The organism is Pseudovibrio sp. W74, assembly GCF_001623085.1.
Classification (GTDB): Bacteria; Pseudomonadota; Alphaproteobacteria; order Rhizobiales; family Stappiaceae; genus Pseudovibrio.
In genome coordinates this window covers 230,711-288,381 of the sequence record NZ_LMCJ01000008.1, presented here as the reverse complement: position 1 = coordinate 288,381, position 57,671 = coordinate 230,711, and the positions used below count along the sequence as shown (strand labels likewise).

Annotated in this window: 49 protein-coding genes and 1 pseudogene (1 of these 50 cut by a window edge); 23 read left to right on the top strand and 27 right to left on the bottom strand. The window is 52.4% G+C overall.

All coding sequences use genetic code 11. From position 1 onward, the window contains the following. The 10 genes from PsW74_RS07605 to tssA all read right to left on the bottom strand — a co-directional run. Window positions 1-54 carry the beginning of an ion transporter gene (locus PsW74_RS07605; RefSeq protein ID WP_057465263.1) on the bottom strand. 834 nt of this gene lie to the left of the window's left edge, so only the first 54 of its 888 coding nucleotides appear in the window; its start codon is at window positions 52-54; its stop codon lies off the left edge, out of view. A 130-nt stretch (window positions 55-184) separates the two neighbouring features. Beyond that, window positions 185-2,866, bottom strand: coding sequence for a type VI secretion system ATPase TssH (gene tssH / locus PsW74_RS07600; RefSeq protein ID WP_063288537.1), 2,682 nt, complete (start codon window positions 2,864-2,866; stop codon window positions 185-187). Between the two features lie 8 nt (window positions 2,867-2,874). Next, window positions 2,875-4,035: a type VI secretion system baseplate subunit TssG gene (tssG, locus tag PsW74_RS07595; RefSeq protein ID WP_057465261.1), complete on the bottom strand. Its 1,161-nt coding sequence runs from the start codon at window positions 4,033-4,035 to the stop codon at window positions 2,875-2,877. After that, on the bottom strand, window positions 4,032-5,909 hold the full coding sequence (gene tssF / locus PsW74_RS07590; protein ID WP_063288538.1) for a type VI secretion system baseplate subunit TssF: 1,878 nt from the start codon (window positions 5,907-5,909) through the stop codon (window positions 4,032-4,034). Before tssF ends, tssG begins: the two co-directional genes overlap by 4 nt. Before the next feature lies 1 nt (window position 5,910). Next, window positions 5,911-6,417, bottom strand: coding sequence for a type VI secretion system baseplate subunit TssE (gene tssE, locus PsW74_RS07585; protein ID WP_057465259.1), 507 nt, complete (start codon window positions 6,415-6,417; stop codon window positions 5,911-5,913). Beyond that, a complete protein-coding gene (locus PsW74_RS07580) occupies window positions 6,410-7,261 on the bottom strand; it encodes a type VI secretion system accessory protein TagJ (protein ID WP_057465258.1) in 852 nt (283 codons plus the stop codon). The genes tssE and PsW74_RS07580 overlap by 8 nt, the downstream gene beginning before the upstream one ends. Before the next feature lie 81 nt (window positions 7,262-7,342). Further along, window positions 7,343-7,873, bottom strand: a complete 531-nt coding sequence (locus PsW74_RS07575; protein WP_057465257.1) for a type VI secretion system tube protein Hcp — start codon at window positions 7,871-7,873, stop codon at window positions 7,343-7,345. Between the two features lie 133 nt (window positions 7,874-8,006). Continuing rightward, window positions 8,007-9,512, bottom strand: a complete 1,506-nt coding sequence (gene tssC, locus PsW74_RS07570) for a type VI secretion system contractile sheath large subunit (RefSeq protein ID WP_057465256.1) — start codon at window positions 9,510-9,512, stop codon at window positions 8,007-8,009. After that, entirely contained in the window at window positions 9,505-10,038 is a 534-nt protein-coding gene (gene tssB / locus PsW74_RS07565; RefSeq protein ID WP_057465255.1) for a type VI secretion system contractile sheath small subunit, read from the bottom strand. The genes tssC and tssB overlap by 8 nt, the downstream gene beginning before the upstream one ends. Window positions 10,039-10,080: 42 nt before the next feature. After that, window positions 10,081-11,130, bottom strand: a complete 1,050-nt coding sequence (gene tssA, locus PsW74_RS07560; RefSeq protein WP_063288539.1) for a type VI secretion system protein TssA — start codon at window positions 11,128-11,130, stop codon at window positions 10,081-10,083. A 320-nt stretch (window positions 11,131-11,450) separates the two neighbouring features. Here tssA and PsW74_RS07555 point away from each other — a divergent pair, with 320 nt between their 5' ends. Continuing rightward, on the top strand, window positions 11,451-12,128 hold the full coding sequence (locus PsW74_RS07555) for a protein kinase (protein ID WP_153041700.1): 678 nt from the start codon (window positions 11,451-11,453) through the stop codon (window positions 12,126-12,128). On the opposite strand, the gene PsW74_RS07550 is transcribed toward PsW74_RS07555, so the two are convergent. The 4 genes from PsW74_RS07550 to PsW74_RS07535 form a co-directional block, all read right to left on the bottom strand. Then, window positions 12,094-13,107, bottom strand: coding sequence for a hypothetical protein (locus PsW74_RS07550; protein ID WP_208980910.1), 1,014 nt, complete (start codon window positions 13,105-13,107; stop codon window positions 12,094-12,096). The two genes, PsW74_RS07555 and PsW74_RS07550, sit on opposite strands and share 35 nt — an antisense overlap. Window positions 13,108-13,185: 78 nt before the next feature. Beyond that, a complete protein-coding gene (locus PsW74_RS07545) occupies window positions 13,186-14,361 on the bottom strand; it encodes a hypothetical protein (protein WP_063288541.1) in 1,176 nt (391 codons plus the stop codon). 28 nt (window positions 14,362-14,389) lie between these two features. Then, window positions 14,390-15,775: a cytochrome P450 gene (locus PsW74_RS07540; RefSeq protein WP_057465251.1), complete on the bottom strand. Its 1,386-nt coding sequence runs from the start codon at window positions 15,773-15,775 to the stop codon at window positions 14,390-14,392. 373 nt (window positions 15,776-16,148) lie between these two features. Beyond that, on the bottom strand, window positions 16,149-17,198 hold the full coding sequence (locus tag PsW74_RS07535; protein ID WP_208987886.1) for a LacI family DNA-binding transcriptional regulator: 1,050 nt from the start codon (window positions 17,196-17,198) through the stop codon (window positions 16,149-16,151). Window positions 17,199-17,656: 458 nt separating this feature from the next. Between PsW74_RS07535 and PsW74_RS07530 the strand changes: the two genes are divergently transcribed. The 17 genes from PsW74_RS07530 to rbsK all read left to right on the top strand — a co-directional run bounded on the left by PsW74_RS07530 (window position 17,657) and on the right by rbsK (window position 37,976). Then, window positions 17,657-19,558, top strand: a complete 1,902-nt coding sequence (locus PsW74_RS07530) for an ABC transporter substrate-binding protein (RefSeq protein ID WP_063288543.1) — start codon at window positions 17,657-17,659, stop codon at window positions 19,556-19,558. Window positions 19,559-19,655: 97 nt separating this feature from the next. Beyond that, entirely contained in the window at window positions 19,656-20,642 is a 987-nt protein-coding gene (locus PsW74_RS07525; RefSeq protein WP_063288544.1) for an ABC transporter permease, read from the top strand. Between the two features lie 7 nt (window positions 20,643-20,649). After that, complete coding sequence (locus PsW74_RS07520) at window positions 20,650-21,792, top strand: ABC transporter permease (RefSeq protein WP_063288545.1); 1,143 nt, start codon at window positions 20,650-20,652, stop codon at window positions 21,790-21,792. 12 nt (window positions 21,793-21,804) lie between these two features. Then, on the top strand, window positions 21,805-22,803 hold the full coding sequence (locus PsW74_RS07515; protein ID WP_063288546.1) for an ABC transporter ATP-binding protein: 999 nt from the start codon (window positions 21,805-21,807) through the stop codon (window positions 22,801-22,803). Between the two features lie 12 nt (window positions 22,804-22,815). Further along, entirely contained in the window at window positions 22,816-23,856 is a 1,041-nt protein-coding gene (locus tag PsW74_RS07510) for an oligopeptide/dipeptide ABC transporter ATP-binding protein (protein ID WP_063288547.1), read from the top strand. After that, window positions 23,846-25,081 (top strand): HAD family hydrolase, encoded by a 1,236-nt coding sequence (locus PsW74_RS07505; protein ID WP_063288548.1) that lies wholly within the window; start codon window positions 23,846-23,848, stop codon window positions 25,079-25,081. Before PsW74_RS07510 ends, PsW74_RS07505 begins: the two co-directional genes overlap by 11 nt. Window positions 25,082-25,120: 39 nt before the next feature. Next, complete coding sequence (locus tag PsW74_RS07500; protein ID WP_063288549.1) at window positions 25,121-27,634, top strand: hypothetical protein; 2,514 nt, start codon at window positions 25,121-25,123, stop codon at window positions 27,632-27,634. After that, on the top strand, window positions 27,627-28,718 hold the full coding sequence (locus tag PsW74_RS07495) for a glycoside hydrolase family 88 protein (protein WP_063288550.1): 1,092 nt from the start codon (window positions 27,627-27,629) through the stop codon (window positions 28,716-28,718). Before PsW74_RS07500 ends, PsW74_RS07495 begins: the two co-directional genes overlap by 8 nt. Then, on the top strand, window positions 28,708-30,093 hold the full coding sequence (locus tag PsW74_RS07490; RefSeq protein ID WP_057465242.1) for a glycosyl hydrolase family 28 protein: 1,386 nt from the start codon (window positions 28,708-28,710) through the stop codon (window positions 30,091-30,093). Before PsW74_RS07495 ends, PsW74_RS07490 begins: the two co-directional genes overlap by 11 nt. An 11-nt stretch (window positions 30,094-30,104) precedes the next feature. Continuing rightward, complete coding sequence (gene kduD / locus PsW74_RS07485) at window positions 30,105-30,863, top strand: 2-dehydro-3-deoxy-D-gluconate 5-dehydrogenase KduD (protein WP_063288551.1); 759 nt, start codon at window positions 30,105-30,107, stop codon at window positions 30,861-30,863. Between the two features lie 91 nt (window positions 30,864-30,954). After that, window positions 30,955-31,791, top strand: a complete 837-nt coding sequence (gene kduI / locus PsW74_RS07480) for a 5-dehydro-4-deoxy-D-glucuronate isomerase (RefSeq protein ID WP_063288552.1) — start codon at window positions 30,955-30,957, stop codon at window positions 31,789-31,791. 377 nt (window positions 31,792-32,168) lie between these two features. Beyond that, window positions 32,169-32,588, top strand: a complete 420-nt coding sequence (gene rbsD / locus PsW74_RS07475) for a D-ribose pyranase (RefSeq protein ID WP_063288553.1) — start codon at window positions 32,169-32,171, stop codon at window positions 32,586-32,588. 41 nt (window positions 32,589-32,629) lie between these two features. Next, window positions 32,630-34,123, top strand: a complete 1,494-nt coding sequence (locus PsW74_RS07470) for an ATP-binding cassette domain-containing protein (protein WP_063288554.1) — start codon at window positions 32,630-32,632, stop codon at window positions 34,121-34,123. A gap of 5 nt (window positions 34,124-34,128) precedes the next feature. Next, a complete protein-coding gene (gene rbsC, locus PsW74_RS07465; RefSeq protein ID WP_057465239.1) occupies window positions 34,129-35,073 on the top strand; it encodes a ribose ABC transporter permease in 945 nt (314 codons plus the stop codon). Window positions 35,074-35,102: 29 nt separating this feature from the next. Continuing rightward, a complete protein-coding gene (gene rbsB / locus PsW74_RS07460) occupies window positions 35,103-35,984 on the top strand; it encodes a ribose ABC transporter substrate-binding protein RbsB (RefSeq protein WP_057465238.1) in 882 nt (293 codons plus the stop codon). Between the two features lie 69 nt (window positions 35,985-36,053). Continuing rightward, window positions 36,054-37,049, top strand: coding sequence for a substrate-binding domain-containing protein (locus PsW74_RS07455; protein WP_057465237.1), 996 nt, complete (start codon window positions 36,054-36,056; stop codon window positions 37,047-37,049). 9 nt (window positions 37,050-37,058) lie between these two features. Beyond that, window positions 37,059-37,976, top strand: coding sequence for a ribokinase (gene rbsK, locus PsW74_RS07450; RefSeq protein WP_063288555.1), 918 nt, complete (start codon window positions 37,059-37,061; stop codon window positions 37,974-37,976). A gap of 73 nt (window positions 37,977-38,049) precedes the next feature. Here the strand turns inward: rbsK and queF are convergent, their stop codons facing one another. From queF to PsW74_RS07425, 5 genes are all read right to left on the bottom strand, one after another. Beyond that, window positions 38,050-38,517, bottom strand: a complete 468-nt coding sequence (queF, locus tag PsW74_RS07445; protein WP_063288877.1) for a preQ(1) synthase — start codon at window positions 38,515-38,517, stop codon at window positions 38,050-38,052. A 72-nt stretch (window positions 38,518-38,589) separates the two neighbouring features. Next, a complete protein-coding gene (gene queE, locus PsW74_RS07440) occupies window positions 38,590-39,330 on the bottom strand; it encodes a 7-carboxy-7-deazaguanine synthase QueE (protein WP_063288556.1) in 741 nt (246 codons plus the stop codon). Beyond that, window positions 39,309-39,665, bottom strand: coding sequence for a 6-carboxytetrahydropterin synthase QueD (gene queD / locus PsW74_RS07435; RefSeq protein ID WP_063288557.1), 357 nt, complete (start codon window positions 39,663-39,665; stop codon window positions 39,309-39,311). Before queD ends, queE begins: the two co-directional genes overlap by 22 nt. After that, on the bottom strand, window positions 39,665-40,363 hold the full coding sequence (queC, locus tag PsW74_RS07430; protein ID WP_063288558.1) for a 7-cyano-7-deazaguanine synthase QueC: 699 nt from the start codon (window positions 40,361-40,363) through the stop codon (window positions 39,665-39,667). Before queC ends, queD begins: the two co-directional genes overlap by 1 nt. 219 nt (window positions 40,364-40,582) lie before the next feature. Next, a complete protein-coding gene (locus PsW74_RS07425) occupies window positions 40,583-43,339 on the bottom strand; it encodes a hypothetical protein (RefSeq protein ID WP_063288559.1) in 2,757 nt (918 codons plus the stop codon). A 299-nt stretch (window positions 43,340-43,638) separates the two neighbouring features. Between PsW74_RS07425 and PsW74_RS07420 the strand changes: the two genes are divergently transcribed. Beyond that, a complete protein-coding gene (locus tag PsW74_RS07420; protein ID WP_063288560.1) occupies window positions 43,639-44,625 on the top strand; it encodes a zinc-dependent alcohol dehydrogenase family protein in 987 nt (328 codons plus the stop codon). 37 nt (window positions 44,626-44,662) lie between these two features. On the opposite strand, the gene PsW74_RS07415 is transcribed toward PsW74_RS07420, so the two are convergent. From PsW74_RS07415 to PsW74_RS07390, 6 genes are all read right to left on the bottom strand, one after another. Further along, window positions 44,663-45,535 (bottom strand): DUF1989 domain-containing protein, encoded by an 873-nt coding sequence (locus PsW74_RS07415; protein WP_063288561.1) that lies wholly within the window; start codon window positions 45,533-45,535, stop codon window positions 44,663-44,665. Between the two features lie 209 nt (window positions 45,536-45,744). Then, the gene (locus PsW74_RS07410) at window positions 45,745-47,061 is read right to left on the bottom strand and encodes a ferredoxin reductase family protein (protein WP_063288562.1); all 1,317 of its coding nucleotides are present in this window, start codon (window positions 47,059-47,061) and stop codon (window positions 45,745-45,747) included. Window positions 47,062-47,266: 205 nt separating this feature from the next. Then, on the bottom strand, window positions 47,267-48,580 hold the full coding sequence (locus PsW74_RS07405) for an ATP-binding protein (protein WP_057465228.1): 1,314 nt from the start codon (window positions 48,578-48,580) through the stop codon (window positions 47,267-47,269). Beyond that, entirely contained in the window at window positions 48,577-49,245 is a 669-nt protein-coding gene (locus tag PsW74_RS07400; RefSeq protein ID WP_063288563.1) for a response regulator transcription factor, read from the bottom strand. Before PsW74_RS07400 ends, PsW74_RS07405 begins: the two co-directional genes overlap by 4 nt. A 144-nt stretch (window positions 49,246-49,389) precedes the next feature. Then, a complete protein-coding gene (locus PsW74_RS07395) occupies window positions 49,390-50,280 on the bottom strand; it encodes an SDR family oxidoreductase (RefSeq protein WP_063288564.1) in 891 nt (296 codons plus the stop codon). Next, a complete protein-coding gene (locus PsW74_RS07390; protein ID WP_063288565.1) occupies window positions 50,277-50,636 on the bottom strand; it encodes a VOC family protein in 360 nt (119 codons plus the stop codon). The genes PsW74_RS07395 and PsW74_RS07390 overlap by 4 nt, the downstream gene beginning before the upstream one ends. Window positions 50,637-50,738: 102 nt before the next feature. Between PsW74_RS07390 and PsW74_RS07385 the strand changes: the two genes are divergently transcribed. Continuing rightward, a complete protein-coding gene (locus PsW74_RS07385; protein ID WP_063288566.1) occupies window positions 50,739-51,644 on the top strand; it encodes a LysR family transcriptional regulator in 906 nt (301 codons plus the stop codon). Window positions 51,645-51,649: 5 nt separating this feature from the next. Here the strand turns inward: PsW74_RS07385 and PsW74_RS07380 are convergent, their stop codons facing one another. Together PsW74_RS07380 and PsW74_RS07375 are read right to left on the bottom strand one after the other, a co-directional pair. Continuing rightward, window positions 51,650-52,177, bottom strand: coding sequence for an AAA family ATPase (locus tag PsW74_RS07380; RefSeq protein ID WP_063288567.1), 528 nt, complete (start codon window positions 52,175-52,177; stop codon window positions 51,650-51,652). Window positions 52,178-52,242: 65 nt separating this feature from the next. After that, on the bottom strand, window positions 52,243-53,238 hold the full coding sequence (locus PsW74_RS07375) for an AraC family transcriptional regulator (RefSeq protein ID WP_057465223.1): 996 nt from the start codon (window positions 53,236-53,238) through the stop codon (window positions 52,243-52,245). A 277-nt stretch (window positions 53,239-53,515) separates the two neighbouring features. Here PsW74_RS07375 and PsW74_RS07370 point away from each other — a divergent pair, with 277 nt between their 5' ends. The 3 genes and pseudogenes from PsW74_RS07370 to PsW74_RS29270 all read left to right on the top strand — a co-directional run. Continuing rightward, on the top strand, window positions 53,516-53,977 hold the full coding sequence (locus tag PsW74_RS07370; protein ID WP_057465391.1) for a (2Fe-2S)-binding protein: 462 nt from the start codon (window positions 53,516-53,518) through the stop codon (window positions 53,975-53,977). 1 nt (window position 53,978) lies between these two features. Continuing rightward, complete coding sequence (locus PsW74_RS07365) at window positions 53,979-56,165, top strand: xanthine dehydrogenase family protein molybdopterin-binding subunit (RefSeq protein WP_063288568.1); 2,187 nt, start codon at window positions 53,979-53,981, stop codon at window positions 56,163-56,165. 372 nt (window positions 56,166-56,537) lie between these two features. Further along, window positions 56,538-57,671 (top strand): annotated as a pseudogene (locus tag PsW74_RS29270) (hypothetical protein); the annotation flags it as partial.

Genomic DNA, 57,671 nt, shown 5'->3' with positions numbered 1-57,671 from the left:
CCACGCAGGAATGCGTGTCGACCGTCTCCTCGCCGATTGTTTAACTTTCTGCATCGTTGGACTCCTCGTCACTTGGAAAAGTAGTTCCGACGTGTTTTGTTTCAGTTAGTTTCTGTGGTAAAAAAAGTAATAAGCCTATGTTTTGATTTTGCTTTCAGATTTACCTGAATGGTCTGTGAAGGGCCTATTTCTTCTTGTGCTTATCTTTTTTTGCCACAGGTGACTTCTTGAACTTGTAGTCAAATGCATCACCATCAGTCAGAACCTTGAGTTCTGTGATCTTCTTGTCTTCACTCATGTTCTTTAGGAATTCTGTACTAATATCCGGGAGAAGGGTGTTGGTCAGGATCGCATCGATCATACGGCCACCACTCTCAATTTCCGCGCACCTGCTCTCTATCAAAGCAACAACTGAGTCATCCCAAGTGAACGTCACATTGTGGTTCTCAAGGATACGATCACCAATTCGGCCAAGTTGCAGATTGATAATCTTATGAATGACAGGAGAGCTTAGCGGGTAGTAAGGCACGGTTACAAGCCGGCCCAAAAGGGCTGCCGGAAAGGCTTTCAGGAGTGGGGGTCTTAAAGCCTTGGCAATTCCCTCTGGATCCGGTGTCAGATCTTCGTCTGCGCACATATCCAAAATGAGGTCACTGCCCACATTGGCGGTCAGCAGGATCAAAGTGTTCTTGAAGTTGATCTTCCGGCCTTCGCCATCCTCCATCATGCCTTTGTCGAAGACCTGGAAGAAGAGTTCGTGCACATCAGGGTGGGCTTTCTCAACCTCATCCAGCAACACAATGCTGTAAGGTCTGCGACGCACGGCTTCTGTCAAGACGCCGCCTTCACCGTAACCCACATACCCTGGAGGAGAGCCTTTTAGCGTGGAGACCGTATGGGACTCCTGAAACTCACTCATGTTGATGGTGATAAGATTCTGTTCACCGCCATAAAGGGTCTCTGCAAGTGCTAAGGCTGTCTCGGTTTTACCAACACCACTTGGTCCGACCAGAAGGAACACACCGATTGGGCGACTTGGATTATCAAGATTAGCACGAGAGGTTTTTACGCGGCGAGCGATCACCTCCATAGCGTGATCCTGACCGATGATCCGCTTCCTCAGGATATCGCTCAGGTGCAACACAGTCTTAATCTCGTTAGAGACCATGCGTCCAGTTGGGATGCCCGTCCAGTCAGAAACAATTGTTGCAACCGCTTGGCCATCCACTTCAGGAAGAATGAGAGGGTGCTCACCTTGTAGTTCGGTCAGTTCCTCAAGTTTCTGATCCAGCTCCTTCTTGATTGGAGCCGTATCTGCGTTCTCATCTCCATTGGTTTGGCGGAACACCTCACGCAGTTTCAGAATTTCTGTAACAAGCGATTGCTCTTTCAACCATTCAGCTTCAAGAGCTTCACGTTCTTTCTCAAGTTCAGCAAGCTTCTTGTGCACGTCAGTGAGCTTGTCACCGACATCGAAACCGGACTGCACCTCTCGTTCAAGGATATCTCGTTCCGTTTCAATCATGACAAGTCGTTTGCGGCAATCATCGACAGCAGCTGGTGTTGCATGTTGGGAAAGAGCAACACGGGCGCAGGCAGTATCAATCAGGCTGATTGCCTTGTCTGGCAGCTGCCTTGCAGGAATAAAGCGCATCGACAAATGTACAGCAGCTTCAAGTGCTTCATCCAGAATCTGGACCTGATGATGCTCTTCAAGCATTGCTGCAACACCGCGCATGATTGCAACTGCTTTATCCGGATCAGGTTCTTCAACCAAAATGTTCTGGAAGCGGCGAGCGAGGGCAGGGTCCTTCTCAATGTGCTTCTTGTATTCAGACCATGTTGTTGCGGCGATTGTTCGTAGTTCACCGCGAGCAAGGGCTGGCTTCAAGAGGTTGGCTGCATCACCGGTTCCCGCAGCACCGCCTGCACCAATGAGCGTGTGAGCTTCATCAATGAACAGGATGATCGGTTGCACAGAGGAGCGCACTGCATCCAGTATCTTGCGAAGGCGATCTTCAAATTCGCCTTTTACGCCAGCACCAGCCTGCAATAACCCGACATCAAGCAATAGAACGCGCACATCCTTGATGGATGGGGGCACGTCGCCCTCTGCAATGCGGATGGCCAAACCTTCAACCACAGCCGTTTTACCAACCCCAGCTTCACCAGTCAGGATCGGATTGTTTTGACGACGGCGCATCAGCGTGTCGATGATCTGGCGAATTTCTTCTTCACGGCCAATAACCGGATCCAACTGTCCAGCTTTTGCCTTTGCCGTGATGTCTGTGCAGTAGGCGTCTAACGCTTCATCAGCTGACTTTAGCCCCGGAGCAGTGGCTTTCTGTTCGCCAGCATCAAGTTGCGTTCCATCCTTGGCTTTTCCCTCTTCAGGAGAGCCTTCTGTGATCTTTTTGTATCGTGTCGCAACATCATCAGCTGAAATGTTCTCAAACAGACGCGAAATGCCAAAGAGCGTATTGCGAAGGCCCGGTGTTTTTAGGATGCCAATCAGAAGGTAACCGCTGCGGATGGCATTATCACCAAACATCAAAGTGGCATAAACCCAACCGCGTTCAACGGCCTCTTCCACGTGCTGAGACAGATCGCTGACAGAACTGGCTCCTCGGGGCAACTTGTCCAAGGCTTTGGTGAGATCACTCGCGAGCCGGGCCTCATCGATCTCTGCATCCCGCAAGATGCGGTGCAGATCTGAATCTTGACCACTCAACAACTGCTGGAACCAATGCTCCAACTCCACATAAGGATTGCCGCGCATCTTACAAAAAGTCGTAGCGCTGTCGATTGCCTGATAGCAGGTCGGATTCAATTTACCGAAGAGGGACGCTCGTTTGATATCACTCATGGGAACTCCTAGGCAGCCTTCGCACGATTGTTGTTGTGAACAGATGCTTTTGATTTTTCAGTAACTTGTCGTGGGCGTAAATTGAGATCTCGAACCGGATCACCTTGTTTTTTAGGAGACAACCAGGTGGTCCAGCCAAGCTTTCCATATTGTCCAAGCCGGGTAGTCGGCACCTGATTGCGCTTAAGGACAAGAGCCACATCCCACTCCAGCTCATCGCCGCAATAGGCTCTGACGGCTGAAAGCAAACGCGGCATGGAAACACCATCAGGAAGCAGACCTTCATAGTCACGTAAGCTCAGAGGACCGAACGCCACACGGAACTTTGTGTCGCTGGACCAAACACGCCCCCCCAGTGCAGCTCCAACACCGAGAAGCCCGGCATTGCGAAAGCCGTTGAGGGCCGTCACTTGATTTTTGGGTAGATACAGCCATTCTCCGATAAACTCTTCCAGAGCGACGGGAAGGTTGAAGTAACAGCTTAAAATAGCCAGCAATCCATCAGCCCCGCGCGTTTGCAAGGCGAGACGGCCAGCGAAGTGGTACTTCACCACATCTGGCAGATCATCACGATGCCGAAATTCAGTCGGTCCAAATCCTGCGAGCGCTCCGGTATAGATCGAATACCGGTCCTGTTCGGGGCGATCAAAGCTGAATGCAGGCTCCCCTGTAATCGCCGCACGGTAAAATAAGCTCAGGATACGGTGGTGAAAGACATCCGCGAACGCACGCATAGTGGTGTCGCGGTGTTGATGTTCCCGCTTAAAGGCATACTCAGTCAGATGAAGCGGCATTGGACCGTTGGGTCCAAATAGCCCTAAAAACCTGCTGGTTAACCGGCTGGGTTTTGTTCCAACACCTTGCTTGAATGCCGTTATTGTTGAGGCTTCAAACTGCAGATGCGGTTCATGAGAAAATCGAACAGGATCATCCTGACAGCGCCGTGACGTTCCGATCCGAGGCATATCCGGGTTAGAACACTCAATAAGCCGCACCAAAGGCAAAAATTCGTAACTGAGGTAATCTTTCTCAGCCGAGCGCAAACGCTGCTTCCACCGAACTTCAGGCGTTACGTCTGCTTTAACCGGTACGGGCAATGCGCCTTGCTCATCGCGAGGCTTGGGTGGACCAGATGAGCCGGGAGGAGGTGGTGTTTGCGAGCCGGTCATAATCTGTGACGCCTCCCGATCTGGCAGGGCCAGCGCATCACTTCACCGCGTACGTTGGATCTGATCACTGTCTCGGTGAAGCTGTTGATCGAAACGTAACGAGCAAAGAACTCATTGAGCACAGCACCAAGCAAGAACACACCCGTGCCTTCAAAGGCAGCTTCATCAAGCGTAATGTTGAGCTCAAGTCCGCGCGCCACGGATGAAAGACCTTGTCCAGGGAGGCGGCGAACCGCTCGTGTGGATTTGATTGAGCGTACGCCATCGATCTGTTGTGTTGTGGAACTGTCACCCAGTGGCGCATACAGATGCAGGATGGAACGCAGTGCTTGCGCACCATCTGTATCGTTGTTGTCTGCAATACTGAGGTAATTCAGTGAGAGATGATTGATGAAACGCCATGCGGTCTCACCAAAGATGTTCGAAGGACGTGGGCGACTGGGCCCATCGATGCATTTCACTGCTTCAACTGGCCCACCTTCCGGAAGGGAAAAATCAGACTTTCCGGCACCAATCGGCATCATCAATGGCAGATCCCGGTTTGTACAAAGCGCGCGGATGCCCAGCTGGTTGAGTGCCAGATTATAGGGAGCGTCTTTCGCATCTACGAGACTGACAAAAATCTCTGTGCCAAGATAATTACTCCGCCCACCTGACATCTGACGTTTGGCCGTTGCAAGCCGCTGTTTGCGGTTCACCGTGTAGTAAGCGCCTTCACTTTGTAGGTCTTGCGTACTTGATAGGCTGTAGAACGGCTTGAAGATCTGCGGGGCATCGCCTTGCGAGCTGAACCCTTCAACCTCTTGTAACTGATAAATCTCGTAATCGAGCGGTTTCGATCTGTCTGGCACCACATGATGATCGCTGCGCTTATCGTTGATATGCAAACGGTCAAGGCGCGTTGAGAACAGGTTGATTGCGGGCGTGCAGAACAATGAGATGTTGGCGCGATCAACAGCACGTTCCAGATCTTTGTCAATCCGATCAAAGAGCAGGAAGATATCCATTTCATCCGTCTCGCATTGACGAACGGCAGGTTGCAGATTGGTCAGTTCAACAAACAGGAAACGGTGTGGAAATGCGAAGTACTCTTGCAACAGACGGTACCCGCTGAAGGATTGTGGACCATAAGGAAGAAGCGCATCTTCGTCTCCATACCCACGCGTGTTCACGATCTCGGAGGAAAGACTGATTTCCCAGGAAGTAGGCAAACTTGTTGGACGGATCGAAACGCCAGTGCAATTGCCGATGATTTGCTCATAAAGCTTCACCGGTTGTGAGCCTCCACCGCGCAGATACAGCGGCAATTCGTCCAGTGCGAGCTCGTTAAATGGAATATTGCCAACCGTTTTTAGTCGAATGCGAAGTCCGGCTTTTGCTCCATTTTTCACCTCAACCTTTTGAGCGGCCAGTTCGCTTGGGCTCGCCAGATAATCGATGGCCTCTATCGTAATTGGCCAAAGGGTTGTTTCATGGGCAGTGTTATAGATACAAGGCGTCGCTCCGCGGGCACTCTTGCGGCTGCGTAACTGCGTTCCGCGAGGGATCACATACCCATCCTTCAGGGAACCCTGCGTCATATCCGGTTCTAAACTTGCGATAAGCATGGATGGAACTGGAGCCAGAAAGTGAGGATACACCATCTCAAGAAGGTGCTGCGTAAACTGAGGGAATTGAGCGTCCAGCTTGTATTGAACACGCGCAGTCAGGAATGCAAAGCCTTCCAGAAGACGTTCAACGTACGGGTCTGCACAGTCAAAACCGCTCAACCCAAGACGTCCGGCGACTTTGGGGTATGCCTCCGCAAATTCAGAGGCGCTTTCGCGAATATGCTGTAATTCTCTGTTGTAATACGGAAGCAGCCAAGGCTTCATGTCAAGAACCTCGCTGGCGCGGTTTAGCTATTTGCACCGCATGCACATCAAGGTCGAACTCAGTGCGCAGGTACAAGGCTTGTGGCAAAGGTTGGGACCACAACTGCCCTTCAATCTGGAAGTCCAGACGATTGGAGCGGCGTGGCTTATTAGGTTCAACGATAGAAACCAAAAGATTATCTGCGATAAGGCGAGGCTCGAAATGTACGATTGCCTCATGCAAGATGTCTTCAATCTCTTCAGCACTTTTGCTTGTCATCGCGCCTAGGTCTGGAATTCCAAAATTTAAGACGGAGGACTGGACTTCGGGATAGGGTGTCAAATCAATATCTGATGCCAGGCGGGTTGTGTTAAAAAGCCACTCCAAATCACGTTGAATGGAATACCGAAGATTAACCGAACTGGTGACACGGGCTTCGCGAGGCTCCACCTGCTGAAACGGGTTGTCATCTGTAAGACGATCCAACAAAGACGGGACCAACCGATCAGCAAGAGGGCGTTCAGCCATGGCCTCCCTCCGTTGAAGATGCGGCATCATCTGCGCCCGTTACGGGGCCGATGTCCTTATGAATATCCAGTTCAGTGTCAAAGTTGATCGCTCGCACCTCAAGCAGAGGGATCTCTGCGCTTTCATGCGCAAACATACGTTGCCCGATCGGTCTGTCTTCGTTCCAGGTGGTTAAACGGGAAAGCTTGAGGTTTGGGTCGTCTGAATGAACAGTCTCAACGTAACGTGTTGGAATGAAACCATTTGCAGGGCCACCATTGACCCAAAGAAGGTTCACAGGTGTCCAGCACATGTCCCGCAGATCACGAGGCTCTGGAATTCTGATGGATTTGATTGCGGAGTACGGAACCCAGTAATAGGCGTTGCTCATCATAAGCTCAAGAACGGGGCCAAGTCGCGGGTCGGCATCTGCCAGCCACTCGAACTTTTCACCATTGATGGTTCCGGAAATTGCGTCTGCTTCTTCAAAGGCTTTATCCCGAAGCTCAATTGCCGCTTGTTCGTTCTTCTCACTATCGAACTTGAGGGCTTGAACCAGGAAAGAAAGCCATTCTTTGGGTTCGCCAAAGAGCAGGGGCGTCTTGTCGCCTGAAAAGACTTCTTCGCGCAATTGCTCCATATCCAGCAAGCGGGAGTAAGTCTCCACCATAGGCACGGCACTTTCATCAAACTGCCGGATGATTGGAAGTTGCTTTTTGGCTTTGAGCCAGTCTCCATTGACGCAATAGAGCTGGAAAAGGAGGATGCGTTCTTTGACGTCCTCAGGCTTTTTTCGCACTTGCTCCTGAGTGATCTTGAGCGCTTCTTGTAAATTACCTGTGGCTAGATGTTCCTTCGCAGGCATACGGGATCACTCCAGACTATTGCGATGAGGAAAGTTTGCCGGGGAAACCCCGGCAAACAGATAAGGTAGGAAAATACTCGATTATTTGACGACGAGGTCGCGAGTATTCTTGATGCGGCTCCACTTTTCGGTAAGTGTCTTGCCCATCGCACCAGTGGTATCCATCATGGTGTAATCAATCTGAACAGCACCGTATTCCATCTGGATGGATTCTTTACACTCTTCGTCGTTACCTTCCCAACTGATTTCCTTGATGGCAACCAGCTTCATTGTGAAGGTAAGGAAGATCACACCAGCCTTACCGGATGCACCACCTGAACGGCGAAGCAAAAGTGTCACGGTCTCGTAAATACCACCGTTACAACAAGCAAGGAAAAGGCCTGGCGAACCGCGGTCACTTTTCTTTTCAATTTGGAATTCTTTAAACTTCACGCGACCAGCGCCAGAACCGCCACGCATGGAACCGATGTCCATAGTGTTTTCAGCACCCATGCTGAAAGTGGCGATTTCGAAGGCCTTTTTTTTGGCCATTTCGTCATCTTGTGTTTCGCCTTCAATGGCGATAGCACCGGCACCGGGCCCCTCGAAGATTACATATGCATCAATTGACATGACGCTTGCTCCACTTTTTGTTGCTTACGTTGTTGTGGCACTAAACGGCTTGCCGCATGAGGCGTAGTGCCGATTAACAGCGTTTTGGATGGGTTGATAAAAAACGCTGCCGTCTTCCGCGTCAGCCTGAGGTTTATCCTCCCTTGGCTGACGGAAGCTTTGAAACCAGTCGCAAGGAAACCGTCAGACCTTCCAACTGGTAATGAGGACGCAGGAAGAACTTCGCGCTGTAGTAGCCTGGGTTTGAATCGTCGGCTTCGACGACCACTTCGGCTGACGCCAAAGGCTTTTCCGCCTTTGTCTGCTCACTGGAGCCTGCAGGATCGCCATCTACGTAACGCATGATCCAATCTTGCAGCCAGTTCTGAAGATCCTGACGTTCTTTGAACGAGCCAATCTTGTCTCGAACAATACATTTTAGATAGTGAGCGAACCGACAACTTGCAAATAAGTAAGGTAACCTAGCTGCAAGGTTTGCATTTGCTGTTGCATCAGGGTCCGTATACTCTGCTGGTTTCTGCAAAGACTGTGCACCAATGAACGCGGCTAAGTCTGAATTCTTTCGGTGTAACAATGGCATCATGCCATTCTTTGCAAGTTCAGCTTCACGGCGGTCAGTGATAGCAATCTCAGTTGGACACTTCATGTCCACGCCGCCGTCATCCGTTGGGAACGTATGTGAGGGTAGACCTTCAACAGCGCCACCAGATTCAACACCTCGGATGCGGGAGCACCAGCCGTACATCTTGAATGAACGGGTGATATTGGTTGCCATTGCAAAAGCAGAATTGGACCAGACGTACTTTGAGGAGGAGGCACCTGATGTGTCCTCTTCAAAATCAAACTCATCCACTGGCTCAGTAAGCGGGCCATAAGGCAGCCGGGCCAGAAAACGCGGCATTGCAAGGCCGATATAACGGGAATCTTCAGATTCTCGTAGTGATCGCCATGCGGCATATTCTGGTGTCTGAAAGATTTTGGTGAGATCGCGGGGGTTTGAGAGTTCTTGCCAAGATTCCATTTGGAAGAGGCTAGGGCTTGCACCTGCAATGAACGGAGCATGAGCCGCCGCGGCGATCTCTGCCATTTCGTTCAAAAGTGCCACGTCTGGTGGCGTATGGTCGAAGTAGTAATCACCAATCAGCACACCATAAGGCTCACCACCGAACTGGCCGTATTCTTCTTCGTAGATTTTCTTGAAGACCGGGCTCTGATCCCAAGCCGTACCCTTGTATTTTTTCAGGGTCTTACTCAGTTCTTTTTTGGAGATATTCATCACCCGGATCTTCAGCATTTCGTCAGTCTCAGTATTATTGACGAGATAATGAAGTCCGCGCCAGGTACCTTCCAGGCTCTGGAAATCTTCGTGGTGAAGGATCGTTTGAATTTGCTCGGAAAGTTTGCGGTCAAGTTCGGCAACAATTGACTCGATTGACTTCAGCGTATCGTCTGAAATCAGCGTCGTGTTTGCCAAAGCCTGCTCAGCCAGTGTTGCCACTGCACCTTCCACGGCTTCTTTTGCGCTGTCTGACTTGGGTTTGAATTCTTGAGTGAGGAGAGATTCAAAGTTATTGGGATCAATAGCTTCAACCTGTGCCTCTTCGGCTTCGACTTCCGGTTGTTTTTCAGCTTCAGCCATTATTTTCGTCCTTCTCTTCAGCAGCAGCATCACCTTCCTTCGGTGTGGCAGCTAGTGTTTGCAAAAGGGCAGGATCATTCAAAACCTTACCGATCAACTCCTCGGCACCGGACTTGCCGTCCATATAGGTCATCAGGTTTGCAAGTTGAGTACGGGCTTCCAACAAGGTACGCAAAGCGTCAACTTTGCGGGCAACGGCTGCTGGAGAAAAGTCGTCCATACTCTCGAAGGTCAAATCAACACTGAGATTGCCTTCGCCTGTGAGGGTGTTGGGAACCCGGAATGCCACACGTGGCTTCATCGACTTCATGCGTTCATCGAAGTTGTCGACGTCGATCTCAAGGGCTTTTCGATCCCCTACAGGAGGAAGTGGATCTTCGGGCTTGCCAGAAAGATCAGCCATCACGCCAGCCACGAAAGGCAGCTGGATGGTCTTCTCTGCACCGTACAATTCAACATCGTACTCAATTTGCACTCGAGGGGCTCTGTTCCTCGCTATAAATTTCTGACTACTTTGTTTTGCCATGTGATCGGGTTCCCGGTACTTTTGTTCTTATTCAGACCTGGGTTATTCGATTGAACCAGAATGCTCGTCATCGTCGTCGGGGCGTACCCCTCTGATATTCAAAACTTGTGCTTCCCCATCTGGAGCGAGGTCCTTGATGATGGAATAAAAGTCGAGATCAACAAGACGTCGGGCCCGACCCAGTAGAAGTGGAACCGGACTTGAAGGTTCGCTACGCTTGTAATACGCACAAACTTCATCAAGAGCCCTTAACACGTCAGTTCGGTTTATAACTGTTCCGGTAAAACTTGTGCTTTTCTTGCCTGTTCGGGCTTTAACTGGTCCATCTTCCTCAGAGTCAGGTTCTCCATCTTCCTCCTCCTCTTCCTCTTCGATTTCCAGTGCTGGAGCCAATAAAAACTGCGCTTGACGCAACTCTCGCAGCAGGTCGTCAAGGATCAGGCCACCGTGCTGCGCGAAAAAATCCCGGATATGCTCGGATGTTTTGATCGCGGTTTCGATTGCATTAACAACCTCTGCAATGTTTTCGCGATCAGTCTCTCTGAGAGCTGCGTCATAAGAGGCAATGTCCGGCCTATCACGACCATCAGGCAGTTCAGTCTCCCCGCGGGCAATAGCGATCTCGTTGAGAGACCATGCCCCGAAGATACGAGACTGAACCAAAGCGGCATTTCTGATCAAAGCAAGCGTTGTGCGTCTGTCGTTGAGAGCGGAAAGGACATTCGCACGCATGATCGGGTCATGCCCCTCTGCGGGATCAAGTTCTGGATGTAGCGTATCCCAGAAGGAATCCAGCATTTGTGCAATGAAATCCATGCCTTTGGCGAAGCCTGGATACCCTTCAATTGCAATTAGAGATTGTGCGTGAATGATGGCAACGCGAAGATCGTAGGTCCGTGTAAGCAGTTGGGTGGAGAGGCGCAGCGCCTCCTTCCAGTCAGGCTCTTCCCCTTTGATAATGGCTTCCCCGATCTGGTGATCTTGGGTGCCACTGGCAGCAGTCTCCATCGTCAGGAAGTCAGGATCGTATTCAAGATCCGGCCCGCAAGGTGCATTCTCCTCAATAGGTTGAAGGGAAGCCGTTGGATCCATTCGAAATCTATCCCGCTCTGCTACTGCTTATTGGGACTGGAAGTCCGATCACTACCAAGTATTTGCGCATAGGATTGGTAGAGGTTGCCAAATGAGTGGGGCGACCACTCGAGATGAGCCTATAATATTCCGCAAGATCATTTCAATGTGTGTACAGTGTAAGAGGAACTGGTAATATCGTTATTAACTCGTTGACTTGATAGGGAAAAGTATCTCTGCAACCAGAACACTCTGACAGATATGAGGATATTGTGTTGGAACCTGCAAAGAACACATCAACAAGCACTGTCAGGTTTTACAAGTGCCCGTCGACAAAACGCATGTTGGCAGAGAAGACGCTCATCTCATCATCTGCTCCGCAGCAACTTTTTTTTAGAGAAGCAAAAGCCCTGCAGCGCCTGTCAGGCACCATCGCGCCGAAGTTTGTAGCGCTGAAAGCCGAAGACGGAAACATCAAGTTGATTATGGAGTTGGTGGAAGGCCAAACACTTGCCGACAAGATGAGTAAGGCGTCGCTTTCCTCAAATGAATGCGTCCAACTCTGTAAGCAATTGGTTCTGACGATCAATCATCTCCATAACGCAGGGATTGCTCACCTAGATCTCGCTCCCAACAACATCATGCTAAGCAACCAGGGAGAGCATGGCTTAGTCATTCTGGATTTTGCCTATTGTGCCTTTGCGGATGAACTGCCGTTTGTAAGACCCCGTAGCAGTTTTACTGGTCATTTGAACTATGCCGCACCAGAACAGCTCGGGTTAGGCACGGATCAAATCACAGAGAAAGCAGACCTGTATGCACTAGGCTTGATTATACGCGAGATGTTTGGATATCGGGATCATATCAAGGACACATATGAAGCTGCCATTGCGTTTCGGCAGAGCAATCCTGACCTCAGAAAATTACCGCCAGACTGGCGGCAAATGGTTACTCAACTGCTGAAATTTGTGCCGGGTGAGCGCGTTAGAATATTAACGCACAGCGACTACAGCACCTAGTCGTAGGTTTGATGTTAAGAGCTGCGGAGAGGGCATAGGCGAGCCCAATGGCAGCCTCCGTTCGGGCAAATAAACCCGCATTGAGGCGTGCGGATGCTCGAAGTGATGCGCGTGCAGATGCCCTCATGGAAATGCGGTTTGCATTGCGAAGCCAGTCAGCCTGACCAATGTTCAGATCAAGATCACTCAGATCCACTTTCGCTGTCGGCAGTTTCAGGTTCAGCTGTGGCAGCAATCTGGAAAAGAGGCTTAGCTTTGCAGTAATGCGAGCCCAGGCTTTGACGTTTCCTGAGAAAAGACTTTCGCCAAAGGCCAGCTGCAAAAGACCAATGATGTTCAGAGCGGCTAAAATTTTGAATGCTGCTTTCAAATCGAACTTGAAGCCAAGGTTCCAGTTGCCAAAGTCAGCCAACATCTTAGCAAGAGCCTTCAGATCAGCCTGAGCGTTCATATTCAAATTCTGCTTCAGACCCAGATCAACGAGCCCAAGCAAAGGCAGATTAATTTTGGCCTTCGGGAGAATGAGATTTAGCTTGCCAAGATTGAGATTAAACGGGTTCAGTCCGAGCCCCTTAATCTGAAGGATGAGTTGCGCGGCAAGCCCCAGCTTCGCAAGGATATGACCAGGAAGGGAACCAAGCTTCAGCGCAAGAGGAAGTGCGAACTTCGCTGAGGTTTGCGCAAGTTTTTTCAGTTTTAGCTTGGCAGCGGGAAGTGTCGCAGACTCTGTCACCCGAAGAGCCAGGTCGGCAGCTGCAGTCAGGCGATGATTGATGCTGGCGTTCAACGCCAAAAGTTGCGCAAGGCTCAGGAAGTTGAATGGACGAAACCGCATGAACAGATGGGGGGATGTGACACGAAGAGAAGGTCCTTTGATACGCGGCAAAGCCGTCGCTTCTCCTGCCTTCAACACAAGAGGAACAAGCAGGTTGAGGTTGATGTCGGGAATGATATCTGGACAAAAACAGAAGCAAGGCAATGCGGGGTGCTCCTTCGGCTTGTTTCCGTAAACAAAGGTCGCCCCATGCTACAAAGACCGCAGCATGGGGCGTTTAGATCAGATAGAAATCTTCTGTTCGATATCTTTCAGCGCAGCTTCAATCGGCTTCTTGATTGAAACTGTTACACCGAGTGGGTTTTTCTCGAGCAAGTCGATCAGTTTATCTGAGGCCATATGCTTGTTGAGCGTTGTGATACTTGCAGAGAGCTTTTTCGCAACAGCAACTTTCTGCTTTGGATCAGCTGCGCCCCAGTCTTTCAGACCAGCGAGCACCGCATCCAGATTCCCTTGCAGGACGCTGGCTGCACCAGTCAATGCTTGAGAGGGTCCCTTAGCCTGAATGAGCTGCATCCGTGGGTCTGAATGTGCTTTTAGCTTGGCAAGGAGGCTACCAATTTCTGTTTCAACATTTGCACGTTGAACCTGAAACTCTTTGATCGCGGCAAAGACCTCTTTCTGGTCGACCTTCTCTGGTGTTGGAGCTTGCGCCAACAGAGCAAGCATTGCTTTCACACCTGATTGCGTACCGGGATCGTCCAGCGCATTGACGGAGGCTTCAACCGCTGCAAGTTGCTGCCTCAGCTTGCCATCATATTCCTCATCCTTGCCGAGAGCTTTCTCAACTTTATGGGTGAGTGCAGCCAGGATCGACGTCAGCTTGTCACGTAGTATTTCTTCTTGTGCTGCGTCTTCCGCGGCAGCTGCTGCGGCATCTTCAGCAGATGTGTCCTCGTCGTCTTCAGTGTCTTCCAGACTTTCGCCGCTGGCAGCCAGTTCTTCATCAGTAAAGGCTTCATCACTGCCGGAGTCTGAAACTTCATCAGTTTCATGAGAGAACGTATCCAGCATATGATCTGGAGTCTCTGCACCTTCTTCCTCTGCGTGATCAGAGTGAACGGTGTTGCCCTCTTCATCTTTTACATGGATCTTGAAGTTCAGCTTTTGGCTGATTAGGAACTTACGCATCATCTTGATAAGCCCTTGAGTAGGTGGCTTACCAACGCATTCGATGGTCATTTCCTTACTTTTGATGGTCACAACCCCACACATGCTCTTGGGGTTCTGGGTCTCTTTCTTCACCGCGACCAAAAGCATCTTTGGCTTTTTCCGCGGGTGAATCATCAAAGCGTCGTCTTCCTTTGGATTCTTGTTTGGCGAATACGCAAAGTTGACTTCTTGCTTACGTGCCTTCTGAATGCCTGCTTTTAGCTGTTGTAGTTCTTTGGGGTCCATTGGGTAACCTCGACGTTTGATCTTCCGACTACTTACTAAACTTCCTTTTATGTACTTTACATAAAACAGGTCTCGACGGTTTTAAATAAAGAGTACTGTCTGGGCGCACGTCATCAGTGTTGAGCGTTTCAAAATCAAACATGGTACACAATCGCGCGATCACTTTAATTCCAAGAAAGGTGACGTAGCTGGCGCCCGTACACATTCTCGGGCCCAAACCAAAGGGGAAATAGCTCCCAAGTGTTGCTTTCGCTTCTCCGCGCGAAAATCGATCAGGATCGAACATATCTGGATTTTCCCAGAATGAACGGTGGCGATGAACAACCCATGGACTGATGATTACCATGGATTCCTTAGGGATTAGAGTGTCCCCAAGTGTCGTGTCTTCTCGGGCAACGCGGGAAAGATAAAGCACGGGTGGATAAAGACGCAGGACCTCTTTAAAGACGTCCCGCGTAAAACGCAGGCGGGGCAGGTGCTCATAAGAGATACGGCCACAAGCTGTCACCAGCTGCACTTCTGTTCGAATGCGCTCAACAATCTCTGGGCATTGCGCAAGAATATAGACAGACCAACACAGCGCTGCAGATGTTGTTTCGTGGCTAGAGAGGAAAATGCTCGCGACCTGGTCAACAAGTTGTGATTTCGTAAAACGCTTGCCGGTCGATGGAACACGAGCATCCTGAAACACTTGAAAGAAGTTTTGAGAGTTCGGAGGCTTGTTATGCATGTGCTCGTCAATGATTTGCGAAATGACAGCACGCACGTCTTCTGCGGTCTTCAAGGCAGCTTCCGTAAACACCGGCTGTGACCGACCGGTAAAACGCTTCAGATCTAACGCTGTCCCGGCAACTTCCTCCTCATATTTCATTATGGAGTCGAAACATTGGTGCTCCAGCTGGATCTCAATGGGCTTTGAGAACACACAGCGGAAATTAACATCGGCAACCAGAAAGTTGATCTCTTCAGCCAGTTTGACGGTTTGACCAGTTTCAGCGTGTTGCTGAAAACGCTCAACAAAGGAGCTTAGTGCTTCTTGCAGATAGCCAAACGAGATGCGGACACTGGTGTTGGAGAAAATAGGCGCAACCATTTCATGCTGGTCTTGCCAGTCAACACCTTCTGCAGAAACCAGACCATTATGCAGGATCGGCTTCAACAGTTCTGCAATTCCGCCGCCTTTTGGGAAAATCGCTTGTTGCTCTTCCAGGACTCTGGACAGCAACTTGGGCTCATTTACGAGGAATTTACGCGGGTCATCATCGTCAAACTGAAAAATCGCGCACTCGTACAGCTCCTTTGGGATGACACCAAGAGGGTCAGAGCTCAAATAATTACTGAAGTTTCTCCAGCCTTCTGCGGCTTCTCCCGGATAGGGTGCTGGCGGACGATATAATGAAATCTTGTTTTCCATTATCTACATTCATGTTGCGGCGGAAATTGGAATACTTCCGCACATTTCCCAACATCATCAGCGCAAGCCGAAAGGAGAAGTAGGTGAGAACCCATGCGCAATAGTGCTTTGCGGGAATATAGAACAGCCCTCTTAGAGATTTGCTTTCGGGACGCCGCAAATTTTGTTTGATTGCTAATCAAGAGAAAACACTCTGAGTAACCAATGGTTTTGGTCTCATCAGACACAGCGGTAAAAGTAAGAGCTATAGGGCTTTAGGCCTGATGTGATGACAATAGAAAGCAAGGCAAACCCACTCAAATATGGCTGCAGAAAACGTCTTCTAACCTTACTTGAATCTAAAAGAGATCCCCTGAGGGAAGGTGTTGGCGTGTTATGACTTGGAAAAAGACGAGTTTGGAACGCCCGTACTGTTGCGCAGGATCAAGCGGCACCCAAGCTCCACGCGGCGCGCACTGCGCTCGCCATCAGGCAGGGTTAAAGCTTCTTCCAGCAGATTCAGCGCGACGTGACCGATCTCTTCCATGGGAACGTGGATGGTAGAGAGGGAAGGGCTGGACAGTTCGCCAAACAATGCATTGTCAAAGCCCATAACTGAAACATCGTTGGGGACGGAGTAGCCGTGGGTCTGTAGGGCTTTCATCGCACCAAGCGCAACGTTGTCTGCTGAGCAAAAGAACGCGGAGTACGGGGAGGGACCATTGTGTTCGCTCAGCCATTTGCTGAAGTTGGTCTCCACCACATCCTGTTGATAGTCGCCAACATCGATAATGTCGGAGACAGGAACGTCGAGCCCTGCTTGTCGGAAGGCATCCAGAAACCCTTCAGTCCGTTGCTTCGCAACCCGCCGATTGCCCCAGGTGAGCAGCGCAATCCTTTTATGGCCCAGTTCCAGCAGGTGATCAGTCGCGAGCTTTGCCCCAAAACGGTTGCTGGGGGCAACAGTATCCACTCTCATCGACTGATCCTGCCCACTCAGGATAACGGAGGCAGACGGCAGCTTGTAGAGCATATCGATGAGACATTGCCTGTCATCCTGCATGACTGCGATGCCTTGGGGGCGGTGTTTTGCAACGGCCTCCACAATATTGTCCGGATTGATTTCATTTTCTTCCTCGATCTGAGGAATGAGGCGAATACCACGGCTTTGGCATTCTTTCCTGAAGGCGTTCAGCATGGTCCAGGCCACAAAGTTGCGGTCAGACTTAGGGAAGGCTTTCTTGGTGCCAACCAGTAGCACTGTAGAGAGCAGGGAGATAGAAGCCTTACGTCTCCGCTTGGCGAGGTAACCGGTCTCACGCGCGATGCCTAACACACGTTCCTGCACTTCACTGCCGATGGGAGCAGAAGCGTTCAAAACGTGGGAAACAGTGCTGATTGAGACGTTCGCAAGCTTTGCGATCTGCTTGATACCCGTTGCCACGCGACTTCCACCATTCATCAATAAGACAGGCAATTATTGAATGAAAATCTTTTCATGTGCAACGCCTACGTGCGCACCGCTGTGTATCACTGAGAGGAACTGATCGATGAATATTACTTATCCAATACGCATTTGATGCTCAGATAACTTCGCAGTGATATTCGTGATTATGATCTAAGATGATGAATAGATTTAAGAAAATCTGCATCGCTCAACTTTTGGTGGCAAATGAGCCAGATTGAGTGATGACCTTGAAGTAAGTTGAAGAACCAATCATGAAAAAATTTTCATAAAGGCGCCTTGTTGTCAAACGGTGCTCCTGTCATCTTTGCCGTGTAACTGATTGTCAACAAAGTCATATTCGGGCTGCGATGTGCAGTGGGGTGGGCTTGTTGCATTAATAGAAGTAATGCGTTTTGGCGGGGAGGATCTGGCAAAACGTGTTGGGGGAGAATTTGATGAAGAGCGTTACACTCACGTCGATTGCTGCTTTGACGCTGCCGTTTCTGGCCGCCAATGGCTGGGCCTATAACGAGGCGCCCATGCTCAAGCAGTTGGTTGAAGCCGGTCAATTGCCACCGGTTGAAGAGCGTCTGCCGAAAAATCCACGCGTTATTCCTGTCTACGACAGCATCGGCACCTATGGTGGTGTCCTGAAACGTGCGTTCAAAGGCCCGAGCGACCGTTGGGGACCAACCAAGCTCATGGAAGAGCGTGTGGTTGAAACCTACATGGATGGAGACAAGAACCTGTCTCTGGTTCCAGGCTGGATCGGCGAATACTTTGCAAGTGAGGACGCTCGTGAGTTCACCTTCACAATCCGCGAAGGTCTGCGCTGGTCTGACGGCGCTCCCGTCACCACCCGCGATGTGCGGTTCTGGTATGAAGACGTCTTCCTCAACGAAGATCTGATGCCCTCCATCAAGGCGCTGTACACCTCCAACGGTGTGCCAATGAAGCTGTCTTTTTCTGATGATTACACCTTCACAGTTTCCTTTGAGAAGCCATACCCGCTGTTCCTGACCGTTCTGGCCAAGGAAAGCACGGGCCGTCCGGGTCTGGATCGCCCTGGCTTCATCGAGCCATTCCACTACCTCAAAGACTACCACCCAGCCTACGCTGATCCTGCCAAGCTGGAGGCAGCCATTGCCAAGTATGGTGCCAAGAAGTGGACGGATCTTTGGGATTCCAAAGGCCAAATTCAGGCGTGGTGGTTCAACCCCAATATGCCGGTTCTCACCGCATGGCGCGTGAAGACACCGCCGCCCTCCGACACCGTGGTCATGGAGCGCAATCCTTATTACTACGGCGTGGATGCAGAAGGAAACCAGCTTCCTTACATCGACCAGATTGAGCACCGCCTGTTCCAGGATCCGCAAGCCATCAACTTCATGGCGATTCAGGGCGAGATTGACCTCCAAAACCGCCACATCAATGTGGCTGACTTCACATTGCTGAAGGAAAACGAGGCCAAGGGCGACTACACCATTGAAAAATGGACCAAGGCGCTGACATGGTCGATCATTCCGAACCTCAATTCCAAAGATGAAGTCAAGCAGGCTCTGTTTGAAGACATTCGCTTCCGCGAAGCACTAAACATCTCAGTTGACCGCGAAACCATCAACGAACTGGCGTTCTCCGGTTTGGGTGAGGCGCGTCAGGCTTCGCCGATCTCCGGTTCTCCATTCTACGACGAGGAAGCTGAAGCGCGTTGGACAGAGTATGACCCGGACAAAGCCGCAGAGCTTCTGGATGCAATCGGCCTGACCGAGCAAGATGGGGATGGCTATCGTCTGATGTCTGATGGTCGTCGTCTCAGCCTCGTGCTGGAAACTCGCTGGGACATCCAGGGTGAACTGCTCGAAGTGGTCCGTACCTACTGGCAGGATGTGGGCATTGAAGTGCTGGTGCGTATCATCGATCGCACGCTTTACCAGCAGCACGTTGATACGGCGGACTTTGATATGGTCCTCGACACGTTTGATCGTTCCTCCGTCATTACAGCTGACCCACTTCGGTTCCTTGGTCGCTATGGCTTTGCACAGAGCTACTTCAACTGGTGGAGCACCAACGGTAAGGCTGGTGAAGAGCCGCCGAAAGATCATCCGATCAGAGAAGTCTGGAAAGCATGGGAAAGCGCCCAAACTGCACATAGCCTTGAAGAAGCTAATACCTATGCGCAGCAGATGGTGACCTTGCACAAACAATACGGTTGGCATGTGGGGCTCGTTGGTGAAACGCCTGCAATCTACGTGCGCAAAAACAACCTGAAAAACTTCCCTGCGGGGTTCGTCCACGACGACGCTTTACGCGGCGTTGGCCTCGCATATCCGCAGCAGCTCTATTTCTCCCAAGATTAACCTGCCTTGCGGTTGAACTGGTGGCGGCGATCCCGATGCCGCCGCCAGTTCACAACTTCAATGCGTCCTTACAAGTACAATAAAACGGAAAAGGGATATGGCAGGTTATATTGCGCATCGCCTACTGTGGTCGATCCCGACATTGATCGTTATCACGATTGCCACATTCGTTATCATTCAGCTTCCACCGGGTGATTATGTAACAGCATACATTGCAGAACTGGTAGAAACTGGCGAAGTTATTGATGCGGAAACAGCCGCTCACATTCGTCATGAGTTTGGTTTGGACCGTCCAATGTACGAGCAGTTCCTCACATGGATCGGCGGAATTCTGCTTCATGGTGACTTCGGGCTGTCTCTCGACTGGAAACTCCCGGTATCTGAGCTGATCTGGGATCGTATCGGTCTCACCCTGCTGATCTCCATGCTCTCATTGTTGATGACATGGGCGATCGCTATTCCAATCGGCGTATATTCCGCCACGCGTCAGTATTCATTCCTCGACCATCTGTTCACCGTTCTTGGCTTCCTCGGGCGCGGTATTCCGGACTTCCTACTGGCCTTGGTGCTGATGTGGATGGGCTTCCTCTACTTCAACTTCCACGTTGGCGGACTGTTCTCACCAGCCTACGAAAATGCACCGTGGTCCTTTGCAAAATTCGGTGACCTTCTCTCCCACCTTTGGGTACCCGTTCTCGTACTCTCTACCGGTGGTGCAGCTGGCCTGTTGCGCATCATGCGCGCCAATATGCTGGAAGAGCTGGGTAAACCGTATGTTGAGACCGCCTATGCACAAGGCTTGAGCGAACGACAGGTCGTCTGGCGCTACCCGGTGCGCGTTGCTCTCAACCCGTTCATCTCCACCGTAGGCTGGGCATTGCCTGCACTCATTTCTGGCGATGTCATCACGGCTGTGGTGCTGAACCTCCCGACAACCGGCCCACTGCTTCTGCGCTCTTTGCAGAACCAGGACATGTATCTGGCTGGTGGCTTCATTCTCATACTGAGCGTCTTCACCATCATCGGCACGTTGCTTTCAGACATTCTGCTGGTGCTGACCGATCCACGCATTCGTCATTCGTGAGGGCACTATGTCAGAGCAAACTTTAAGTGATACTGCTGTTGAACCTGCAGTCGAGGTGAAGGAAAACTCCTCCTACACTGCCAAGCCACTGACCCTGATGTGGTGGCGCTTCAAAAAACATAAACTGGCCCTCTGGTCTCTGGGCGTGATCATCCTGCTTTATCTGGTTGCCGCATTCGCTGGCTTTCTGGCGCCGTATGATCCGTTCAAACACAACAGACTTCACCCGTTCGTTCCGCCGCAGTCCATCCACTTGTTTAGTGAGGATGGCACGTTCCAGGGCCCGTTCGTCTATGGCCTGAAACGTCAGCGTGACCCAGAAACCGCGCGTCTGTCTTTTGAGGAAGATACCAGCAAGATCAATCGCATCCGGTTCTTCGTCGAAGGTGACAAATATAAGTTCTGGGGTCTTGTTCCAACCAAACTGCGCTTGTTTGGTGTCGAAGGTCGTCGCAACCGGATCTACATTCTTGGAACGGACAAACTTGGTCGTGACCTGTTCTCTCGTTTGGTCTATGGCGCTCGTGTCACGCTCTCCGTTGGTTTGATCGGCGTGTTCTTCTCCTTCGTGATCGGCATTACACTTGGCAGTCTGGCAGGTCTCATCGGCGGAACAATTGATACTGTCATCCAGCGTATGGCCGAACTCGTCCGCTCCATTCCAACCATCCCGCTCTGGCTTGGTTTGGCAGCTGCTCTTCCGGTGAATTGGGATCCGATCCTCGTTTACTTGCTCATCACGGTCATTCTGGCATTGATCGGCTGGACCAACCTTGCCCGTGTGGTGCGTGGCCACTTCATGACCATCCGCAATCAGGATTTCGTGCTGGCAGCTCGTCTGTCTGGTGCCTCCAAAACCCGCATTGTGACCCGTCACATGCTGCCATCCATGACGTCCTATGTGATCGCAGCAATCTCATTGGCAATCCCGGAGATGATCCTCGGTGAGACAGCACTCAGCTTCCTTGGTCTGGGTCTGCGTCCTCCGGTCATCAGTTGGGGTGTGCTGCTACAGGATGCTCAGAACCTGCGCTCAATCGCTCTGGCTCCGTGGCTCCTCATTCCTGGCGTAGCGATTGTTGTGACAATCCTTGCTTTCAACTTCCTCGGCGATGGCTTGCGTGATGCTGCCGATCCCTATCAGAAATAAGGAGAACGGATCATGCAGGATGAAACCATTCTCGAAATCAAAGATCTCAACATTTGCTTTGAAATGCGTGAGGGGACCGTCAATGCCGTTAATGGCGTCAACTTTTCCGTCAAACCAGGTGAAGTGCTTGGCATCGTAGGCGAAAGCGGTAGCGGAAAGTCCCTGAGTGCCCGCTCCATCATGAACCTGCTGCCCCGCAACGCAACAGTCACCAATGGTTCTGTAAAGTTCCGCAAGAGCGATGGCGAAGTTGTCGATATCCTTGCTGAAAAGCGAGAAAGCCGGAAGATGCGTGAACTGCGTGGCGGCCACGTAGGTATGATTTTTCAGGAGCCTATGACAGCTCTCAGCCCGGTGCATTCCATCGGCAAACAGATCATGACCACGCTAAGCCTGCATACGGGCCTTTCTAAAAAGGCGCAGGTGGAACGGGCAGCAGATCTGCTGGCTATGGTGCAAATGCCAAAGCCTATGGAAATGCTGAAAAAGTACCCACATCAGCTCTCTGGCGGCATGCGTCAGCGTGCCATGATCGCCATGGCACTTTCCTGTAACCCAAGCCTGTTGCTGGCTGATGAGCCCACAACCGCGCTGGATGTGACCACAGAAGCGCAGATCCTCGACCTCATCATGTCCTTGCAGGACGAGTTGAACATGGCGGTGATCTTTATCACCCATAACTTCGGTGTGGTGGCAGAAATCGCAGATCGTGTCTCGGTTATGTATCTGGGCAACGCGGTGGAAACGGCTGCCGTAGATGACATTTTCTACAATCCAAAGCACCCGTACACCCGTGCATTGCTGCAATCCATCCCGCGTCTGGATGGGCAAAAACATCGCCGTCTGCAAACAATCGAAGGCATGGTGCCTGATCCGTTCAACCTGCCAACAGGCTGCGTGTTCCACACGCGCTGCGCTGAAAAGATGGCAGGCAAATGCACCAGCCAGATCCCTGAGCTGACGTATTTTGAAAACGATCAGATGGCGCGCTGCCATCTCCATCAGGCATAAGGGCGAACTCCCATGACAAACATTCATGTACCTGATGATGCGCTGATCAGTGTTGAAAAACTGCAGATGCACTTCCCGATTAAAAAGGGATTTCTGGGCAGAGAGCAGGGCGCAGTCAAAGCCGTAGATGACGTGTCTTTTTACATCAGAAAAGGCGAAACTCTGGGTATCGTGGGTGAAAGTGGCTCTGGCAAATCCACCACCGCACGTGCTTTGCTGCGAGCTTATGAACCGACCGGCGGGAAAATTCGCTTCAAAGACCCAGATGGTGTCTGGCATGACCTGACGCACAAGTCCGAAGCTGAAATGCGCAAGTTGCGCCAGCACATGCAGATGATCTTTCAGGATCCTTATGCATCACTCAACCCACGTATGACGCTGCTGCAACTGGTCAGCGAACCGCTCGTCAACATCGGCGTCACCAACAAGAGCGAACTGGAAGACTGCGTTGCGGATCTGTTGAGCAAAGTGGGCCTGCGCCCTGAGAACATGAGCCGCTATCCGCACGCATTCAGTGGTGGTCAGCGCCAACGCATCGGCATTGCTCGCGCATTGGCATTGAACCCGACCTTCATCGCAGCTGATGAATCCGTATCAGCACTGGATGTGTCCATCGCCGCGCAGACCATCAACCTGCTTCAGGACCTGCAAGAGCAGATGGGGCTGACCTATCTCTTCATCACCCATGACCTGAGCATGGTGGAACACATCAGTGATCGTATCGGCGTGATGTATGCTGGGCGTTTGGTTGAGGTGGCAGACACAGCCAGCTTCTTTGAACAGCCGCTGCATCCATACTCAGATGCACTGCTGGCCGCTATCCCAATCCCGGATCCTAAGCGAGCCCGTGCCAAGAAGCGCGGTTTTGTCAAAGGGGAGGTAGCCGATCCGGCGAACCTGCCAGTGGGCTGTGCGTTTGCCAGCCGGTGTCCGCATGCATCTGAGCTTTGCCACATGTCCAATCCGGAATTGACTGAAACAGCAGGTGGTCGGTTCGTCCGCTGCCATCACTCTGCTGACCTGAAGCTACAAGAGGCCAACTATGACCAATAAAAACGGAAGCCTCATTGCCTTGAGGCAGGGTCTTCAGGAAACCGATGAACTCAACCTTGCGCGTAAATTTGCACCAGTGCTGCGACTGGACAGATCAGAACCATGGCGCCCGACCGCTATTGGGTTCACGGTTTTTTTGGAGGCAGGCAAGTCTCCAAGTAGCAAGTTTGAGATTGCGCCTAAAGCTGACCGCGTCATCGAATACGCGATCTTCTGGGACTATGACATTCAGCATCTTTACGATCTGGAGCACATCTGGGTTCATCTCGATGTAGACGATCAGGTTGTCGCCGTTGAAGCATCTCAGCACGGCAAGCGCGTTGAAATGAAGAACGGTGATGCGCTGCCAATTGAAAATGGCCGCGTCACGCTTTGGGCAGAACCAGGCAAACACGCCCACTTTGCATCCCGTGATGCCATGAAGGAACGCGAAGCTCACACCCGTTACGAGTGCTCGTTGGGGGCGGGGGTACATGGTGTTCATATGGGGAATCCATTCTCGCAAGAGTTTGGTGAGGTCACTCCATATGAACACCGCCTCGCACGCCTGCAAATGCAGCGTTTGATGATGGAACCATCCTACGCCGAAACTCTGCGCTGGGATTGTGCTGAAGGCGATCTGGTGCCATGGGCTCGTGCGGAAAGCTGGATCCCTGAGCGGGTGAAGCACCTCATCAACGATCTGCGCAAAACCCTTCCGCATTTCAAAGCCATCTTTCTGGATTGTGGTGACACGCTCATCGATGAAGGCACTGAGATTAAAAAGGAAGGCAGTGATGTTGCCTACGGTGCTGAGCTCCTGCCACATGCCCGTGAAGCGCTGAACACGCTGGTTGCCCGCGGCTACCGCCTTGCTCTCGTGGCTGACGGCCCACGCGCAACCTTTGAGAACATTCTGGGGCAGCACGACCTGTGGGGTCATTTCGAAAGCCACACCATTTCAGGTGATGTGGGTGTTCTGAAGCCAGATTACAGAATGTTTGAGTGCGCCATATCTTCACTCGGGCTGAGCGAAACAGATGCAGGCAGTATCGTCATGGTTGGCAACAACCTCGAACGTGACATCAAAGGTGCGAACGGAGCAGGTCACAAGAGCATCTTCCATAAATGGACGCAGCGCAGAAATGTGGTCCCGCAAGACGCTAGTGAAGAACCTACTCGGATCATCGCTTCGCTTCACGAGCTGGTCAGCTGTATCGAGCAGATCGAGCTTTCGCTTACCTGAAGTCCTATAAAAGATACCCCATTTACAAGGAGTGGTTTTGTGCCAAAAACACAATTCCCCTGGCAGATCAAAAAGGGTGAGTCCTTAAGTTATTGGGAGGTCTCTGGGCTGACGGAGACACCCTTTGCTGGCGAGGCAGATACTCTGCCCGACAAAGTGAACTACACCTACATCAACGGTTTCACCGATGTCGGCGACCTCCCATGCCGCATTGCCTTCTGGAATGACATGAAGGGCAGGGATGTTACGTGCCCGCATGATGCCCAAATGGCTGAAACTCGCATCCAGCCGTCACAGTCTGTGTTGGACTTCAGTGGCTTCTGGTTCTGCCCAACCCATCTGCAACGCGTTTTGCGCTGTGTGGTGAACGCACCAACTACAAGGAACTATCAGTTCCGCGTCCACACAGCCGGCGGTGTACGTGTCTGGGTGAACGGTGAGCCCGGTTTTGCATTCGAGCCTCTGGTCCGGAATAAACCGCAGGAAAGCCTTGAAACGCTTGCTTTGTCTGAAGGTGCCAATGAAATCGTCGTGCATCTGGAAGACATTGCCGAGCGCGACACCGTTTATTCTCTCGAGCTTCTCTATGAGGGCTCAGAGGAAACTGACGCTGATCTGCAAGTCGGCCTGAGCGCTACATACGATGCGGAGGCCTTGAGGGAAGCAGAAGCGTTTATCTCCAGCGTCCAGCCAGACAAACTCTACTACTCCGAAGGACATGTGGAACTGCAGTTTGAAGGCTCCTTGCCAGAAGACGCTCAGGTCCACGTTGAAACCCTGCCATTGCTGAAGCCAACGCTGGCGGGCAGTATGGGCACCTACACCTTGCCCAAAGGCGCAAATCGTCTGGTCGGTCCACGTGTCGATGATCTGGCTCCGGCCACCAACCTCGTGCGGGTCACCTTGTTCACCCAAGGCCTTGGTGTTGCTCGGGAAGTGGGCGTTGTCTGCCTGAAGGATCTGGAAAAGGGCACTGGCTCAACACTGGAAGAGCGCCGCAATGAGCTTTTAACATCCAGCGCTCAAACAGGCGAAAGCCATCTCTCCCATGCTTTGGCAAAACTACATGCGGGCACTGATCTGGACACAGCCGAGAAGCTGCTTCTTGAAGCGCTGAGCAAGATTTCCCGCCGCGAAGATTGCGCCGACTTTGCGTTCCTACCGCTACTCTGGATTTGGAAAGATCATGCATGGACAAAGTTCTCAGAGCAAACCTGGCGCCGTGTCCGCTCTACAATCCTCGGCTTCCGCTACTGGTTTGATGAACCGGGCAACGATGCCATGTGGTTCTGGAGTGAAAACCACACGCTCTGCTTTCATGCCTCTCAGTACCTTGCTGGAATCATGTTCCCGGAAGATCTCTTCCTCTGCTCTGGCAGACAAGGCCAGCATCAAAAGCAGGTTGGCTATGAGCGGCTGTTGAAGTGGTTTGAAACCGTGGAACGGGACGGACTGGCAGAGTGGAACTCCATTCCATACTACCCGATCGACTTTATCGGCCTGACAGCACTGTATCATCTGGCTCAAGATGCTGACATCCGTGATCGCTCCAAAGCGCTCATGGACTCTATATTCCAAATGATGGCCCTGCACACTCAGTCCGGCCTTCCTGCGGGTACTATGGGGCGGTGTTACGACAAGGATATCTTCGCAGGCCCGGCAAGTGAACTGGCAACGCTCTGCCATTTCGCATGGGGCAACGGGTTTGTGTCCTCCGGCAACTTCGCCTCAACGCTGGTTGCGCTCAGCGACTACGCACCGCCGGAAGAAACCAGCACATATGCGTCGGTACCTGAAGGACGTGCACTGGAAACCAGCTACACGCAGGGTCATGAACATGCAGGCAAACTGAAGCTTTGCAAAACTGCGGATGCACAGCTTTCCACCGTCGTAGACCACAAAACCGGGCAACACGGCCACCAGCAGCATGTGCAGGATGTCATGCTCGCAGGCAATCCATATGCACGGTTCTGGATCAACCATCCGGGTGAAACCCAGGTTTGGGGTAGTGGTCGGCCTTCTTACTGGTCCGGCAACGGTACGCTCCCGCGTGCGGATCAAACGGGCCCAGTGGGCCTGATGATTTTCAATGCCGCCGAAAACGAGACTGACTTCACCCACCTCTATGGACCTCTGCACATCTGTGATGAGCATGAGCTCACTGGCAACTGGCTCTTTGCGCGTGTCAAAGATGGTTTCACCGCCTTCTACACTGCAAATGGCATGGAGCCTCTGCAAACCGGCTGCTTTGCAGGTGTTGAGTTCCGCAGTTCAGGACGCCGCAATGCATGGGTGACCGTAACAGGCTCAGCTCAAATCGAAACCTTCGCAGAGTTCAAGGCACGTCTGCTCACCAGCAGCATCAGTTGGAATCTAGAAACATTGTCCTTAAGCGTTGAGTTCAACGGGCAGGGCAACCTCTCGCTCAATTGGGAAGGCGAGTTGCGCGTCAACGGCAAGCAAAGTGTCTTCGAAAACCTCAGCCCGGTCCCTCGCATTGGCCTGAAACGACTTGATCAGTCCAGCTTAACTCAGGAGGAAGCCCATGTTTGAGACATCCAGGCTTGAAGATGCTCTGGCTCTGACAGCAGATGGCTTCCGCAGTCTGAAGGGCATCAACGATACCCCGTCAGAACTCGACAATGACGGCTCCATTCACTTTGATGAATGGGACTGGGAAGTCGGTGTAGGTCTCTACGGCTTTTACAAGCAGGCTTGCAAGACCGGCGATGAGCGCATGAAGCGCAACCTCGCCAACTGGTATGACATGCAGATCGCCCGCGGCCTGCCACCGCGCCAGATCAACTCCACAGCCCCCATGCTCTGCCTTGCTTTGTTGGCTCGTGAAACCAACAACCAGCGGTGGAAGCAGATCGTGACCGATTGGGCTGAGTGGTTGATCAACGATATGCCCAAAACCGTTGATGACGGCTTCCAGCATCTGGTCAAGGAGCGCGAGAATGACGGTCAGCTCTGGGATGATACGCTGTTCATGGCAGGTCTGTTCATGGGGGTGGCTGGCGAATGGCTGAACCGCCCGGATTGGGTGGAAGAAGCCTACTACCAGTTTCTTGTCCATGGTCGGTACCTGTCAGATCCGGTGAGCGGCCTCTGGTATCATGGCTGGACCTTCCTGGGGAACCACAACTACGCGCAAGCTTTCTGGGCCCGCGGCAATGCGTGGATCACCATCGCAGTGCCGGAACTGTTTGAGCTGGTCGGTGAACGCTATGGTCCGGCAGTTCGCCAGATTAAAGCGCTCTACCGCCGTCAGGTGGAAGCCTTGCTTCCTCTCCAGTTGGAAGATGGCATGTGGCCAACTCTGTTGGATCAGCCAGACTCTCCACCAGAAACTTCCGCCACCGCAGGCTTTGCTTACGGTCTGCTGCGGGGCGTGAGAACAGGCATCCTGCCGGAAACCTACTTGCAACCCGCACTCAAGGCCGCGGCTGCGGTTCTGCAGCGGATTGATGCAGCTGGGATCGTGCAGGAAGTCTCTGATGGCACGGCCATGGGGCATGATTTTGAGTTCTATCGGAACATTCCGAACACTCCCACACCATACGGGCAGGCACTGGCAAGCCTTCTTTTGATTGAACTTCTTGCCGCTGAGGAATTATTGCAAGATGTCGCTTAATACACACCATGTCACTGTCTCAGACGGCGAAAAAGACATAACGCAGGCCGTCCAGCAAGCAATTGATGCAGTTCACGCAGCCGGTGGTGGTCAGGTCGTGCTGCCAAGAGGGCAGTGGGTCTCAAAGGCGCTGAAACTCAAGTCTTTTGTTGACCTGCACCTGCCAAACGGCTGTGAGGTTTCCTGCTCCACCAACTATGCAGACTATGAAGCAGGCAAAGTCTCTGTCATCGCAGAGGACTCCGATCGCGCCTTCATCACAGCGCGCGATCAGCAAGGCATCTCCATTTCCGGCAGCGGTACCATTCATGGCCACAGTGCAAAATGGTGTGGTCGTGAAGGTCTCTTTGAAGGGACGTTCTGGCCCAAGATGCTACGCCCGCGTATCGTCGTCTTCGAAAACTGCAAAGACGTCAGTCTGACTGGCATTTCCATTGTCGAAGCACCCATGTGGACCATCCACCTGATCGCCTGTCATCAGGTAAAGGCAGAAGGTCTACGCATTCTCAATGATATGCGTATGCCAAACACCGATGGCATCAACTTCGACAGTTGCACCGATGCGACCATCTTCAACTGCGTGATCCGCGCAGCCGATGATGCGGTTTGCGTAAAAACCTGCCGCAAAGAAGATGAAAGCCTCAACGGTCCGGCAGAACGGATCATCGTCAGCAACTCCATCCTCTCCTCAAAGTCTTGCGCGCTAAAGATCGGCACGGAAACCTATCAGGATGTGCGGGATGTGCTGTTCACTACGTGCACAATCACCGAATCCAACCGTGCCTTTGGCATCTTCTCCCGCGATGGCGGAGATATCGAGCGCATCCGCTTCTCCAACTGCACAGTGCAATGCGAGCAAACGCCAGACGGGTTCTGGGGCAGCGGCGAGGCGATCACCATCAATGCCCTGCCGCGTATTGCTGGAGATGTGCCGGGTTATGTGCGCGATGTGTCTGCAGATGGCATCACGGGTCGCGCTCAAGGGGCGATTAACATTGTTGGTCACGAAACCCAGAAGATCGAGAGTGTTTCGCTTAGCAACATCCAGCTCACACTGGAAACCGGCAAGTTCTCGGATTCTTACTATCTCGACCTGCGCCCAAGCCCGCACGATGTGAACCTGCTCGATAATCCCGAGCAAGGCCGCCGCAACGCATGGGTCAAAAACGAGGCAGGGCAAGTCCTCGGCCTTGAGCCCTATCCGAACGGATTGCCGGGCCTCTGGCTGGATCATGCCAACAACGTCCGTTGCAACGATGTTGTGATCCACAGACCCGCACCGCTGCCGAAAGGCTGGTCGACGGAAGAGGCGGAACTCGGCCATGTCACCAACGTTTGCTTCAGCAAACCTGCAAGTTCTCACAGTGTTGTTTAGGAATAGGACATATGCTGAAACAGTTTGATTTGAATGGAAAAACCGCAATTGTAACCGGCTGTGATACAGGCCTCGGTCAGGCCATGGCCGTTGGTCTGGCAAAGGCGGGCTGTGATGTGGTCGGCGTCAACGTGGTCGAGCCAAAAGAGTCAGTGGATTTGATGGCGGAAACAGGTCGCAAGTTCTTCGATCTGCGTGCCGACCTGAGTAACAAGGAAGCGCTGCCGGGCATCGTTGCTGATGCTGTTGCAGCCACTGGACAGGTTGATATTCTCGTCAACAACGCAGGCATCATCCGCCGCGAAGAGGCTCTGGACTTCTCAGAAGACGACTGGGATGCGGTGATGAACCTCAACATCCGCTCACTCTTCTTCCTCTCTCAGCTGGTTGCAAAGCAGTTCGTGAAACAGGGCAACGGCGGCAAAATCATCAATGTTGCCTCCATGCTTTCCTATCAGGGCGGCATTCGCGTGCCATCCTACACCGCCTCCAAGAGCGCTGTTCTGGGCCTGACCCGTGCATTGGCAAATGAGTGGGCGAAACACGGCATCAACGTCAACGCGATTGCTCCCGGTTACATGGCAACAAACAACACCGCAGCGCTCCGGGTGGATGCTGATCGTAATCAGGCCATTCTGGAACGCATTCCGGCGGAGCGCTGGGGCGAACCGGCGGATGTTGCAGGACCATGCGTCTTTCTCGCGTCTGAGGCAGCCTCATATGTCAACGGCTTCACCATTGCTGTCGATGGCGGCTGGCTCGCCCGCTAACTGAAATACAAAGCCAAATGCAAATAACGCGCAGTTGAAAAATTGAGCGACTGGAAAAGTGCGCTCAATTGTCGAATTTTAGGAGAACACCATGGAAGTAAGACAAGCAATTCACAGCGACCACGCTAAAACATTGGATACAGAAGGCTTGCGCCGTGAGTTCCTCATTGAAAGCATATTTGCTGCCGATGAAATCACCATGACCTACAGCCACGTAGACCGCATCATAGTAGGTGGTGTGATGCCGGTGAACACAGAAGTCGTCTTGGCGGCAGACTACGGCAAGAAGCTGGGCGTTTCCTACTTTTTGGAACGCCGCGAAATCGGCTTCATCAACGTGGGTGGCCCGGCTGTTATCACAGTAGATGGTGAAACCTACGAAGCCGCACAGGAAGAAGCGCTTTACATTGGTATGGGCGCAAAAGATGTGTCTTTCAAAAGCATCGATAAGCTGAACCCGGCCAAGCTCTATTACAACTGCGCCCCGGCTCATAAAACCTATCCAAACAAGAAGGTCACACTGGCAGAAGCCTCTCCGGTCACTCTGGGCGATGCTGAAAACTGCAATGAGCGTACGATCAACAAGTACTTCGTGCCGGATGTACTCCCAACCTGTCAGCTGCTCATGGGCATGACCAAACTGCATCAGGGTTCCATCTGGAACACCATGCCAGCGCATACCCATGATCGTCGTATGGAAGTATATTTCTACTTCAACATGAAGGAGGATGCCGCTGTGGTGCATATGATGGGGGAACCGCAGGAAACCCGTCACTTGTTCGTTCACAACGAGCAGGCAGTGATCTCCCCAAGCTGGTCCATTCATAGCGGTGTCGGCACCCAGTCCTACACCTTCATTTGGGGTATGACCGGTGAAAATCAGGAGTTCACCGACATGGACCACATCGCAGTTCCTGATCTGAAATAAACAACTGCAATCGTTGAAATGCCACAAGCCTCGCTCTGAAAAGGAGCGGGGCTTTTTGCTTGCCTGAAGGATGTTCGGTTCAATATCCCCAAGATCTAAGTATGGAAAAATAGGCGCAAATTGTCTCAGTTGTCGGGCAGGCTCTTGCTTTTAGCGTGCTTCAGGCGGGCAGAGTGCATCCGCAATAAAGCCATATAACCTCTGATATTTTTGCGCTTAACCCTTGTGGATCAGGTCAGACGCTCTTTCAGTATGCCTGAATTAAACTGGAGGAATTCCAGAAAATGACTCGCGCAAACGTTTGCGCAAACGGTTGCGTAACTCATGCGCGCCTGCTAACGTCTCTTCAATCGAGACAACGCGGAGGAACTGCTGCAATGAAGAAGGGCGTACTTTTAAACGCTCCGGTCTCTAGCATTATCTCTCATATGGGCCATGGGGATGGTCTGTGTGTTGGAGACGCCGGGCTCCCAATTTCCAAGGATGTCGAGCGCATCGACCTTGCCATTACAAAGGGTTTGCCAGGCATGCTGGAAACGGCAAGCGCGATCACAGCTGAGATGCAGGTAGAGCGGGTTGTCATTGCTGAAGAGCTGATTGAACACCAGCCAGCTTATCACTTGCGCCTGCGTTCACTCATTGCCGAAATCGCAAAGTGTCAGGGCAACAGCGTAGAGACCACAACTGTCTCTCATGAGGAATTCAAGGCATTAACTGGTAAATGCCGGGCGGTGGTGCGCACGGGAGAATGCACGCCCTACGCCAATGTGATTTTTTATTCAGGCGTAACGTTCTGAGGGAAATCTGAGATAATTCGGGCTTTGGGAGAGGACACCCAGTGACAACCCTTCTTGAACTTCAGGGAATTGAAAAATCCTTCTCCGGGATCAACGTGCTCAAATCCGTTGATCTGACGATCCGGGCTGGGCGCGTTGTGGCGCTGGCCGGTGAAAACGGAGCTGGTAAATCAACCCTGATGAAAATTATATCGGGCATCTATCAGCGCGATGCAGGCACGGTGACCTACAAGGGCAAAAAGGTCAGGTTCACCACGGCACGTCAGTCCATGGATGCCGGAATTGGTATTATCCACCAAGAGCTTAATCTGCTGCCTGAACTGTCCGTTGCCGAGAACATCTATCTGGGCCGGGAACCCACCAAACTGGGTAAAATCCAGTGGGATGTGATCGAGCGGGAAAGCAAAAAATACCTCGCTCAGTTGAAACAGGATATCGATCCTAAAACGCCACTGGGCAAGCTCTCCATCGCGCAGCAGCAAATGGTCGAGATCGCCAAAGCGCTCTCGCTGAACGCTGAAGTGATCATCATGGATGAGCCAACAGACGCGCTCACCGATATTGAGACAGCAATCCTGTTTGAAGTCGTAGACGAGCTGCGGGCGCAAGGCAAAGGTCTCGTGTTCATCTCACACCGTTTGGGCGAAATATTCCAGATGTGTGATGACATCGCCATCCTGCGCGATGGTGAGATGGTCCATCAGGGGCCAGTCTCCGAGATCACTGAGGACGACCTGATCCGCCACATGGTGGGCCGGGAACTTTCCGATCAGTATCCGTTTGTCCCAGCCGCTCCAGGTGATGTGCGTATCGAGGTTGAGAAACTGACTGCGCATGGCGCAAAAGAAGTCTCCTTCACAGCCAATGCTGGCGAAGTTGTCGGGTTCGCAGGCCTTGTTGGAGCAGGGCGAACAGAACTTGCCAAGGCAATCTTTGGCGCAAACCCAATCGACAGCGGCACAGTTAAGATCGACGGCAAAGAGATCCGCCTTAAATCACCACAGGATGGTGTCAAAGCGCAGATTGGCTACGTCACTGAAGACCGCAAGCAGGAAGGTCTCGTCCAGTCACAGGAGTTGAGCACCAACATGTCCCTCACAGGGCTGGACCGGTTCTGCAATGTGCTCGGGTTCGTCAACAAAGCCTCTGAAGCCGTCACCATCAGCGAGTACATCGAAGCGTTCGCCATCAAGACCAGAGATGCAAACACCATCATCTCCAATCTGTCCGGCGGCAACCAGCAGAAGGTCTCCATCGCCAAGTCATTGGTGCCGGAACCTAAGGTCCTCATTCTTGATGAGCCCACGCGCGGCGTGGATGTAGGCGCAAAACGCGAAATCTACACGCTCATCAACAAGCTGAAGGCAGAGGGTCTTTGCATCCTGCTGATCTCCTCCGACATGCCAGAGCTTTTGGGTATCTCTGATCGCATCCACGTCTTGTCCAGCGGCAAGTTGACCGGATCGTTCTCACGAGCCGAAGCCACTCAAGAAAATATTATGCGCTGCGCCGTTGCTGGCCAAACGAACGGGTAAAACAGATGAAGCTCAACGACTTTATCAGTGAAAATAAGTCTCTGATTGGCCTGATCATCCTGATGGCCGCAGTGTCCTTCGCCAATGCCAACTTCCTTGGCATCGACAACATGCTCAACATCCTGCGTCAGACCTCGATCAATGCAGTCATCGCTATGGGCATGACCTTTGTGATCCTGACTGCGGGCATCGATCTGGCGGTTGGTTCCATTCTGGCCTTCGCTGGTGCCATCTGCGCAAGTCTCATTGGCATGGATACGCCGCTCATCATCGCACTGATCGCCACCATTATGGTTGGCGCGGGCCTTGGTGCAACAAGTGGCGTGATCATCAGCTACTTCAACGTTCAGCCGTTCATCGCAACGCTGGTTGGCATGACCATGATCCGCGGCGCGACGCTGGTTTATACGCAAGGCCGCCCAATCTCTACGGGTTACTTTGATGTGGCTGAAAGCTTCTACCAGTTCGGCGGCGGCTACATTCTTGGCATTCCGAACCCGGTGATCCTGATGGTGGTCATCTTCGCGCTCTGCTGGTTCGTTCTCAGCCAGACCCGTTTCGGTCGTTACGTTTACGCCATTGGCGGCAATGAAAACGTGGCCCGTCTGTCCGGTATCAATGTCAAAAAAGTCAAAATTCTTGTCTACGCCCTCAGCGGAGCGCTCGCCGCACTAGCAGGCATCATCCTGACTGCCCGCCTTGAATCCGCTCAGCCGACTGCCGGTCTGGGATACGAGCTCGATGCAATCGCAGCTGTGGTTCTCGGCGGCACAAGCCTTGCAGGCGGTAAGGGGCGGATCTTTGGCACCATCATCGGTGCCCTCATTATCGGTGTGTTGAATAACGCACTGAATATTATGGATGTTTCATCCTACTACCAGATGATCGCGAAAGGTGCGGTTATCCTTCTGGCGGTTGTCGTCGACAGCCGTGGCAAATCAAACGCGTGAGCAATCAAACTGAACCTCGGGAGGTTTCTATGAAAAAACTAGTAAGTTTGGCAGCAGGTGCTGCTCTTCTTCTCGGCTCCACAGCAGTATCAATGGCACAGGACACACTGGCTCTGGTCGTGTCCACCCTGAACAACCCGTTCTTTGTGACCTTGAAAGAAGGTGCTGAAGCACGCGCAAATGAGCTCGGCTACAAGATTGTTGTTCTCGACAGCCAGAACGATCCTGCAAAAGAACTGGCAAACGTGGAAGACGTGCTGAGCAAGAACGTTTCGATCCTGCTCATCAACCCAACTGACTCTGACGCTGTTTCCAGCTCCATCCGCGCTGCAAACCGCAAAAACGTACCAGTGGTCACTCTGGACCGTGGTGCAGCACGCGGCAAAGTTGAATCCCACGTGGCATCTGACAACATCCTTGGCGGCGAAATGGCTGGTGAGCTGATCGTTGAAACCCTGCGCGGCAGCGGTAAGATTGTTGAGCTGGAAGGTGTTCCAGGAACATCTGCTGCACGTGATCGCGGTACAGGCTTCAAAAAAGCAATGCACGGTGCCTCCGGTATTGAACTGGTTGCAGTTCAGCCAGCAGACTTCGACCGCACCAAAGGCCTGAACGTGATGGAAAACATCCTGCAGGCACAGCCAGAAATCAATGCTGTTTTCGCACATAACGATGAAATGGCTCTGGGCGCAATCAAGGCAATTGAAGCGGCCAACCGCGACATCCTTGTTGTTGGCTTTGATGGTACTGATGACGGCGTAAAAGCTGTTGAAGAAGGTACAATGCTGGCAACTGTTGCGCAGCAAGCTGGCATGATTGGTTCCATCGGCGTCGACACTGCGGACAAAGTCCTCAAAGGTGAAAAAGTTGATGCGTATACCCCAGTTGCGCTGAAGCTTGTTACCAAGTAAGTGCAAGTAATCTGAATAAGATCGGGTTTGGCGTAAGCGCCAGACCTGCCCCTTAAAACCGGAGCGGAAATGGTCAGTATCAAGGATGTTGCACAAGCTGCGGGGGTGTCCGCATCTACAGTGTCTCACGTGATCAACGAGACGCGCTACGTTGCACCCCTGACCAAACAAAAAGTCGAGGAAGTTATTCAGGCTCTCGGCTTCCAGCCAAGCATGATGGCGCGCGCGCTCAAGGTAAAGCGCACCAACATCATCGGCATGCTGGTTTCAAGCAGCTCCAACCCTTTCTTTGCTGACGTTGTGCGCGGTGTGGAAGAGGGGTGCTACCAACACAATTTCAGTCTCATCCTGTGCAATTCAGGTCATCAGTCCGACAGGCAGCTGGCAAACCTAAACACCTTGCTTCAGCGCCGCATTGATGCCCTCATGGTGATGACCACCAAGACAGACCCGGCGCTGTACCAGCAAATCAGCAAGCTCGGCAAACTGCCCAAAGCCATTCTGGATTCCGCCCCGCACCCAAACGCCTGCACTTTGCAGGATGATTCCGTACTGGGCGGCAGATTGGCTACAGAACACCTGATCAAGCGCGGCCTGACCAAAATCGGTTGTCTTATGGGGCCGGAAGACCATCCCCGTTCTATTGAACGCTACAAAGGCTTTGAAAATGCCATGAACGCTGCTGGGTTGCCGGTAGAAAGCAAGTGGCAAGCCGCAGGCCTTCTCACCGCATCCAGCGGGTATGAAGGCATGAAGCAGATTTTGGACGCCGATAGCCAGCCCGAAGCCATCTTTGCCTTCAACGATTTGATGGCAATGGGGGCGTATCGCGCCATTCACGAACGTGGCCTGCGCATTCCAGAGGATATCTCCGTCATCGGCTACGATGATGTTGAGTACGCCTCCTACATGGCGCCAGCGCTCACAACCATCAAACAGCCCAGCTTCGAGCTTGGGTTGAGCGCTGCAGAAGCGCTGATCAATCATCTGGAAGAAAAGACAGAGATGCCGCCAGTCATCCAATTGGTGCCTGAACTGATCGTCCGCAGCTCTGTTGTTAACTAGGAAGTATTCATGTCCATCGTCATTGTCGGTTCCATCAATGTTGATATCACAACCCGTTCTGACCGGTTGCCACAGCCGGGCGAGACGCTGCATGGACACAGCTACGCCATCAACCTGGGCGGCAAAGGCTGCAATCAGGCTGTTGCAGCATCAAAGCTGGGTGGTGATGCACAACTGGTAGGCCGCATCGGCAAAGACGGGTTTGGTGACATCGCTGCCCAGCATCTGGCGGACATGGGCGTCTCTACAGAGCATGTACACCTGGATGAAAACCACGGCACCGGCATCGCGGTGATCGGTGTGGATGCTAATTCCGAAAACAGCATCACTGTGATTGGTGGCGCAAATCTTGCAGTTGACGAAAGCGATCTGGAACGTACGTCAGATGTGCTGAAGAACGCTAAAATCATGCTGATGCAACTGGAAATTCCGGTCGCAACGTGCCTGAGCGCCGCTAAAAAAGTCCGCGCCTCAGGCGGTAAAGTGATCTTCGATCCAGCGCCTGCACCCGTCGATGGTCTGCCGGAAGGTTTCCTGCAAAACGTAGATGTTGTAACGCCCAACGAGACAGAAACCGAAATCCTTACTGGCTTCCGCCCATCCAATGCAGAAGAAGCAGCCCATGCTGCAAACCTGTTGCGCGAACAGGGTGTTGCAGCTGCCGTTGTGAAACTCGGCGCACGCGGCGTTTACTTCAAGGATGATGAGAGTGAAGGCTTCGTGGAGCCGTTCAAGGTGAACGCGATCGACACTGTGGCAGCAGGAGATTGCTTCAACGGCGGTCTGGCGTATGCGCTGGACAGCGGCAAATCTCTGGCTGAAGCAGTCCGTTTCGCAGCAGCGTGCGGTGCACTCTCTACCACCAAACATGGTGCAGCCACATCTGCGCCAACTCTGGCTGAAGTCGAAGCCCTGATGGGCGCCTAAGGCTTATCAAAAAAGTAGAGTTGGGGTTGGCAGCCTTTTCGCAACCCCAACTGAATACACGCCAAGCAAATATTTAGCCGCGACCGCGATAGGTCGGCACGCCCTGTTCTGGAATCCAGACGCCTTTTGGCTCTTCACCGGTTTGGTAGAACACATCAATCGGAATACCACCGCGCGGATACCAGTAACCGCCAATGCGCAGCCAGATCGGGTTCAACGTGTCCACCAGACGCTTACCGATGGACACAGTGCAATCCTCGTGGAACGCACCATGGTTGCGGAACGATGTCAGGAACAGTTTCAAAGATTTGCTCTCAACCAGCCACTGGTCTGGCACATAATCAATCACCAGATGAGCAAAATCCGGTTGGTTGGTGATCGGGCACAAAGAGGTGAACTCAGGCGCTGTAAAGCGCACTGCGTACGGGGTGCCCTGTTGCGGGTTCGGAACGCGTTCCAGAACGGCTTCTTCAGGGGATTGTGGCTGAACAGTATCACCGCCCAGCATGGTCAGATTTTTATAGATATCGTCGTTGCTCATTGTTCTCTCGAATTCTTCGTTCTCATGCATTTCCGTCATCAAAGGCTGATCACCAGCTTACCGGAATATGCTTTAAACACCGCGCTTGTTGCCCCACAGCAGCACGTGTAGCTGTGGCAGAATGCGTGGCTTGAACCATTGATCGGAAACAGTTTTGTCCACCAGCCAATGCATGCGATCCATGATGCCGTCCATATCGATCTGGACGTCATCATCCTCAGGTGGAGGAGGGGTATGGTTCCCCGGTTGCAGATACATTGGTAGATAAGGGTAGCGCTCGCCAACCTGCTTGGCCCAGTCGTAATCGACATCATCGAACACAACCACTTTGATCACACAGGTGGCAGAGTTGATGGCCGCATCGAGACAGGCATCGAACTTGTCCCAATTGACAGTCTCACCAGAGGAAGGCGGCTTAGGACTCAGCACCAGCGTATCCAGATCTGCAAACCAGTCCCGCGCAACAGATCCTTGCGTCTCCACGGCGAATTTGTAACCCTTCGCTTTGCCGAGTGAGATTACTTGCGAAAAATCCTGAATGGCAGGATTGCCGCCAGAAAGGGAAACTGTGATCGGTTGATGACCGGACAGTTCCTCAATCTTGTGCCAGACGTCCGCGCTGTCCATCTGGTCCCAGGTATGACGATAGGCGCTGTCCACCGCATGCAATGTATCACACCAGCTGCAACGATAATCACAGCCGCCAGCGCGTACAAACACGGTCGGTTCACCAATCAAAGCACCTTCGCCCTGAATGGTTGGTCCAAAGATCTCACTGATACTGAGTTTGCTCATGGCCGATATTCCGCCCATGTTTTCGGCGTTTCACTCACACGCACAGCACAGGTCTCCACCCAGTGCCCTTTGCAGAACTCATAGATGGTCTTGGCGAGAAACTCAGAGGTAACCTGATCGTGTCCGAACACCTCATTGAGGTGACGGTGATCCAGCTCATCATCAATGAAACGCTTGAGCGGCTTCAACTCAGTGAAGTCCACCACAAAGCCGTGTTCATCCAGACCCTTGCTGGCAAGTTCAATCACCACAATGTAGTTGTGGCCATGCAGGCGCGCACAGGGATGTCCCTCCGGCATTTCGCAGAGTTGATGCGACGCCGAGAAGTGAAATTCCTTTGTGATTTTGTACATTATGGTTCCGCTCGTTCCACCACGGATTTCCAGTAGTCGGGATCCGCGTATTCTGTTGGGTCCTCAACACCTGCCAGATCAAAGGCTTCTCGCCGTTCGACACAGGTGCCGCACCGCCCGCAATGTTTCTCTCCGCCTTTGTAGCAGGACCACGTGTCCTCAAACGGCACGTTGATCCGGGCACCTTCTTCAACGATGGCACCTTTGGAGATTTCTACAAATGGCGTGTAAAGGCTCACATTGGCATAGCCGTCCAGAGCCAGCTTCTGCATGGCTTCAAAGCTTTTGATAAAGCCAGGGCGACAGTCCGGGTAGATGAAATGATCACCCCCATGAACGGCCGCAGCCACAGCATCGGCCTGCTGAGCAGCCGCAATGCCAAAGCCGATAGACAGCATAATTGCGTTTCGGTTGGGAACCACAGTGACCTTCATGTTCTCTTCGGCATAATGGCCGTCGGGAACATCAACATCATCGGTTAGAGCGGAGCCACTTAAATGCGCTCCTATCTGGCTCATGTCCAGAATATGATGTGGCACACCAAGCTGCTTTGCAGCATGTGCTGCATAGTCCAGCTCTTTTTTGTGCCGTTGGCCGTAGTCAAAAGAGACGAGGCCGAGCAATTCGTTTTCACGCGCAACCTTGTAGGCAAGCGTGACCGAATCCAATCCGCCTGAGCAGATTACGATAGTCTTCATAAGGTTTAGTCCTTGTTTTCGCTGTTGCCGGGTAGGCTGCGACCGGCACTCATTGCTGAGCAAATCGGTAACTACCAGACTAAAACCTCAAGGAAAAGGACTATTTCACCCTCTGCATACATCTCATGGATAACCTGCTGAGTATAAATGCAAATCACACTTTAGAGTTGCGTGTAATGTGCCCTGCGACCACATGCGGTGCCGCAGGGTTCGTATGCATCAGGACGCGAGGGTCAGCAGTTTAACTTCAAGCTGTACCAGAACGGGCCTCAGGACATTGATGTCATTGTCCAGTTCGCTGAAGGGATGCCGCCTGTAAAGCTTGACCGCCTTGTCGCTGTCGAGCCGTGCCAGCAAGGGCCGCACAAGGCGTAACGCCTCTTCGCGGGCCTTTTTGCGCTCTTGAAGTGATTTCTTGCTGTCGCCGATGACCTGCGCATACGTTCGCAGCTCACCTGGTATGATTGGCTTTGATACGCAGGTGGTGAACCGCTTTAAACTGCCCGCATTGACATAATCTTCGCCAGCTTCTTGCTGGCTGGCAACACCGGTGATGAAGTCGCCTTCAGCAAACGCCTTTGCAGATTCCATACGCGTGATAGCTTTCTCTGCGGCTTTAACGACATCCTTGGCGATGTCTTCTCTAAAGCCTGTCAGCTCGCCGCGCATGGCATCATACATGCCCTTCAGCTCTTTCAGCCGGTCCATGTTTTCATCATAAGAGGAGTTTACTGCGCATTCCTGTTCAAGCAGCTTTACCTCTGTCAGTAGATCTTTGAAACGGGTCGGATCGAAAGTGGCCTCGTCAATACGGGGGAAGCCCTTCAAAAGTGCCTTTGCACCTTTCCAGCTCTTGGACTTCGCGGTGAGCATTTCCAGCTCATCCTTCATAGGGCCGGAGGTTTCATTGAATTTGCCCTTGGCAACCTTGCGGTCAATCTCAAGCTGAACACCATTTTTGTAGTCTTCTTCGATTTTCTCAAAGAACTCATCCCGCTCAGGGGTGGTGACAGGTCCATCCACATCCTCGCCAAGCAGCGCTACACGAGCTCTCAGCTCTTCAACATACTTGTCCGCTTTAATCTTGACGGTATTCACCTGTGAGATGGCCTCTTTCACATCATCAACAGTGGCAGCGTTATGAGCGGTGACTTTCGCCTGTTTCAGTTCCAGCTCCAGTTCACCGTGATAGACTTTCTCCTGCTTGGGCTGCCAGATCTTCTTGAATCTCATGGCAAGCTCAGGGCGAGCTTTACCCAGCCTGGCAAGCAAGCCCGGAATTTCCTTGAATATCTTCTCAATCGGCTCCAGCTTCATCTCAAAGACCTCTCTGAAGGCGAGGGATTCCTCGAGCTGTCTCAGGAGTGGATGAAATCGTGTACCTTCCAGCTTGTTGCACCGACCGAGAGCCTTGTTGATGTTCATATCCGGTGCTTGTTCGCGTAAGAGACGGATATCCTCTTCAAGGTTCATCTTAGCTTCAACGTAATAAATCGCTTTCTTGCCGGATTTGGTGGTTGCAACTTTATCAAGCATCTTCTGCGTGCGTGTTTGAAGGTCATCATATCCGGTTGGATTGGAGTTGATGCCTTCCAGAATGTCTTCTGTCTTGATAAACTCTTCAAGTGCAATGGCTTCCATACCTGTCACACCCGATAACCGCATTTCATCCAAAAACTCAAAAGATTCCAAAAGCTTGTTGATTGTCGCACGGGGAACAGCCTTAACATCCTTGCCGCCGGGTCGCTTCGGCATTGTTGCCATGACATCTTTATCCAGCCCTTCAGTATCAACAGCGCGAGCACGGGCTTCAGTCTTGCTTTCTTTGGTAACCACCTGATGGTCTGCATCAAACACGACAAACTTCTCAAGTTGTTTTCGATAGGCCTGGGTGCGTACATCCAGATTTTTCTCGGCCCATTCCTCTTGTTTGATCCACCTTTCACGGCGTTCAGCATTAGCCTTGAGACTCGCGATAACGCGCAGGGTTGATGAAAGGTCGCGGGAACTTTCACTTTGATAGTCACGGAGTTCTTCAAGCGTATCTGCAGCAGCAGTTGTTGGCTGCGCCATGGTCATGCTTTCGCACAGGGTCTCAATATATTTGGCCGAGCTGCGCAGTTCCGGCAGAGCTTTTTTACAGGCCTCCGCATCAGACATAAGCTCTGTCCAGCGCGCATCGGATGGCCGTGACACCGCATCCTGATACTGGTTCATTTCAATGAGCAGGCTTGTTCCCAATCCAGTATAACCAGCGTCCTGCAAATTAAAGATGATCTCCTTCACCTTCTTAACATCCTGACCAATCAGAACCTGATCTTCGTTACTGACATAGGTTGCTGGATGCACTTGGGCATCTCGAAGAAGGTTTTTCATGTCTTTGAGCTTGCGTTCCATCTCGGACAGAGTCACTTCGCAAGCGGCAAAGTTGTAAACGCCGCTTTGAATATAGGCTTTGTCTATAAGCATCCCAACCAGCTCATTAGCGGTTGTGAAAGCCAGCTTCTCAGCTTCCAGACCCTTAAAGACCTGAACTTCCAGAAAAAGTTCTTCCTTCTGCAATTTGAAAGCTGCGATCTGATCGATGATCACCTTACTCAGCGACATGTCAGGTGAATCTGGCATGTCGATCGCTTCCATGGGATTGGATTCGAGTAAGGTCATCTCATTTTTAAGTTCGAAGAAACGTTCACTATCCTCAAATGCCAATGTAGAAGCAGCATCGTGTCGTAACTCCTGCTCAGCCTGACGACGGTCATCTTCATCCATTCGGGCTGTTGCCTGTGCAAGCTCTTCCCGTTCCCGTTCCCGTTCTGCTTCATAAACTTCGCCAAATGCATCTGCCCAGGTTGGAAGCATTTCGCCCCATAGCTTATAGATTTGCTGAGCCCAGGTTTCCTCGCTCTGGTTCATTTGGTCTTCTGCAGGAATAGGACTGGTGTCAGTGCCAGTATCGGTATTTTGATTTCCGGGCATCGGAGGTTCACTCACCTTAATTATGAGAGGTACTCAAACAGGAAAACCAGCGGGCAGACGCACATGGCATCTCCGCAAGGCTCCACTCCAACAAGTCGTCGCGCACACGCGCACCAGATTGTTATGACGGACTCAGATGAAATATGCGTTGTGATAAATGGTTCGGTTTTCTCTTATTCTTGATCTAATTCTGCAGCGCACAGCAACAACGGGGAACCGCAAACACCACGCCAGACTTTCTTAGGACAACAGCGTATAATCTGAGCACAATCCAAGCCTGCGTGAGAAGGAATGCCCTCATGAAAGCAATGGTTCTGACCGAAATTGGAAAGCCACTTGTCTTGCAGGAACGTGCTGCGCCACCAACACCGCGCTCCGGCGAAATCCTGATTGAGGTTGAAGCTTGCGCGGTTTGCCGGACAGACCTTCACGTCGTGGATGGCGATCTGACGAAACCAAAGCTCCCGCTCATTCCCGGCCATGAAATTGTCGGCAGGGTACAGGCATGTGGGGCAGGTGTTGATGATCTCACAATCGGCACAAGAGTAGGCATTCCATGGCTTGGACATACATGCGGCTGTTGTTCATTTTGTCAAAGCCATCAGGAAAATCTCTGCGATCATCCCATATTCACGGGCTATACACGCGATGGCGGCTTTGCAACGCACACCATCGCAGATCGTCACTTTGCGTTTGAGTTGGACGACAAAGCCGATCCGGTATCCCTTGCTCCACTTTTGTGTGCCGGATTGATTGGCTGGCGCTCTTTAAAAAAGGCTGGCAAAGGCAAAAAGATAGGCATCTACGGCTTTGGTGCCGCTGCTCACATCATCGCGCAAGTCTGCATTTGGCAAGGCCGTGATGTTTACGCCTTCACTAGGTCAGGTGACAGGCAGGCGCAGAACTTCGCAAGAGAGCTTGGAGCCACTTGGGCAGGCAGCTCTGAAGACCAGCCACCCGAAAAATTAGATGCGGCCATCATTTTCGCCCCCGTGGGTCCACTTGTTCCAACAGCGTTGAGCGCTCTGCGCAAAGGTGGGCGCGTGGTGTGCGGCGGCATTCATATGAGCGACATCCCGCAAATGCCCTATGCATTGTTGTGGGAGGAGCGGGAGGTCGTTTCCGTTGCCAACCTGACCCGCGAAGACGGGCTGGAGTTCTTTCCCCTCGCCAAAAAAGCAGGCGTGAAAACCCACTGCATTCCCTACAAACTTGAACAGGCCAATCAGGCACTGGAAGATTTGCGAGGGGGACGGCTATCCGGCGCAGCTGTCCTCGTGCCGTAACACGACAAACAACTGCGTCTGGCCAAATCAAAAAGGATCAGGCCTGGTGCCCACCTGCATAACCACTGCGTTTTGCGGCAGACCAGCCTTTCAAACTACCCTCTGCCGGTTTGAAGATCTCGACAAGAAGCGGATAGCACGGCGTATCGTCATCAGAGTGACTGCTGCCGCAATCACCACCCGGACAGGTAGAAAGCGCGCCCAGAAGATCGATCTCTGCAAAGAACTCAATAAAATCACCCGGACGAACAGGGCTGGCTTTCATGAAGTATTGGTGGGTGTCGCGGGTAAAGCCCGTGCACATGAAGACGTTCATCACATCATGCACATGCGGCTCAGCGCCATCTAACGAAAGACCTTTTGCATCTGCCAGTGCACGGGTCAGGTTGGAGTGGCAACAATGGTTGTAGTCCACATTCTTGAGCATATGGTTGGTGTAAGGGTCGCAGCGTGTCCCAATCACATCATGGACGCCCGCGCCATCCTCATCCCAACCGTACCAGTCCAGCGTATCCTGTGTAATCGTCGCCATAGGGCGCAGATACGGCATGGTGCTCCAGAGCCGGTCTCCGGTTGAAAGGTGCGAGGCGTGCAGCTGACGGGTCTTGCCGCTGAAAAACCGCTCGTTAATGTCATTGGCATTCCACAAATTGAGATCGCCAACCTGCGGGCCTTCAACGCTCACAATCCGGAAGAAGTGGCCAGCAGGCACCTTGAAATGACCGCCATCACGAGGTGGCACCACAACTTCGTCGATCTTCTCCAGACTCTCCTTTGCCTGCTGATAAAGCTCAGCGTTATAGGCAGGCAAATGATCTACTTCGTAACAAACAATAGGAGACTTGGAGCGACGATCTTCGGAAGGAGCAGGGATGTCGGTCGTAATCGAGCGGGAGGCGATTTTTGTCATGAGCCAATGATCCTAAAAAGAACAGAATTATTGGTTCTGATTGAACCCTCCAAATCTCAATTAATATATTGATTTAATTTCACTGATCCCTTCAGTCCCGGCACCTTTCGAAGGCACCATGAAGCCAGAGAACTAAACCTTGCACCTAGCTTGAAGGAGCGGATCGCCGCACCGCCAGGCAATGCAGCGATCCTCATGTTGGCCAAGCTTTACTTGGCCGGGGCGAACTTGCCGGAATGCCGGTTAACTTGCTGAAGCAGAAACTTAAACAGCTTTCGAAAACCAAGGCCGGAGCGCATTTGGAATTCTTCATAATGAAACAAGCGCATTGGGTACTTCAGGGCTTTCAGATCCCGTATCAACGCTTTGCGCATAACTTCCGGACCACAAAACGCAATTGGCATCACATCAAAGAATTTTCCCTGCAGGATTTTCAGCAACCGCGCGTCGATGTACTCACCCATGTCAGACTCAAAGTACTGTACATGAAGGTTCGGCAGACGGCTTTGCAGTGCGTCCAGCTCCTCCTCAAACGGGTTCTCCAACCGGTTGCGGACACCATAGTAAAGATAGATCTGTCCGGTCTCATCACCCCTCAAAGTCTGCGCCCATGACAGGAAAGGTGTGATCCCGACACCGCCCGCAATCCAGATCTGGTCCCGATTGGAAGCAATTGGGCGGAACCCGCCATATCCCTTACTGATTTGAGCTTTTGTGCCGACCTGGAGCTCGTGCACACGAGATGTGTAATCACCCAGCGCAGAAATGCAGAACTGCAGTCTTCCGTCTTCGCGCGGCGCAGATGCAATCGTGTAAGGATGCACTTCGCTCATGCCCTCCTGATCAAAGGAAAGGTAAGCAAACTGACCGGCATCATGAGAAATAGGCTTGCCTTCAGGTTTCAGTGTCACACTGGTGATGCGCCCGTAAATCTGAACATCTTCTACCTCATAGGTCTTTGTGCGCCCGGCCATGCCTTTGTAAGTCAGGTACAAGAAGGACGCGACACCGGCAAAACAGAAGAAGGCGACGTAAAGACCAAGCGGATCACTCCAAGAGAACACGTTGGGGATCATCAGGAAATGCGCAGCAGCAAGAGCGAAGAAAATACCGATCAAACGGTGGGTCCAGCGCCAGATATTATAGGGGATGAAGGTCGCCAGAGAACCGAGGCCGAGGATTAAAATACCATTATACCCGATCTCACCCAGCTCTTTCGCCAGTCCATCCGTATCGCCGCTTGAAAGCACATCCGCATCAATGCTTTCATGCAGGAAAGCAGCAGCAATTGCGAAAATAGCCAGCCATTTATGCAAGACATACACGCGATCCAGCGGGCCAAACAGAGCCTCAACGCCTTTCATCCGTGTGGCCATCACCTGAACCAGACCCATGAAGATCAGTGAGACCATGCCAAAATACTGGCTCAGCAAAGCACCTGAGTCTGCTTGGCTACCAAACTGGGAGAAAATCAAAAGGGGGACTAGGATGCTGGCGATAATGAAGGTCAGGCCAATCGGTTTCATTCCGGTACGCTCATCTGAGTTAACGATGCGCACTCAGATGAAACTCTGGCTATGAAAGGTGAGTGACACCGTTGGGGGGCATCGCACACCATTCATAATCAGATCACCCCATAAGAAGCTACAGATGCAGCCTCGGAGTAGGTTTCAATCTGAGTGCTTCCCCTAAATTCACTTGGAAGCTGAAACCTACCTGAAGTTTACGACACTACTTTTTCAGTTTGAGCATAAAACAGGCTCCGCCCAGTCGCTCACTCTTGCCAAGGGATATCTCGATCCCATTGCGACGACACAGAGTTTGCGTAATAGACAGACCAAGGCCTGCACCTGAACTTGATTGCCCCGGCATGCGGAAGAACCGCTCAAACACCTTCTCACGGTATTTCTCAGGCACACCCGGTCCGCTGTCTTCAACACTCAGTTGAATATGATCATCACCGCGCTCAAGAACCACGATAACCTCACCATCAGATGGTGTATGCCGGATTGCATTGCCAATCAGATTACCAAGCACAGCGCCCAGATCTTCCGGATCAACAACAGCTGCCACATGTTCTGATTGAAGCAGTTGCAGCTCCACATTTTTATCAAGTGCCGCATGGGCCTGTTGTGCAAGGCTTTCCTGAAGAACAGGCAGTAAGTCGTGCTCTGTTATCTCTTTGTGGGCATCCTGACCTGCACGGGCATGTTCCAAAAGCTTGGCGGCAAGATGCGTGGCCCGGTCAACACCTTCAATGATGTTGTCAAACCGCAGCCGTGTCGCATCATCTAGCGCGTCCCGCTCAATCACCTGACACTGGGCTTTCACCACGGTCAGCGGTGTTCTGATCTCATGCGCCGCATCATCAATAAACCGCTGCTCGCGGGCAAGGTAGTCTTCAATCTTGTCAAACAGCATGTTCAGGGAGTTCACAATCGGCACAAGCTCATCTGCCTGCTTCTCCGTTGTCAGCTTACCAAGACTCTCAGGCTCCCGAGTTTGCAGTGTCTCAGAAAGAGTGGTGAGCGGACGTAACCCGCGTTTGACGATGAAAACCGTTGCGATGATGGAAAACACCAGCACCAGCCCCAAAGGGATGGAAACCGTGGCAACAGTCTGGTCGGCCAGCTCAATGGCTTCATCAAACACGATACCGATGATGTATTGCCTGTCAGTCTTTTCGCCCGGAAAATTCCAGATCACCCAGCTGTCGCCCTCATGCTCAATTTCCTGAGCACCCGGCCTTAGATACTGGGGTAGCTGTACTTGGTCGGATGACTTATATAAATCGTTGCCGTCTCCATCGCGGATGACCACGAAGTAATCATTAAGTTCATGATGATCATCCAGATGCTTGGGAGAAATGGTGTCCCCCTCCAGCTGTGCAATCGCGCTGACAAGCTGAAAGGCCTGCGCATCATGGGTCTCGTAAAGCTCTTCCTCTGTCATATTGTAGACAATGGCGGAAAAGACGCCCCAGACCACAAACAGCAGCGGGATCAGAAAGATGAGGATGCGGCTGCGGATGGAGGAAAGTTTCATGCCGGTACGTCCTCATCAACAATATAGCCTACGCCGCGGATGGTCCGGATCAGCTTAGACGTGGTTTTCCTGCGGATCTGCGAGACATAAACCTCAAGCACATTGCTCTCCGCATTCTCTTCCCAGCCATAAAGCTTTTCCATAAGATCAGACTTGGAAACCACACGGCCCCGCCGCTCCAACAAAATGGTCAACAGGCGGAAGGCGAGGGGCTGCAGCACCACCTCTGCCCCGTTATAGCAGGCTTTTTTCTGGTCCAGATCCAGCGTCAACACCCCATGCTGCAACAACATGCGCGTACGCCCTACAGAGCGCCGCACCAGTGCGCGGCAGCGGGCCAGAAGTTCTTCCATGTCAAAAGGTTTGGTCAGATAATCATCTGCACCCAGATTAAGCCCGTCAATCCGGTTCTTGGTGGTTTCCCGCGCAGACAGGATCAGGATCGGCACATCCGCTTTGTCGTCGCGAACGGCCCGCAAAAACTCCAGACCATCCTGACCCGGCAACCCCAGATCCAGAATAACCAGGTCAAATTCTCCGGTTCTCAGAGCGTCTTCTGCCAAAAGACCGTCATCGACCCAGTCCACGATAAATTCATGCCGCTCCAGAAAAGCTTTGATTGCATCCGCAATCAGCCGCTCGTCCTCAACCAACAATACGCGCATGTGTTCCTTCCACTAGGGCGAAGTGCACCCAATATTTGCCTCAACTCTTTCACATCTACAAAGAACATGAAACTGAATTGTGCCTGAAGAAATCGCATAAGCGGTTACAATTGACGGATAATTGGTAGCACGACATATGGTTGGTCAAGGCGGCCCAATCGACACGCTCAAAGCGGCCTTGGCGCAAAACACCTGACGGATGAAAGTTTTGATGCTGCGCGGTGGGCGCCCGCAGATTGTAGAAACGGCATCCGTTGTGAAGTCCCCCCAACCACTGCGATAGGCCTGCGCATAATCGCGAGAGATGCCTGCAATCCACTCATCCCAACCCGCACCAACAATACCATCATACACATCCTGCGGCATGACAGGCACATAGGTGATGGTGCGCTTGAGTTCTTCGCTGAGTGCCGACGCAACATCAAAATAAGAAAGGCTCTTTGCTCCCGTTACCTCAAAGATGTCGCCGTTGAAATGATCACTCAGCACGCATTCTACGGCGCACTCAGCCACATCGCGTGTGTCTACCATCCCCATCCGGGCATCACCCATGCCAAAGAAGAAGCTGCTATGTTCTGCTATGGTTTGCGTTGCCAGAAACATGTTTTGCATAAAAAGATTAGGTCTCAGGATTACATACTCCATCCCGGAGCGAACAAGCTCATCCTCGGTTGCTGCATGCAACACAGTGTTCGCCGTTGGCCCGGTAGCATCTGCCTTGATGGCCGAAATGCGAACCACTTTGCGCACACCGCTCTCCAATGCCGCATGAAGCACAGCAGAAGCCTGTTGTGCTGCCTGTGGGGTGGCCGAAGTGATCAGTACCAGTGTGTCAATGCCCGCCATCGCCTCAAAGAGAGAAGGCAGATCAGAAAAATCTCCCCGAACCGCCTCAGCGCCCATGGATGAAACCAGCCGTGAATTTTCCGTACTGCGCACCAAAGCACGCACATGCCACGGTGTTTGCTTTAACTCTCTGAGGAGATGCAGGCCGATTGTCCCGTTGGCTCCGGTGACCAAAATACGCTTGTTCATGACGAAGCCTCCGTCCACACTGCAAGTTCGTTCCCGTTGGGATCTGCAAAATGAAACCGCTGCCCACCAGGGAACGAATAGATGTCCTGCAAGATCGCCGCACCAGCTGCACGGACGGCCTTTAGCGTGCCCTCAAGATCCGCCGCATAAAGCACCACCAGAACACCGGGAGCCTGAACCGGAAACCCGCTTTCTCCATTAAAACCTCCTTCCACACCAGCACCGGAAAAGCTGATGTAGCTTGGCCCCCAGTCTTCAAAGGTCCAACCAAACACAGAGCTGTAGAAACTCTTGGTCTCTTCATTTTTCAGCAGAGGAAATTCGATGTAGTTGATGGATTTATCCTGGTTTCCCATCCCGCGTTCCTTTCATGTTTTGATTGGAACGCATTCTACTATTCTTCTTAGTGTGGTAATATTGCTTGAAATGGAAATGATAATTCCAAATATGGGAATATGATGCAGGACCTGAATGCAATCGCGATATTTGCTGAAGTTGCCAAAGCAGGCAGCTTTTCCGGAGCTGCCAAGGTGTTGCGCCTGCCGCTCTCAACCGTCAGCCGAAAGGTGGCGGATCTGGAAGCGCAGATGGGAGCAAAACTGCTGGAACGCACGACGCGGCGCATGCGTCTGACGGAAATCGGCGACCAGTTCTATCAAGCCTGTCTACCGGGACTGGAAGCGTTCAGAGCAGCAGATCGCGTGGTGGAACAGCGCCAGTCAGCCGTGTCGGGAGACCTGAAGGTCACCGTGCCACCCAATCTGGCCGAAGCTCTCTTCATTCCCGTCATCGGGCAGTTTCGCCTGCAATATCCGCAGGTACGCATCCACATGATCGTATCAGAGCGCAATCTGGACTTTATCGAGGATGATGTTGATCTGTCTTTCCGCGTCGGTCCAAAACCAGATTCCGGACTGACACTCACAAAGCTCGCCGCCTACCGCCACGTTCTGGTTGCTTCGCCTTCTTACATCGCAGAGCAGGGAACTCCGCAGCGCCCTGAAGACCTGACGCAACACGCCCTGATCGGCTTCGGGTTCTGGCAAAAGCCGGAAATCAGCTGGCAACTGAGCTGGAAAAGAGAAGAGCGGACCATTCGATTTGCACCAGACATTGCCATCAACGACTACTCAGCGCTTCAATCTGCGATTAAGTCCGGCTTGGGAATAGGGGAGCTGCCATCCATTCTCTGTCAGGAGGCGTTGAAAAAGCGCAGTCTGGCGGAGGTGCTGCCGGAGTGGAGATTCCCTGAAATAGACCTGCACGCCATGCACACTGGAAAGCAAAATCAGTCCCGGCTCACACGCCTGTTTCTGGAAACCTGCGTGAGCATGATCCGCCCGAAACTCCGCCAGTTTGCGTGAGAGCTTCAATAAGACCCGTAACGCACCAGCTGGCTGAAGGCCTCAACGATCTCTTCGACGCTTTCCTCGACAGGTTTTTCAAAGGTGTCGACCACAAGGCGGTGTTTCTTCCACGGCTCATAGCGTCGCCGCTGTACATCCTCCCAGCTGGGCAGGGACATCGCGGAAATATCGTTGTGTCTGGTCTCAACACGTGTCTTGTGCTCAGCCTCGTCAGAGCAGATCACCTCAATGTTGAGCGCTTTCACCCTAGCGCCAAGCGCTGCTTCCAGCCAGATGTTGCGAGTGATCTCAATCGGATTCACCGCATCCGCAATCACATTGTTACCCAGCAGCAAGTTGTCTTTGGCAACGGCTGCTGCTGCAACATAACCAGCATCTTCTGCTGGTGAAATCGCAAGAACGGAGGTCTTGAGGGCAGCCTCAAGTGAATCAATACGTAAATGAACGGCTTGCAGGCGCGGAGAAAGGGCCTTTGCCAAGGTCGTTTTACCAACACCAGGCAATCCCGAAAGAACAAATAGAATAGCCATGCCGGGCTCTTACCAGCCCAAGGTTTCATGAAGCTTTCTTCATGAGAGGCTAAATTAGGGCGTCCTTAAGCAATCCCACGCACTTCCATGGGCGTCTTGCCCGTCCAGCTGTGAAACGCGCGAAAGAACGAGCCGGTATCCTTGTACCCAAGCAGATAGGAGATTTCCGGAATGCTCAGATCACTGCGCACCAGATAGTGCTGAGAGAGTTCGGCGCGGGTCTCGCTCAAAATGTCCTGAAAACTCTTGCCTTCTTCCTTCAACTTGCGCTGCAACGTCCGCTTGCTGGCATTCAGGTTCTGGCTGATCACGTCAATTGTGTTCTGGCCCGCTGGCAGGCTTTCCAGCAACGCATTCTTCACCCGGCGGGACATCTCATCAGAACTGCCCGTGCTCTGCAGTTTCTGGCGCAGCCCATCTTCAAACGTATCCCACATACCTTCCATCTGCGTGATCAGCGGACGAGTGGCATCCTGCAGCGAAAGGGTGATGTGCGCCACCGGAGCAGGCGTTGCCTTCACCCCGCATTCCGCTTCAACAGCAGACCAGTCCAGATCCCCAACAGGGCCTCCCACACTGAGCGGCACAATCTGCTCTCCAGTAAAGGTGCGGCTGCAATTGGTGAAGTAGACAATCTCGAACTGAGCCAGAATTTCAGGAAACGGTTCCGTCGGATCGCTGGAAGTAAACAAGATGGACACCGTACTATCTGTACGCTCAACTTCCAGCCGGATAGGCGCAATCAGAGGCTTAAACAGCGCAAGACGCTTCACGCCTTCCTCAATGTTTGGACTGCAGGAAAACGCAAAGGCGTGTGGAACAAAACTGCCTTGCTTGATGGTGTGCCCAAGTTTGATTGCCAGATCGTTGCCGCCATATTCCTGATGCAACGCATGCCAGATGGCGAAATACTGCGCCTGTGTGATGCCCTTGGCTGCCGGACCCAGCTGCTCAATGGAAACTCCGGCACGGCGCATCACCCGATCAACAGACAGGTCAAGGTACTGAATGATTTGCGCCATCATGGCAGCGCCTGGGTAAAGATGTGCGTGTTTCGTCATGCTGGGCTCGGTCTCATTGGTCTTGCCACTCTTTCATCTCGAATTTTTGCTAGGTGTGCCAGTACCAATTTACATAGTGGCGCGATATGGCAGTACTTTGGCGCGATCTGCCACTGAAAGCGAGAGAGGCGAGTGCTAGGGATAACTACAGATCATTTGTTTCAGGCTCAAAAAGCAGAATAGCGCATTCCGCATACAACACTGCCCCATTCAAACAGTGCCTGAGATTATTGCTGACCCAGCCAACCGCTACGGATCAAAAAAGGGATTTTTTTTGATGGCAATTTCTTTAAAGCTGAACGGCCAGACGCATAAGGTCGACGCCGAACCAGGAACCCCGCTTCTTTGGGTGATCCGCGATGAACTCAAGCTCACCGGAACAAAATTCGGGTGTGGTGTCGCCTCATGCGGGGCGTGCACCGTTCATCTGGATGGCGAACCGGTCCGCTCCTGCCAAACGTTTATTGAAGATGTGGAAGATTCTGAGATCACCACAATTGAAGGCCTGAAGTCCACGCCAGCACAAGCCGTGCAACAGGCATGGACAGAGCTGGACGTGGTCCAGTGTGGTTACTGTCAGTCCGGCCAGATCATGTCTGCCGTTGGCCTGCTCTCTGAAAACGCAAAGCCAACACTGGAAGAAATTGACGATTACATGGACGGCAACGCCTGCCGATGCGCCACCTACCAGCGCATTCGCTCCGCAATCGTACGTGCATCAGAAATTATGGAGGCTTGATATGAGCGTGTTGTCCTCTCGTCGTGGCTTCCTCAAAGGGGCAGCAGCCTCTGCTGCCGCCGTTCTTGTTATTGGTGTGGCCCCATCCGGCTCTATGGCCGCTGCAAATGCTGCAGACACCACCATGCTCAATCCGTTTGTAAAGATTGCAGCAGATGGCACCGTGACTGCGATCGTCAAACATTTTGAAAAAGGGCAGGGTCCGGCAACCGGCCTCACCACACTCATTGCAGAAGAGCTGGGCGTCAGCATGGATGCGATAGAGTATGAGTTCGCCCCATCCAACCCGAAGCTTTACAACAACACGGCATTCGGACCTATCCAGGGTACCGGCGGCTCCACCGCCATGTTCAACAGCTTCAAGCAGTATCGTCAGGCAGGCGCCGCGGCCCGTGAAGTGCTGTTGCAAGCCGCATCACTGGCATGGGATGTGCCCGCCGCCCAGCTCAAGCTGGAAGATGGCGTGATCTCAGGTGGCGGCAACAAAGCGCCAATCGGCGAGTTCGTAGCCGCCGCGAGCAAGCTGACAGCACCTGAAAACCCGCGCCTGAAAGATCCATCCGAGTTCAAGTTGATCGGCAACGCAAGTGTGCGCCGCAAGGACACACCGCCAAAGATCAACGGCACCGCCAAATACGCGATGGACATCCAGCTTGATAATCAGATGGTCGTCACCATCAAACGGGCCACCCGCAAAGGTGCAACTGTCACGTCCTTTGACGACAGCGCCGCAAAGGATGTCAAAGGCTTCATCCGTGCAGCTACACTGCCCAACAAAGCTGGTGTTGCAGTTTACGCAGAAAACACATGGGCCTCTCTTCAAGCCCGTGAAGCTCTGGAAGTCACCTGGGACAATTCAGCAGCTGAAAGCCGCAGTTCTGAAGACGTCTACAAAGAGCTGATGGCTGCGCTCAACACAGTGCCGGAATACAACCTGACCAAAAACGATCAGGCCGAGATTGCAGGTGCGATTGAAAACGCAGACAAGGTGGTGGAAGAGACCTTCTACTTCCCATTGCTCGCACATGCGCCAATGGAACCGCTCACCTGCACCATTGAGGCGACAGAAGATGGCGGCGTGATCCTGCATGACGGCTGTCAGATGCCAACCTCACCACATGCAGCGATTGCGCAAATCCTTCAGGTGCCAATGGACAAGGTGCAGGTCAACACCATGTTCGCTGGTGGCTCGTTCGGTCGCCGTGCAACACCAACGGTCGATTATCAGGTAGAAGCAGCGCTTTCCTTTGTGATGACGGATCGCCGCCGCCCGGTCAAACTGGTGTGGTCCCGCGAAGATGACATCACCGGTGGCTACTACCGCCCGGCATTTGCGCACAAAGTTCGTGTTGGTCTTGATGCAGATGGCAACATCGCTGGCTGGGACCACCGCGTTGCAGGCCAGTCCATCTCCAAGGGCACCCCGTTTGAGGCGTTCTCGGTTCATGATGGGGTCGATCATCTTTCCGTAGAAGGCGTCACCCCGACGCAGTACTCCATTCCGGGCATGTTTGCCGGCCTGACGGACATCAAACCAGCCACAACCGTTTTGTGGTGGCGCTCCGTTGGTCACACCCACACCGCCTACGTCATGGAAGCCATGATGGATGCCGTTGCAACAGCAGCGGGCCGTGATCCGGTTGAGTTCCGTCTGGCCCATCTGGCAGGCGACACGCCAGATCAAAAACGACTGACGGGTGTTCTCAAACTGGCTGCTGAAAAAAGCAACTGGGGCAAAGGCGCTGAGGGTCGCTCTCAAGGTGTTGCGGTCCACAAATCCTTTGGCAGCTATGTTGCCGAAGTTGTCGAAATTTCAGGTGATGCAGAAAACGGCGTGAAGATCGAAAAAGTCACCTGCGCCGTTGATTGCGGTATCCCGGTCAATCCGGATGTGATCAAGGCACAGATGGAAGGCGGCATCGGCTACGGCCTCGGCCACGCCATGCGCGATGAGATCACGCTGGAGAACGGTGAAGTTATCCAACAAAACTTCCCGGACTACGAACCACTCCGCATTGGAGATATCGGCGAGATTGAAACGCACATTGTCCTCTCCACACAAGCCCCAACAGGCGTCGGCGAACCGGGCACACCACCATCCGGTCCAGCACTGGCAAATGCCATTGCAGCGAAAGGACCACGTGTAACCGAACTCCCAATGACCAAGGCAGGCGTCACCTTCGCCTAAACTGATTTGGCAGAGCAAAAGGCAGGTTGAATATCCATCAGCCTGCCTTTTGTGTGTTTTACAAAAAAAACGCAGCTCACACGTAAAAAACGCAAACCAACGCACAAAAACACGATCATTTTTCAGCTCACAACTTATTTGGTGTGTAAGACGCACTAACGCTCTGTTTTTTATGAGTAAAATCAAACCTCTTCTGATCTGTGAAGCGAAAACAGCTTCTTACAGATGAAACCTTTTCAGTTCACTTTGTGAACCTTCAATTGTCGCAAATTGAAGCCTGCCTGCACCCTATGTTCCCCTTAAAAGCGCGGAGCAGTGCTCCCGAATTCTGTCTTTATCCCCGTTGATGGAATGGGCTTTGGGAGCTGAGCAATGGATTTCCTGCAACAAACCTGCAAAAGCCTTTATCTGGCTCCAAACTCTGGCGACAACGCCGGTGGTTTTGCGTTTGTTGTCAGCAAGGTAGCCACCAGAAGAGCCAAACTCCCCAAGCGCATTTCGCTCAAAGACGCGCTCACCAACAAAACCTATTCAGGCTCCTTCATCTACTGCCCGGATCCACTTGAATGTGGAGGCAAAGAGAGCAGTCAGCAGGACCTGGTATCCGGCCTGCATGCCTACTTGCAAAGCATGAATGTGCTGCGCGGTTTCATGTGGCTTCCCAGAGACTTAACGCCGCTTCCAGTCCCTCGTGACTACACTGGCCAACGCCCGGCCTTCTTCTCCATTAATGCAGCGGGAACAGTGACAACCAGCAGTCTGTCCTACCTTCTGGCACCCGAACTCACCATCGAGTTCTATTCAAGCGCTTACATTGGTGTTTCTGAAGATGAAGAGAACCTCCAACTCTCAGAATCTGCCATCCAGTTGGGAGGATATCTCAGCCCGGATACGGGCTCGGTGAGCAAGGCAGACATCCGCTGCTCCGGCCCGGATCGCGGTGCCATTGTGTTTGATGCTGAGTTCGAGCGCAGCGCCCTTCATGATCAATGGAATCTGGGTTTTCAATGGGTTACGAAAGATGCGGAGACCAAAACCGGCGTCAATGGTCAACGCTTCGCCTTGGGCACAGGCGATGATGGCAGCCGTAATCCTCTGCCTATGACGCTCATTGTGGACGTCACCGACGCGCTGAACATCTACCCGACACACAATCGAACAGACCCCAACCGCTGCGCCTTCTATTTCCGCGCCGAAGAGGAAAGCGGGCAAGGACCAACCTTGAACAGCTTCTACCGAACCACCTACGGCGCTCCCGTTGTTTTACAGAGTATCACCGCTGACAGCCATGTGAGTGATGCTTGGCCCGCAGGCATTATCCTCACCCCGAGTTATGAGAATGCCTCATCGCTTCATAGCTTTATCGCCAGTCCTGTTGGAGATTTCCTCGTCTGCGCACCGCTCGCGAAAGACGATACAAAAGCCCGCTTCATGTGCGGACTGGGCGGCACAGAGTTTCTGGAAGTTCCTGGCGTTGCAGAACACGCGCTCTCTGAGGGAGCACGG

Bases quoted from the DNA above. Each gene is read 5' to 3' on its own strand.
- tssH (WP_063288537.1), bottom strand. From the start codon at position 2,866: ATGAGTGATATCAAACGAGCGTCCCTCTTCGGTAAATTGAATCCGACC.
- PsW74_RS07410 (WP_063288562.1), bottom strand. From the start codon at position 47,061: ATGAAACCGATTGGCCTGACCTTCATTATCGCCAGCATCCTAGTCCCC.
- tssG (WP_057465261.1), bottom strand. From the start codon at position 4,035: ATGACCGGCTCGCAAACACCACCTCCTCCCGGCTCATCTGGTCCACCC.
- PsW74_RS07400 (WP_063288563.1), bottom strand. From the start codon at position 49,245: ATGCGCGTATTGTTGGTTGAGGACGAGCGGCTGATTGCGGATGCAATC.
- tssF (WP_063288538.1), bottom strand. From the start codon at position 5,909: ATGAAGCCTTGGCTGCTTCCGTATTACAACAGAGAATTACAGCATATT.
- rbsB (WP_057465238.1), top strand. From the start codon at position 35,103: ATGAAAAAACTAGTAAGTTTGGCAGCAGGTGCTGCTCTTCTTCTCGGC.
- PsW74_RS07540 (WP_057465251.1), bottom strand. From the start codon at position 15,775: ATGGAAAACAAGATTTCATTATATCGTCCGCCAGCACCCTATCCGGGA.
- PsW74_RS07370 (WP_057465391.1), top strand. From the start codon at position 53,516: ATGGCAATTTCTTTAAAGCTGAACGGCCAGACGCATAAGGTCGACGCC.
- queC (WP_063288558.1), bottom strand. From the start codon at position 40,363: ATGAAGACTATCGTAATCTGCTCAGGCGGATTGGATTCGGTCACGCTT.
- kduD (WP_063288551.1), top strand. From the start codon at position 30,105: ATGCTGAAACAGTTTGATTTGAATGGAAAAACCGCAATTGTAACCGGC.
- PsW74_RS07490 (WP_057465242.1), top strand. From the start codon at position 28,708: ATGTCGCTTAATACACACCATGTCACTGTCTCAGACGGCGAAAAAGAC.
- PsW74_RS07580 (WP_057465258.1), bottom strand. From the start codon at position 7,261: ATGCCTGCGAAGGAACATCTAGCCACAGGTAATTTACAAGAAGCGCTC.
- rbsC (WP_057465239.1), top strand. From the start codon at position 34,129: ATGAAGCTCAACGACTTTATCAGTGAAAATAAGTCTCTGATTGGCCTG.
- PsW74_RS07455 (WP_057465237.1), top strand. From the start codon at position 36,054: ATGGTCAGTATCAAGGATGTTGCACAAGCTGCGGGGGTGTCCGCATCT.
- PsW74_RS07405 (WP_057465228.1), bottom strand. From the start codon at position 48,580: ATGAAACTTTCCTCCATCCGCAGCCGCATCCTCATCTTTCTGATCCCG.
- tssB (WP_057465255.1), bottom strand. From the start codon at position 10,038: ATGGCAAAACAAAGTAGTCAGAAATTTATAGCGAGGAACAGAGCCCCT.
- PsW74_RS07510 (WP_063288547.1), top strand. From the start codon at position 22,816: ATGACAAACATTCATGTACCTGATGATGCGCTGATCAGTGTTGAAAAA.
- tssE (WP_057465259.1), bottom strand. From the start codon at position 6,417: ATGGCTGAACGCCCTCTTGCTGATCGGTTGGTCCCGTCTTTGTTGGAT.
- PsW74_RS07530 (WP_063288543.1), top strand. From the start codon at position 17,657: ATGAAGAGCGTTACACTCACGTCGATTGCTGCTTTGACGCTGCCGTTT.
- queD (WP_063288557.1), bottom strand. From the start codon at position 39,665: ATGTACAAAATCACAAAGGAATTTCACTTCTCGGCGTCGCATCAACTC.
- PsW74_RS07415 (WP_063288561.1), bottom strand. From the start codon at position 45,535: ATGACAAAAATCGCCTCCCGCTCGATTACGACCGACATCCCTGCTCCT.
- PsW74_RS07385 (WP_063288566.1), top strand. From the start codon at position 50,739: ATGCAGGACCTGAATGCAATCGCGATATTTGCTGAAGTTGCCAAAGCA.
- rbsD (WP_063288553.1), top strand. From the start codon at position 32,169: ATGAAGAAGGGCGTACTTTTAAACGCTCCGGTCTCTAGCATTATCTCT.
- PsW74_RS07365 (WP_063288568.1), top strand. From the start codon at position 53,979: ATGAGCGTGTTGTCCTCTCGTCGTGGCTTCCTCAAAGGGGCAGCAGCC.
- PsW74_RS07505 (WP_063288548.1), top strand. From the start codon at position 23,846: ATGACCAATAAAAACGGAAGCCTCATTGCCTTGAGGCAGGGTCTTCAG.
- PsW74_RS07425 (WP_063288559.1), bottom strand. From the start codon at position 43,339: ATGCCCGGAAATCAAAATACCGATACTGGCACTGACACCAGTCCTATT.
- PsW74_RS07515 (WP_063288546.1), top strand. From the start codon at position 21,805: ATGCAGGATGAAACCATTCTCGAAATCAAAGATCTCAACATTTGCTTT.
- PsW74_RS07380 (WP_063288567.1), bottom strand. From the start codon at position 52,177: ATGGCTATTCTATTTGTTCTTTCGGGATTGCCTGGTGTTGGTAAAACG.
- queE (WP_063288556.1), bottom strand. From the start codon at position 39,330: ATGGGCGGAATATCGGCCATGAGCAAACTCAGTATCAGTGAGATCTTT.
- PsW74_RS07395 (WP_063288564.1), bottom strand. From the start codon at position 50,280: ATGAACAAGCGTATTTTGGTCACCGGAGCCAACGGGACAATCGGCCTG.
- rbsK (WP_063288555.1), top strand. From the start codon at position 37,059: ATGTCCATCGTCATTGTCGGTTCCATCAATGTTGATATCACAACCCGT.
- PsW74_RS07495 (WP_063288550.1), top strand. From the start codon at position 27,627: ATGTTTGAGACATCCAGGCTTGAAGATGCTCTGGCTCTGACAGCAGAT.
- PsW74_RS07545 (WP_063288541.1), bottom strand. From the start codon at position 14,361: ATGGACCCCAAAGAACTACAACAGCTAAAAGCAGGCATTCAGAAGGCA.
- PsW74_RS07555 (WP_153041700.1), top strand. From the start codon at position 11,451: ATGTTGGCAGAGAAGACGCTCATCTCATCATCTGCTCCGCAGCAACTT.
- PsW74_RS07525 (WP_063288544.1), top strand. From the start codon at position 19,656: ATGGCAGGTTATATTGCGCATCGCCTACTGTGGTCGATCCCGACATTG.
- PsW74_RS07420 (WP_063288560.1), top strand. From the start codon at position 43,639: ATGAAAGCAATGGTTCTGACCGAAATTGGAAAGCCACTTGTCTTGCAG.
- kduI (WP_063288552.1), top strand. From the start codon at position 30,955: ATGGAAGTAAGACAAGCAATTCACAGCGACCACGCTAAAACATTGGAT.
- queF (WP_063288877.1), bottom strand. From the start codon at position 38,517: ATGAGCAACGACGATATCTATAAAAATCTGACCATGCTGGGCGGTGAT.
- tssC (WP_057465256.1), bottom strand. From the start codon at position 9,512: ATGGCTGAAGCTGAAAAACAACCGGAAGTCGAAGCCGAAGAGGCACAG.
- tssA (WP_063288539.1), bottom strand. From the start codon at position 11,130: ATGGATCCAACGGCTTCCCTTCAACCTATTGAGGAGAATGCACCTTGC.
- PsW74_RS07375 (WP_057465223.1), bottom strand. From the start codon at position 53,238: ATGACGAAACACGCACATCTTTACCCAGGCGCTGCCATGATGGCGCAA.
- PsW74_RS07390 (WP_063288565.1), bottom strand. From the start codon at position 50,636: ATGGGAAACCAGGATAAATCCATCAACTACATCGAATTTCCTCTGCTG.
- PsW74_RS07520 (WP_063288545.1), top strand. From the start codon at position 20,650: ATGTCAGAGCAAACTTTAAGTGATACTGCTGTTGAACCTGCAGTCGAG.
- PsW74_RS07575 (WP_057465257.1), bottom strand. From the start codon at position 7,873: ATGTCAATTGATGCATATGTAATCTTCGAGGGGCCCGGTGCCGGTGCT.